This window comes from Hyphomonas adhaerens MHS-3, assembly GCF_000685235.1.
Classification (GTDB): Bacteria; Pseudomonadota; Alphaproteobacteria; order Caulobacterales; family Hyphomonadaceae; genus Hyphomonas; species Hyphomonas adhaerens.
The window spans coordinates 1-57,671 of sequence record NZ_ARYH01000001.1; the positions used below are offsets into that span (position 1 = coordinate 1).

Consider the following 57,671-nt stretch of genomic DNA (forward strand, 5'->3'; position numbering starts at 1 on the left):
AAACTTTGCCTTGCCCATCGGGCCTCTCCTTCATTCAAACTGTTGGCCGGAACTCCGGCCGGATTTCTTTAAGAACCAGAAACTTCCGAGATGATCTTCTGAGCTTCCGCACGCGGAACCTCATCATAGTGCGCGAAGAGCATCGTGAACTGTGCCCGGCCCTGGGACATGCCGCGCAGGTCGGACACGTAACCGAACATATTCACCAGCGGCACGAACGCCTTGATCGCCACGGCATTGCCGCGCGGCTCCGAGCCCTGGATCTGGCCACGGCGGGAGTTCAGGTCGCCGATGACGTCGCCCATATAGTCTTCCGGCGTCACGACTTCCACGTTCATGATCGGCTCCATCAGGCGCGGATCGCCCTGGCTCTTCAGCTCGCGGAACGCGCCGCGGGAGGCGATTTCGAACGCCAGCACGGACGAGTCGACATCGTGGAAGGCACCGTCGACCAGCTTGGCCTTGAAGTCCGTGACCGGGTAGCCGGCCAGCAGGCCGTTTTCCTTGGCCATTTCGAGGCCCTTCTCGACACCCGGAATGTATTCCTTCGGAACAGACCCGCCGACGATCGTGCTTTCGAACACGAAGCCGGAGCCTGCTTCAAGCGGCTCGAACTGCAGCTTGACGCGCGCGAACTGGCCGGTACCGCCGGACTGTTTCTTGTGCGTGAAGTCGATTTCTGCCGCGCGGCCGAGCTTTTCGCGGTAAGCCACCTGCGGCTGACCGATATTGGCCTCAACCTTGAATTCGCGCTTCAGACGGTCGATCAGGATGTCGAGGTGAAGCTCGCCCATGCCTTTCATGATCGTCTGGCCGGACTCGTGATCGGTCTCGACACGGAAGGACGGATCTTCGGCAGCAAGACGCTGCAGACCAACCGACATCTTCTCCTGGTCAGCCTTCGACTTCGGCTCAACGGCGATCTCGATCACCGGATCCGGGAAGGTCATGGTTTCGAGCACGACCGGCTTGTTCGGATCACACACCGTGTCACCCGTGGTCGTTTCCTTCAGGCCGGCGAGCGCCACGATGTCGCCTGCATAGGCTTCCGTGATCTCGTCCTGCTTGTTGGAGTGCATCATCACCATACGGCCAACGCGTTCACGCTTGCCCTTGGTCGAGTTCATGAAGCTGTCGCCCTTCGACAGCGTACCGGAATAGATCCGCGTAAAGGTCAGCGTGCCCATGTACGGGTCGTTCATGATCTTGAACGCAAGACCGGAGAACGGCTGCGAATCGTCAGCTTTACGCTCGATGTTACGGACTTCTTCCTCATCGCCCGGCATGAAGCCCATGTACGGCGGCACATCCAGCGGACCCGGCAGGAAGTCGATCACAGCGTTCAGCATCGGCTGCACGCCCTTGTTCTTGAACGCCGATCCGGCCAGCACAGGCACGAATGACAGCGAAAGCGTCCCCTTCCGGATCAGCTCACGCAGCTTTGCCTCATCCGGCTCGTTGCCTTCGAGATAGGCTTCCATGGCATCGTCGTCCATCTCGACCGCAGTCTCAATGAGCGTGGAACGCCATTCCTCAGCCAGGTCTTTCAGGCTGTCGCGGATTTCGCGGACTTCCCAGCTGGCGCCGAGATCTTCACCGGCCCAGACCCATTCTTTCATGGTGATCAGGTCGACATGGCCTTCGAGTTCAGTCTCAGAACCGATCGGCAACTGGATCGGCGCAGGCGTCGCGCCCGTGCGTTCCTTGATCATCTTCACGCAGTTGAAGAAGTCAGCGCCGATCTTGTCCATCTTGTTGACGAACACGATGCGCGGAACCTTGTAGCGGTCGGCCTGACGCCAGACCGTTTCGGTCTGCGGCTCAACACCGGCGTTTGCGTCCAGCACGCAGACAGCGCCGTCGAGCACGGCCAGCGAACGCTCAACCTCAATGGTGAAGTCAACGTGTCCGGGTGTGTCGATGATGTTGAAGCGGAATTTCGCTTCGTCTGGCGTATCGCCATAGATGCCGGTCGGGGTCTCGCCGTCTTCGGTCCGGAACCAGAACGTCGTCGTGGCGGCGGAGGTGATCGTGATACCACGCTCCTGCTCCTGCTCCATCCAGTCCATCGTGGCCGCGCCATCGTGAACTTCGCCGATCTTGTGCGACTTACCGGTGTAGTAAAGGATCCGCTCGGTGGTCGTGGTCTTGCCGGCATCAATATGGGCCATGATGCCGAAGTTACGGTAGCGATCCAGCTGGAATTCGCGGGCCATGTTGGTCAACCTTCGTGTCTGCTTTCCGGGAGGAAAATGGTGCGATCTGCGGGCGCGTTACCCGCGACCGCCCCAAAATTCCAGTGCTGATTACCAGCGGTAGTGTGAGAACGCCTTGTTGGCGTCGGCCATGCGGTGCGTATCTTCCCGCTTCTTCACGGCGTTGCCGCGGCCTTGGCTCGCATCCATCAGTTCACCTGCGAGGCGCTCACGCATGGTGTTCTCGTTGCGGCCGGCAGCGGCAGCAGCGAGCCAGCGGATCGCCAGGGCCTGACGGCGTTCTGTACGAACTTCGACCGGAACCTGATAGGTGGCACCACCCACGCGGCGCGAACGGACTTCAACCGCCGGCGCAACTGATTCCAGTGCGTTGTGGAACACTTCCACAGGATCTTTCTTGGCGCGGGATTCGACCAGATCGAAGGCACCATAGACGATGCGTTCGGCGACGGACTTTTTGCCATCGCGCATGATCTGATTCATGAACTTGGTGACGATGATGTCCTTGAATTTCGGATCCGGAAGGACTTCGCGTTTCTCGGCGCGGTGACGACGGGACATGAGCTGACCTCTTACTTCGGCTTCTTGGCGCCGTAATGCGAGCGGCGTTGCTTACGGTTTTTGACGGGTTGGGTGTCGAGTGCACCACGAACAATGTGGTAGCGAACACCTGGAAGGTCTTTCACACGGCCACCGCGGATCAGGACCACAGAGTGCTCCTGCAGATTGTGACCTTCACCCGGGATGTAGCAGAGCGATTCAAACCCCGATGTCAGGCGCACTTTGGCCACTTTCCGGAGAGCCGAGTTCGGCTTCTTCGGCGTCGTGGTATAAACACGGGTGCAAACGCCGCGGCGCTGCGGGCAGGCCTTGAGGGCCGGGGTTTTGGTCCGCGAGCGCTTAGGCGAACGCGGCGAACGAATGAGCTGCTGGATCGTGGGCATTCGGGCCTTCTGTCTCTTTAACTCTGGCCCGATGGGCCGCTAACGTAATGATGCCCCGAATGCCCCCAAAGGGCTTCCGGGACGGGGCGAAAACTTGGGGGTCAGATTGGCCGGATCAGTTCAGATCCGGTGCGGCGAAAGGACTTTCATCCCGGGGCCTCTCTGACAATGCGTGGCGTGTAAGCCTACCGGACGCCTGCGTCAAGGGTCGGAAGCTGTCCCGGAACAGCTAGTTTTCCGTTACGGGACGCTGGTTCTGCCGCTTCAGGCATCGCTCCCGCTCCGGCGAGACCTGACCTGCCTCCCCTGCCGGGGCCGCGCTCAGGATTTCCTCGCACCGCGTAATCGCCCAGCTGTCGAGCGAAAGCCAGGCAATCAGGCCGAGCGCGAGCGCCGCACAGGCCCCGCCAATCAGGTCCGAACGCTCAAACCGCATCGGGCAAATGCCTCCTCCAAAAGCAGAAAAGCCTGCCGAAGCTGGCAGGCTTTTCCATTTGGTTCAAGGGCTTGCGCCCGGATCTTCGAGCCTATTCCTCGACCGGGGCCTTGTCCGGTGCCGGCAGGCTGGTGAGCGTCGCGGCCTCTTCCGCTGCCTTCTGGACAGCAGCCGCACGCTTTGCCTTCAGCTTCTGGTCGCGGTCGGCGGCCACGCGGCGGTACGAGCGGATGCCCGAACCGGTCCCCGCAGGGATCAGGCGGCCAACAATGACGTTCTCCTTGAGGCCTTCCAACGTGTCCACCTTGCCCTGGATAGCGGCTTCGGTGAGGACGCGGGTCGTCTCCTGGAAGGAGGCAGCCGAGATGAAGGACCGGGTCTGCAGCGACGCCTTGGTGATACCAAGCAGAAGCGGCATGCCCTTGGCTTCCTGCTGGTCCTTCTTGCGGGACTTGCGGACAGCTTCATTGGCTTCGTCGAACTCGATGAGATCGACGTGTTCGCCCGTGATGAGGCCGGTGTCGCCCGGATCGGTCACCTCGATCTTCTGCAGCATCTGGCGAACGATCACCTCGATGTGCTTGTCGTTGATCGGCACGCCCTGCAGACGGTAGACCTTCTGCACCTCATCGATGAGGTAATTGGCGAGGGCCTCCACGCCGAGCGTCGACAGGATGTCCTGCGGCGCCGGGTTACCGTCCATCAGATATTCACCACGCTTGATGAAGTCGCCATCCTGGACGGCCAGGTGCTTGCCTTTCGGGACCAGGTAGTCGACCTGCTCTCCACCTTCCTCCATCGGAACGATCGAGACGCGACGCTTGTTCTTGTAGTCGCGGCCGTAGAGGACTTTGCCGTCCACTTCGGCGATGATCGCGTGATCCTTCGGACGGCGCGCTTCGAAGAGTTCGGCAACACGCGGCAGACCACCGGTGATGTCCTTCGTCTTCGCACCACCCGTCGTGACACGAGCAAGCGTATCGCCCGCCTCGATCATGTCGCCATCGACAACCGACAGGATTGCGCCCACGGAGAGGAGGTAAACCGCGTCGGAACCGTTCGGCAGTTTGACGGGGTTGCCGTCCTTGCCGACGATCTGCACCGACGGCTTGATGTCTGCCGACTTGGTGGCCGAGCGCCAGTCGATGATGACGCGCGAGGAGATCCCCGTCGCTTCGTCTGTCTCTTCGCGCACCGACACGCCGTCGATCACGTCAACGAGTTTCACTTCGCCTTTGACTTCCGACACGATCGGCTGGGCAAACGGATCCCAGTCAGCCAGCAACGTGCCCGGCGTAACCTTCTCGGCATCCTTGATCATCAGGCGCGTACCGTACGCCGGACGGAAGGACTGGCGGGTCCGGCCTTCGGCATCGACGATTTCCACCTGCATGCGGCGGCCCACGACGACGATCGTCTTGTCCTTGCGGGTAACGAATTCGCCATCCTTGAACCGGACCGTGCCTTCGAAGCTGGCTTCGACGGACGACTGGTCGGCCACCTGCGCAGCACCACCGATGTGGAACGTCCGCATGGTGAGCTGGGTTCCCGGCTCGCCGATGGACTGGGCGGCAATAACGCCGACCGCTTCGCCGCGGTTGACCGGCGTACCGCGCGCGAGGTCGCGGCCGTAGCACTGGGCACAGATGCCGTTCTTGGTTTCGCACGTCAGCGGCGAACGGACCTTGATCACATCGACACCGGCCTTCTCGATCGCGTCGGCCAGCTCTTCATCGATATAGGTGTTCGCCACGGCAACCAGGTTGCCATCAACGCCCTTCACATCCTCACCCGTGACACGGCCCAGGATACGCTCGCTGATCGACACGACAACGTCGGCGCCTTCCATAACGGCGGAGACCTCGATGCCCTTCTCGGTGCCGCAATCATCTTCGTTGATGATGCAGTCCTGAGCGACGTCAACAAGGCGGCGGGTCAGGTAACCCGAGTTCGCCGTCTTCAGAGCCGTATCGGCCAGACCCTTACGGGCACCGTGCGTCGAGTTGAAGTACTCAAGAACGGTGAGGCCTTCCTTGAAGTTCGAGATGATCGGCGTCTCGATGATTTCACCCGACGGCTTGGCCATCAGGCCACGCATACCGGCGAGCTGTTTCATCTGGTTCTTCGAACCACGTGCACCGGAGTCGGCCATCATGAAGATCGAGTTGACCTGGGCCTTACGAACGCCCTTGGCGACCTGGTTCTTCGAGGCCGAGTCCATCATGGCGTCAGCAACCTTGTCGGTACAGCTCGACCAGGCATCAACCACCTTGTTGTATTTCTCACCGCGCGTGATGAGGCCGTCTGCATACTGACGCTCATACTCGGAGACCTGCTCCTTCGTTGCGGCGACCAGCTTCTGCTTCGCTTCCGGGATGACCATGTCATCCTTGCCGAAGGAGATACCGGCCTTACAGGCTTCCTTGAAGCCGAGTTCCATCATCTTGTCACAGAAGATGACCGTCGCCTTCTGACCACACAGGCGATAGACCTCGTCGATGATCTTGCCGATCATCTTCTTGGTCATCGTCGTGTTCACGAGATCCGGCTGGATGCCTTTCATGCGCGGCAGGATGTTGGCGATCATGTAACGACCCGGGGTCGTATCGATGATCCAGCGACGCGGATTACCTTCCTCGTCGACGCCTTCATACATCGCCTTGATCTTGGAGTGCAGCGTGACGAAGCCATAATCGAGCGCCTGCTCGATCTCAGCGAGCTCGGAGAACACCATGCCCTCGCCTGCCTGCTCGTCCTGGTCCAGCGACAGATAGTAGAGGCCGAGAACGATGTCCTGAGACGGAACGATGATCGGCTTGCCGTTGGCTGGCGAGAGGATGTTGTTCGTCGACATCATCAGCACGCGGGCTTCCAGCTGGGCCTCAAGGCTCAGCGGCACGTGCACAGCCATCTGGTCGCCGTCGAAGTCGGCGTTGAACGCGGCGCAGACCAGCGGGTGCAGCTGGATGGCCTTGCCTTCGATCAGCTTGGGCTCGAACGCCTGGATGCCGAGACGGTGCAGCGTCGGCGCACGGTTCAGCAGAACCGGGTGCTCGCGGATCACCTCGTCCAGGATATCCCAGACTTCCGGCTTTTCCTTCTCGACCAGTTTCTTGGCCGCCTTGACCGTGCCTGCGAGGCCTTTGGCATCGAGGCGGGCATAGATGAACGGCTTGAACAGCTCCAGCGCCATCTTCTTCGGCAGGCCGCACTCGTGCAGCTTGAGGCTCGGGCCAACCACGATGACCGAACGGCCGGAATAGTCGACGCGCTTGCCGAGCAGGTTCTGGCGGAAGCGACCCTGCTTGCCTTTCAGCATGTCAGAGATCGACTTCAGCGGACGTTTGTTGGTGCCCGTGATCGTCCGGCCGCGGCGGCCGTTGTCGAACAGGGCATCGACCGATTCCTGCAACATCCGTTTTTCGTTCCGGATGATGATATCCGGCGCGCGAAGTTCCATCAGGCGCTTCAGGCGGTTGTTCCGGTTGATCACGCGGCGGTAGAGGTCGTTGAGGTCAGACGTCGCGAAGCGGCCACCGTCCAGCGGCACCAGCGGGCGCAGGTCCGGCGGGATAACCGGGATCACGTTCAGGATCATCCATTCCGGCTTGGCGCGGGACTGGAGGAAGGACTCAACCACTTTCAGGCGCTTGGAGACCTTCTTGGTTTTCAGCTCGGAGGTCGACTCCTTGAGGTCCTCGCGCAGCGTCTCTGCCAGCGTCGGCAGATCGAGCGACATCAGAATCTCGCGGATGGCCTCAGCACCGATCATGGCGGTGAAGGCGTCCTCGCCCAGATTGTCCTGGGCATCCATGTACTCTTCTTCCGTCAGGAGCTGCTTCGGCTCCAGTTCGGTGAGGCCCGGCTCGATCACGATATAGCTCTCGAAGTAGAGCACGCGCTCGACGTCCTTCAGTGCCATGTCGAGCAGCGAAGAAATCCGGGACGGAAGGGATTTGAGGAACCAGATGTGGGCAACCGGCGCTGCCAGGTCGATGTGGCCCATGCGCTCGCGCCGAACGCGCGCCAGCGTCACTTCCACACCGCACTTCTCGCAGGTGATGCCGCGATACTTGATGCGTTTGTACTTGCCGCAAAGACACTCATAGTCTTTCTGAGGGCCGAAGATCCGCGAACAGAACAGACCGTCGCGCTCCGGCTTGAAAGTACGATAGTTGATGGTTTCGGGCTTCTTGATCTCGCCCGAGGACCACGACCGGATCTTTTCAGGGCTCGCAATCGAGATGCGAATAGCCTCGAAAGTCGGGGCCGGTGTATTGGGGTTGAAGATACTGGCGACGTCCTGGCGCATTCGGGTCTGCTCCTTGGGTGGGCTTTTTTCCGGGGGCTTGAGGGCCCCTGCCCTGGGTAAAATCTCGTTCGGCTCGGAAGGTCCCGCCAGGCCGGTGGCCCGGCGGGGTCTTCCAGTCAGGTCTTCACGCTACTCGGCGGGCACCGTCTCGCTGTCTGCGGCGGCCTCGTCTTCTCTGGTCCCGCCGCCCTCTTCGATGAGTTCGACGTTGAGGCCCAGCGACCGCATTTCCTTGACGAGCACGTTGAAGGATTCCGGGATACCGGCCTCGAACGTGTCATCGCCGCGGACGATGGCCTCGTAGACCTTCGCACGGCCGGCCGTGTCGTCAGACTTCACGGTCAGCATTTCCTGCAGCGTATAGGCGGCACCATAGGCTTCCAGAGCCCAGACTTCCATCTCACCGAAGCGCTGGCCACCGAACTGGGCCTTACCGCCCAGCGGCTGCTGCGTGACGAGCGAGTACGGACCGGTCGAGCGGGCGTGGATCTTCTCGTCGACCAGGTGGTGCAGTTTGAGAAGATACTTGTAGCCCACAGTGACCGGGCGGCTGAACGCCTCACCGGTGCGGCCGTCATACATGCGAACCTGACCCGACGTATCGAGACCGGCACGCTCCAGCAGGCCGTTGATGTCGCTTTCGCGGGCACCATCGAAGACCGGCGTTGCGATCGGCACACCATTGCGCAGGTTTCCGGCGAGTTCGATGATCTCGGCATCGGTCTCCGGCATTTCCTGTTCCTTGCCATACGCCGTTTCCAGCGCAACTTTCAGCGCCTTGACGTCGTTGTTCTGGTGGAACTCGTCGACGGCATTGTCGATGATCCGGCCAAGACCGCGGCAGGCCCAGCCTGTGTGCGTCTCGAGGATCTGACCGACGTTCATACGCGACGGAACGCCCAGCGGGTTCAGCACGATGTCGACCGGCGTACCATCTTCCAGGAACGGCATGTCTTCCAGCGGGTTGATCTTGGAGATAACCCCCTTGTTCCCGTGACGGCCGGCCATCTTGTCGCCCGGCTGCAGCTTGCGCTTCACAGCCAGGAAGACCTTCACGACCTTCATCACGCCCGGAGGCAGATCGTCGCCGCGCTGCACTTTTTCGACCTTGTCGTTGAAGCGCGCTTCCAGCTCGCGGATCGAGGAATCGAACTGTTCCTGCATCGCGTCGAGCTCAGACTGTGCCTTCTCGGACTTGAGGGCGATATCCCACCATTGCTTGTGGGTCAGTTCCCCCATGGCTTCGGCAGTGATGCGACCCGGCTCAAAGCCTTTCGGACCGGCAGCAGCGTCCTTGCCGACCAGGAATTCCTCAAGGCGGCCGTAGATGTTCCGCTCAAGGATGGCCTGTTCGTCTTCCTTGTCTTCCTGCAGCTTCTCGATCTGCTCGCGCTCGATCTGAAGGGCACGCTGGTCCTTGTCGATGCCGTGGCGGTTGAAGATGCGGACATCAACGACCGTACCGGCATCGCCCGGAGGCACGCGCAGCGAGGTGTCACGGACATCGGAGGCTTTCTCACCGAAGATGGCGCGGAGGAGTTTTTCTTCCGGCGTCATCGGGCTCTCGCCTTTCGGCGTAACCTTGCCGACGAGAATGTCGCCCGCCTTCACTTCGGCGCCCACCGCCACGATACCGGCTTCGTCGAGGTTCCGCAGGGCTTCCTCACCGACGTTCGGAATGTCGCGGGTAATCTCTTCCGGGCCGAGTTTCGTGTCACGGGCAGCGACTTCGAATTCCTCGATGTGGATCGAGGTGAAGACGTCGTCACGCACGATGCGCTCGGAGATCAGGATGGAGTCTTCGAAGTTGTAGCCGTTCCACGGCATGAACGCGACGAGCACGTTACGGCCGAGCGCCAGCTCACCCAGATCCGTGGACGGACCGTCGGCGATGATGTCGTTCTTGGAAACCACATCGCCCACTCTCACGATCGGACGCTGGTTGATGCAGGAGTTCTGGTTCGAACGGCGGAACTTCGCGAGACGGTAGATATCGACGCCGGAATTACCTTGGTCGATCTCGTCCGTTGCGCGGACCACGATGCGAAGCGCGTCAACCTGCTCGACCACCCCTGCCCGGCGGGCAACGATGGCAGCGCGGGAGTCGCGTGCCACGACCGCTTCCATGCCGGTGCCGACGAACGGCGCTTCCGACTGTACGAGCGGCACAGCCTGACGCTGCATGTTCGATCCCATAAGGGCGCGGTTGGCGTCGTCGTTTTCGAGGTACGGGATCAGCGCCGCAGCGACCGAAACAACCTGCTTCGGCGAGACGTCCATGTACTGGATGTCGTCCTTCGGAACCATGGTCGCTTCACCCGCCACACGGGCGTTGACGAATTCATTGGCCAGCTCGCCCTTGTCGTTCACTTCGGCATTGGCCTGAGCGATCGAGTAGATGCTTTCTTCCATGGCCGAGAGGTAGACGACTTCGTCGGTCTGCTTGCCCTGCACAACTTTGCGGTACGGGCTTTCGATGAAGCCGTACTTGTTGACGCGGGCATGGGTCGCCAGCGAGTTGATCAGACCGATGTTCGGGCCTTCCGGCGTTTCAATCGGGCAGATACGGCCATAGTGGGTCGGGTGCACGTCGCGCACTTCGAAGCCGGCACGTTCGCGGGTCAGACCGCCCGGGCCGAGCGCCGACAGGCGGCGCTTGTGGGTGATCTCGGACAGCGGGTTCGTCTGGTCCATGAACTGCGACAGCTGCGAGGAGCCGAAGAATTCACGCACGGACGCCACGACCGGCTTCGCGTTGATCAGGTCATGCGGCATGACCGTGTCGATATCGACCGAGCCCATCCGCTCCTTGATCGCACGCTCCATGCGCACGAGGCCGATGCGGTAGTTGTTTTCCATCAGCTCGCCGACGGAACGGACGCGGCGGTTGCCGAGGTTGTCGATGTCGTCGACTTCGCCCTTGCCGTCTTTCAGGTCGAGGATGACCTTCATGACGCCGATGATGTCGTCATGACGCAGAACGCGCATGTCGTCGGCAGCGGACTCATAGCCCTTCACGGCCACGCCGAGGCGCATGTTCATTTTCACCCGGCCGACGGCCGAGAGGTCATAACGCTCCGGATCAAAGAAGAGCTGGCCGAACAGGGCGTCTGCAGCTTCCTGGGTCGGCGGCTCGCCCGGGCGCATCACACGGTAGATGTCGGACAGGGCTTCGAAACGGGTTTCGTTCTTGTCGGCTTTCAGCGTGTTGCGCAGCCACGGGCCGCGGCCCGAACCATCAATGTCGAGCACTTCGATCGACTTGAGACCATATTCGCGCATCTCGGCGATGATCTCTTCTTCCATGACATCGCCGGCCTCGCCGAAGATCTCACCGGTTTCGAGATTGACGACGTCGCGCGCCAGGAACTTGCCGACGAGGGCTTCGGACGGCACGAGGATCTCATCCGTGCCACCTTCAGCGATGCGGCGTGCCTTGAGGGCGGTAATTTTCTTGCCGGCTTCGGCAATCACCTTCTTGGACTTGGCGTCGATCAGGTCGAATTCCGGCTTCACGCCTTTCCAGGCGTCGGCACGGAAGCCGGTGATCCAGCCCTTCTTGTCCATCCGGTAGATGGAGTGGGTGTAGAACAGGTCGAGGATCGACTCGGTGTCGTAACCGAGCGCGTACAGCATGGTCGTCGCCGGCAGCTTGCGCTTACGGTCGATCCGGATGTTCAGGACGTCCTTGGCGTCGAACTCAAAGTCGAGCCAGGAGCCGCGGTATGGAATGATACGGGCTGCGAACAGCAGCTTGCCGGATGCGTGGGTCTTGCCCTTGTCGTGGTCGAAGAACACGCCCGGCGAGCGGTGCATCTGCGAGACGATCACACGCTCGGTGCCGTTGACGACGAACGTCCCCTTCTCGGTCATCAGCGGGATGTCGCCGAGATAGCATTCCTGCTCTTTGACTTCCTTGACCGAACGGGCGCCGGTGTCTTCATCGACATCGAAGACCACGAGCTGCAGACGGACCTTCAGGGGTGCCTGGAAGGTCAGGTCGCGCTGCATGCATTCTTCAACGTCGAACTTCGGCTGTTCGAATTCGTAGGAGACATATTCGAGCGTCGCGCGCTCTGAAAAGTCGGTGATCGGGAACACGGACTTGAAAACACCGCCCAGGCCATCATCCGTCCGCTGTTGCGACGGCGTGTGCATCTGAAGGAAGTGCTCGTAAGATTCGCGCTGAACCTCGATCAGGTTTGGCATTTCGATGGCTTCGGGAATGCGCCCGAAGGATTTGCGGATACGTTTCTTTTCCGTGAAGGAGAGTGCCATCCCAGGATCCCAATTTTGTCGTCGCGGCCACCTCGGCCACAACCTTATCGCCAGAACGCGAGTTCGCGGCGGCCCCAAAAAGGAACCGCCGCGCAGGTCTCTGAAAGGATAGCGCCTCGCGCGAACGCCACCCGAATGTGAAGCGGCCGGAGCTTACTTGAGCTCGACTTTGGCGCCGGCTGCTTCGAACTTCTTCTGGATCTCTTCGGCTTCTGCCTTCGGAGCGCCTTCCTTGATCGGCTTCGGTGCGCCTTCCACGAGCTCTTTGGCTTCTTTCAGGCCGAGCGACGGAACGATTTCGCGGACAAGTTTGATCACTTCGATCTTCTTGCCGCCAGCTTCCGTCAGGATGACGTCGAATTCGTTTTTCTCTTCAGCAGCGGCTGCGCCGCCTGCATCGCCACCGGCGACAGCTGCGACTGCGACCGGAGCAGCGGCCGACACGCCCCATTTCTCTTCGAGAAGGGTTGCGAGCTCAGCGGCTTCGAGAACGGTGAGGGCCGAGAGGTCTTCGGCAATTTTTTCAAGGTCTGCCATTTTGGTAATTCCTGTTTGGTTCGGTTGATTGGGTCTTCAGTTTCCGGAAACGATGGATCAGGCCGCGTCTTTGTTGGCGTAGGCCGATACCACACGAGCGAGTTGGCCAGCCGGAGCCTGCAGGACGCCTGCAACTTTCGTTGCCGGAGCCTGGATGAGGCCAACGAGCTTGCCACGAAGCTGGTCGAGCGACGGGAGTTTCGCCAGAGCTTCGACACCTTTGGCGTCGAGGACCTGGTCGCCCATCACTGCGCCGATGATCACGAGTTTCGAATTTTCCTTCGAGAACTCGTCAGCTGCTTTCGCCGCCGACACCGGGTCAGGTGAAAAGGCGATGGCAACGGGGCCCTGGAACATGTCCTTGGCTTCGTCGCCGCCCTTACCGTCAAGCGCAATCTGCGCCAGGGTATTCTTGACCACCTTCAACTGCGCGCCGTCCTTGCGGAGCATGCCACGCAGCTTCGTCATTTCCGCAACAGACAGACCGGTATAGTGGGTCACAACGACCGCACCGGACTCTTCGAAAACCCCTTTCAGGGATTCCAGAGCCGCACTTTTTCCAGCTTTATCCATAGCGGGTCTCCATTGAGGCGCCCGGACCATCCGGCCGCCCTGGTAATCGCCTTCCGGCCGGTTGGCCTTCCAGCGCCTGCCCAGGGATTGGCCGCTTGCCCCGGTAAGCCAAAAACAGGTAAGCCCTGTTTTTCCGAACCGAATCAACGCCTCACCCCGTCTGCATAGGTGGCCCAAAAGCCGTTATCGCGTATAAATACGTGACCCATGGTCTAGGACAGGAAAACGGGAGGCCGCCGAATGCATATCGGAGAACTCCCGTCAAGAGCGGGGTGTTAACGCTTTATCCCCAAGCCTGCAACCCCCCTTAGTGAGAAAAAGTCAACCCCGGACTTTACCGGACCACCCCTCACCCGAGCCACTCAGCGTCAGAAGCACTCGAAGTCCTGCTCACCGGCCGGGCGGCACCTGTCCGGCCAGCCGAACTCACGCCAGTAAGGCGGCAGCCGGATCTCCGTCATCAGGCTGGCAAACCCGGGCAGTCTGCGCATGTCGGCATAGGCCGGGCCCCAGATCCGCATCAGCCGCAGGCGCGTCCCTTCCAGCTCGTGCCGCCAGATGCGTAAGGCCAACTCCGGATCGTCCAGCTGCGCCGCAATCGCCGCAAGGATTTCAAATCGGTTCGGATGCGCCCCTGCCCCCGCCTCGAACAGGGTCTCCACCACTTCAAGCGCCTCGGCCCGATCGGGCAATGCCGCGATGACCGGCGCCAGCAGGTTCCTCAGTGACGGGTCGGCGGCGACCAGCCGCTCGCAAAGCGCGGTCAGGCTTTCCAGCGTCTGCGGCCGCTGCATCTCGATTGTCCAGGCATAGGCATCCCAGCCGCCCGGCGGCATTTGCAGCGTCCAGTAATGCTCCAGCGATGCCTCGGCTGCTTCGTGCCGTCCCAGCAGGGCGTAGGCCATGGCCAGCGTTGCGGCGCGGTCAGGGTTCAGCGGGTCAGCCGACTGCCCCCGCTGGGCAATGCTGAGCGCTTCCTCAACCCGGCCGGCACGCATCAGGAAGATGGTCTGGTCATGCAAAATGCGAAGATTGGGCGACCGGTCCAGCGCGGCCCGGTTATCCCGGCCTGCCTCCAGCCAATTGTCGTCCAGCGCCTGGAAATTCGCCCGGGCCGTATAGGCCTGCGCCAGGTCCGGATTGAGCCTGACGGCGTCTTCCGCCATCGCCTGACCCTCCGCCAGAAAGGCCTGCGCCTCTTCCGGCGTCGATGCGCTCCACGCCTGCGCCCCGGTATTCATGGCCAGCGCCACCCGGGCCGCCCCATAGTCGGGGTCAATCTCCACCGCCTTGTGGAGCAGTGCGAGCAATTCACTGCGGTCGCCCATGCCGAAGACATCCGCCTCGCGGGCGCTGAGGAAATAATTATACGCCTCCAGGCTGTCGGTGTCCGAGCCGAGAAGCCGGTTCGGCTCCTGGACGTGCAGCGAAATGCTGAGCGCACCGGCCACGTCGGTGGCGATATCCTTCTGCAGATCGAACAGGCTCTGGGCGCTGAGCAGCCGGTCATAGCCATGCGACCAGACCTGATACCCGCTGCTGGTGTCGATCAGCTCCGCCGAAACCTTGATCCGGTCATTGTCCGACCGGATGCTGCCGGTCAGGACGTGGGAGACCCTGAGCTTCCTGCCAAGCGCCTGCGGATCAAGATCCTCCGCCGCGCCGACAGATGGCGGGGCCCGGCCCGCAATCTTCAGCTCGTCCAGCTGGGTCAGGAGGGTCCGGATCTCTTCGGACAAGCCGCGCGAGAAATAATCCTGCTCGGCATTCCCGCTCAGATTCTCGAACGGCAGGACGGCAATCGACTTGTCAGGCACCGCCACGGTGGAACTCGACGAACGGCCAATCATGACCCCTGTCCACAGCATGATGATCGCCAGAACGACAAGGGCCGACACATAACGGATGGGACTGATTTCCGTGTCGCGGCGCCAGGGCTCCCGCACGAAGGGGGCGACCGGTTCTTCCGGGGCCGCCGTCACCGCCGACGCATCCGGCACGGCCACTTCACCAATTTCGGCCGCCAGCCGGTATCCGCGCTTCGGGATGGTCTCAATAACCGAATGGAGATCCTTGTCGGTGTTCAGCACGCTTCTCAGGAGAGAGATCGCCCGCGTCAGGCTCTCATCGGCGCCATGCTCGACGCCCCAGACCTCGTCGATCAACTCCTGGCGGGAGATCACCTCTCCCGGACGGTCGGCCAGCGCGCAGAGCACTTCCATCACCTTCGGCTCCAGCCGGTGGCGTTCCGTTTCGTCCGAAATACAATTCTGGTCAGGCTCGACCAACAGGGCGCCGATGCGGAAATTGGACCGCTCCCGCTCTGCCTCCGTGCCTGATCCGAACGTGTCTGCCATCTTGGTTGCCGCTGCCTGACGTCGCTTCCGGGGTGAGAATATCCCAACAGGACCGGAATGTCCGAAGCAATCAGGTCAAACTTACTCCTTTAAAATCAAGGCCTAATGTAAACATCAGGTTTTCCTAAGCCGCCCCACAGGACCCAAGCCGCCAGATTGAACAATTGTCAGGCGCAAAGACGGGATCAATTCAGATCCTGTCCAGTTCCAGATGAGAGGTTCTGACATGAAATTCCAGAAAATCCGCTTCGCCCTTGCTGCTTTTCCGTTCGCTGTCGCCGGATTCGGCATGACCGCCACCGCACAAACCGGTGATGAGGCAGCCATCAGCTTCAATCGCGGCGCAACCGCCGCCGAAACCTACGCATCCATCGAGAAGTCCGCGCGCGACTACTGCCGCAGCGTCTATGACGATTCCAGCGCCATCGCAGGCGTCTGGCCGACAGCCGTTTCCAACTGCGCGGCCGATGTCGTCGACCAGACCGTCAACCAGGTGCAGAGCGCCGACCTGATGGAATACCACGTGGCCGTGACCCGCTCGGTTCAACCGACGGAAGACTCCGTCATCATCGTGACGGCCGATAACAACTAAAGGGGGCTTCCCCACCCCACCCGGCCCCTGAACGGAAAAGCCCGGCACCTTACGGCGCCGGGCTTTTCTTGATTCAGGTCAGGATCCGCTCAGGTTTACTGAGAGACCTCTGCGTTATCGATCGTGATGCCGGTGCCCATCGTGGACGAGAGCGAGATCTTCTTCACGAACGTGCCTTTCGCGCCGGCCGGACGAGCCTTCACAAGCGCATCGAGGAACGCATTGACGTTCTTTTCGATATCGCCTTCAGCGAAGGACGCCTTGCCGATGCCGGCATGGATGATACCGGCCTTCTCGACGCGGAACTCGACCGAGCCGGACTTCGCGTCCTTGACGGCCTGGGCCACGTTCGGGGTCACGGTGCCGACTTTCGGGTTCGGCATCAGGCCACGCGGGCCAAGCACCTTACCGAGACGGCCGACGACGGCCATCATGTCCGGCGATGCGATGACACGGTCAAAGTCCATGAAGCCGCCCTGGATTTTTTCCATCAGGTCTTCCGCACCGACGAAGTCGGCGCCGGCTGCGGTGGCTTCTTCTGCCTTCGCGTCTTTCGCGAACACGGCGACGCGGACGTCCTTGCCCGTGCCGGCCGGCAGATTGACCACGCCGCGGACCATCTGGTCTGCATATTTCGGGTCAACACCGAGGTTCACGGCGATCTCGACGGTTTCGTCGAACTTCGCCTTTGCGTTGGACTTCACCAGCGCCACAGCGTCAGCGACGGTGTAGGCTTTGTTTGCGTCAACGGATTCTGCAATTGCGCGTGCGCGCTTTCCTGCTTTCGCCATGGTTCTTACTCCACAACTTCGATGCCCATCGCGCGGGCGGAACCGGCGATGATCTTGGCAGCTGCGTCAATGTCGTTGGCGTTGAGGTCGGGCATTTTGATTTCCGCGATCTCACGCACCTGGGCCATGGTGACCTTGCCGACGGTGTCGTAGCCCGGCTTCTTGGCGCCGGACGCAGGCTTCTTGCCGAGCTTCAGCTTGGCAGCCTTCTTCAGCAGCACAGTCGCCGGAGGCGTCTTCGTGATGAAGGTGAACGACTTGTCCTGGTAATAGTCGATGACGACCGGTACCGGCAGGCCGGGTTCCATGGATTGGGTCTTGGCGTTGAACGCCTTGCAGAATTCCATGATGTTGATGCCGCGCTGACCGAGTGCCGGGCCGACGGGCGGCGACGGGTTGGCCTGGCCGGCAGGAATCTGGAGCTTGAGCTGCCCCAGCAGTTTCTTGGCCATATTGTCCTCTCGAACGTTTCAGATGGGGCGGTGGTCTTTCGATCCGCCCGGTTACAATGGAGGCTCCGCGGTCTGGCATGGCATGCCTTCCGCAGAAGCGGCGCGTATGGCGCATCTGTATCGTGGGGTCAAGCGGGGGCGGCAGACCGCCCCTACCCGGCTACATCAGGGCGTAGCCCTTGTAATTGATGTACTTCACCAGTTCCTGGGCCCGGCGGGCCGGGTCCGGGTGGGTGGACATGAATTCCGGCGGCCGCTGGCCCTTGGACTGGGAATCCATCAGCTCCCACAGGCGGACGGACTGGCGCACGTCATAACCGGCATTGTGCATGTAATCGACGCCCAGCTTGTCGGCCTCCAGCTCGTGATTCCGGCTGTAGGGCAGGATCACGCCAAACTGCATGGCAGCGCCGCCCAGTGCGCCGATTTCGCTGCCGTACTTGGAAAGCGTATCGGACTGGGCAATGGCGATCTGGCCGACGGCAAGCCCCGTCTGGGCGAGCGTCGTCACCGACAGGCGCTCTGCGGCGTGGCGTCCGACGACATGGCCCGTCTCGTGGCCCAGCACAGACGACAACTGGTCATCATTCTCGGTCAGCTCGGTGATACCGCGATACACGCCGACCCGGTTGCCCGGCATGACGAAGGCGTTGACGTCATCGGTATCGAACACGGCCACATCCCAGCTCTGCCCGGCGGCGATGTCGCCCTTCCGCTCTGCGCCATGGAGTGTCTTTTCCCAGACATGCAGGACACGATTTTTCAGGCGGGAATTTGCGGTCACGGGCGTTTGCGCCTTCATGTCCGTCCAGGCCGATGCCGCCATGGACGCGACTTCCTGATCCCCGAACAGCAACAACTGGCTGCGCCCCGTGGCCGGATTGGTTTCACAGCCGCTGACAAACGGGAACACCGTCCCGGCAGCCAGGCCCGAGATGATCGCCCGGCGGGACAGGTTCACACGCGGTGCGCCTTCAAAAATAGCGCTGTCGATATCGATCAGTTTCGTCATGTGCCTCTCCCTGTTCAGGCAAATCAAGGTTAGCCGCACGCCTGCAAATTGCAATCGTGCGACCCTTCATTCAGGCAAGACTCGCCGGTTCCGGCTGAACCCGGCCTGAATGTATCAGGCGTTCTCTGCGTCGCGGACCAGGACAGCCGCCTGCTCGACCCAGCCTTCGCGGATGATACGGCCGTTGAAATTGAGATGTTCGTCGACCCAGGCAACATTTTCCGGAGTCCATTCCGCGATCTGGTCATAGTGCCAGACGCCCAGTTCATTCAGCAGGATCTGGATCTTGGGCCCGATGCCGCCGATCAGGGTCAGGTCGTCCGGATGCCCTTCGACCGGACCGTTCATCGCCATGGGGCGCTCCGTCGGGACGGTGTCACCTGAGACGAAGGACACCTCCGCCTCTCCGGCAGGCTCGTCCGCCTCTTCAGGCGCGTCCTCAGGCTCTTCGATATCGGCCTGGTCTACCTCATCTGACGTCTCGTCCAGCGCCGAGTCATCCTCATCCTCATCCTCATCGTCTTCGTCTTCATCTTCGTCGTCGGCATCCGCCTCGTACGCATCCTCGAAGTCATCTTCCTCGTCATCGGCGTCATCGTAGGCTTCGTCGTCGTCTGTGTCGTCGTCATCATCCTCGAAGGCGCCGTCCGACTCATCGTCTTCTTCGTCATCGGACTCTTCCGGCTCATCCGCGTCATCTTCGTCGAAATCCTCGCCGTTCAGGTCTTCGGTCTCGTCGGCTTCCGCTTCGAAAGCGAAGTCCTCATCGTCGAACTCGTCTGCGTCATATTCCTCTTCGGAGAGCACATCCTCATCGGCGTGATCGGCTTCGGCGAGAGATTCCTCTTCATCGTCTGAGACATCTTCGAAGCCGTCGTCTTCAGGCGCGTCTTCTTCAGACGCTTCTGCCAACGCCTCATCAGCGTCGTCTTCGGCATCGCCTTCGTCTGGCAGTTCCGTCTCTTCCTCAACGGCCGGCTCTGCCTCAGGCAGTGCATCGAACGCCGCGTCCTCGACCTCGGTGTCTTCCACCTCGTCATATTCGGGTTCAGCCGCGTCTTCCGCAGGCGCTTCAGCCGCCGACATGTCTTCAGCAATCGCTTCGACCGCTTCCGTCACATCCGCGGCGGTATCCTCGATTTCCAGCTCTTCCAGCATGGCCTCTGCGCCGGTTGTTTCTGCGAAGGCCGTTTCGGCTACGGTCTCGGCTGCCGCCTCTTCAGCGCCGCCCTCGAAATAGGCGAGCCGCCCTTCCAGGAAACGGTTGCGCCAACGCAGGCGTGCCATTTCTTCGTTGAGGTCTTCATCCGCAACGACAGGCGTTTCCGCCGGGGCCTTGGCCAGCTCCCCTTCCAGCGCCTCGACACGCTGTTTCAGGTAATCGGCCTGCCATCTCAGTTTGGAGAGTCCTTCCTCATCTGCCGAAGGCCGCGCGGCGGCCGTTTCGGCAGCAGGTTCAGCCTCGCCGGAGGGGGCGGGCTCTGCGTCTGCCGGGGCGGCTTCCATTTCGGCCAGCTGGCTTTCCAGATGTTGCACACGGGCTTCCAGATGCCGGTTGCGCCAGACCAGTGTCGGCTCTTCGCCGCCTTGCGCCGATGCGGCGCCCGCGTCTTCGGATGCGCCGGGTGTATCTTCCGGCCCGCCGCGGTTCGGCGGCAGGACGATGGTGGGCATTTCCCCCTCGGCCTTCGGTTTGGACGGGTCAGCCGGGCCCGCTTTCGCCGTCTCGGTTTTCAGGGTCGCCAGTTCGGTCTTCGCCTTCTGCAGCTCCGCCGTCAGGTCTGAAATCTTCCGCGCGGAGGCGTCTGCCACATTGCCGCCTTCGCCGCGCTGTGCCCGCTGGGCAGCAAACAGCCGTTCGATCTCGTCACGCGCCTGATCCAGCTCGGTCAGGGCAACGTCCTTGTCGACAATGGCCTTGCGCATCCGGCCTGTCAGCAGGATGCCGCGCACGGACCAGCCCAGGATCAGGGCAAACACGGTCGCACCAGCCAGCACCATCCACATATGTGTTACAAGCCAAGCCATTAGTCGCTCCGTGTGAGAACTCTGATTTCTATCAGCCGGTCGCGCACCTGACCGTCGCTATTGTCATTAGACCGCGCAGGCTGGTCTGGGCCATAGGCAAGCGCAGACAGGCGGCCAGGGTCAGACCCTGCTGCCACCATATAGGACACGACCGCTTCCGCACGTGCCTTGCCCAGTGCATTTCCACCATCTGAAGCACCTGCCGGATCTGCGTGTCCGCCGATTTCGAATATCAGTCCCGGTGCGCACTGGTGTGACACGGCCAGTAATTTGTCGAGCGCGGGCCCGCTGCCGCCAGACAGGCCGGTTCCCGTGTCATCGAACCCGACCGGATTTGCCGCCAGCACCGCATCGAACGCCGACTGGCAGGCCACTGCCGGGTCATCGGCAAAATCGATTCCTGAAATTTCCGGAACATCCACATCGACCGGATCGGCCCAGACCGTGACCGGCAGGTCCGTATTCACTGAGGCGAGATCCTGCTTCACGGATTGAACAAGACTGGCCGGCGCTTCGCCTTCGACAACCAGACCGGCATCGCCGTCAGCCGGATAATAGCCCATCTCGCCCGCACGGAACCGCGCAAAGCCCGGCAGGCCCGCCTGCGCCAGCGCGACCCAGCCGTCAGGCATGTCCGGCGCGAGTTCCATCCGGTCGATAATTTCTCCGGTGGCATGATCCTGCGCGGCGCTGACCAGTTCGCGGCGTTGCGCCTCACTCCGTACCTTGCCTTCCAGCACCAGTCCCTCAGCTGTATGGGCGGCCGTCCAGACCGGCAGGCCCTTGATCAGCGGGAGTCCGCGATACGGGGCGGCCAGCGCAGAAACCTTGGCCGACACGCGTGCGCGCTCTGCCGGGTCGATCTGCGTGCCGCCCACCCGCAGGGTGTTCCCCGTCAGGCGGACTTCGCCGCGATCCAGGTCAGACAGCATACTCAGGCCGAAGCGCGCGACGCCCTGCCAATTGCCGCCCGGCGCCCCGGCGGCGACCTCCATACGGTTCTCCGGCGCCTCCCCAGCCGACAACTTCTCGGCCTCGGCCACGATCTGGCTCGCGATCATGCGCGAGGGGACGTTTCCGGACAGGATAATATGGCCGTCAGGCAGTTTCTGCGCCCGCCACACGAATGGAGAGACCGGCAAGCCAGGGTCGACCGCGACCTCGACGACTGTCACCCCGCCCACGATGACGCCGCCACCCCAGCCGGAGTGCAGAACCGTCTCGGCAGCCGCCATGGCCGCATCGTCCGAAGGGGCAGCCCCCTTCAGCACGGCCCGCTGGCCATTCATGCGCACATGCGCCCAGTCATATCCATTTCGGGCAAGGGCGGCGTTGGCATCCTGCTCAAGCTGCACGGCCAGGTTTGCAGGCCGCTGCGGAGACTGATACAGCCCCCACCATCCCGTTGCCACGAGGCCCGCCAGCGCGACCGGCGCCAGCAGGTAATCGAGCACTCTCATTCGGGACCCCGCTAACCTCCTGTTAGGCATTCCCTTTGTGATGGGATGCCCTATTCAGGGACCCGTCGCAAGAGTCTGCCGCACGCGATCCACAACGCATGAAACGTCCGCCTGAAACCCTCACCTCTCCATCGAACCCGCTGATCAAGTCCCTGAAGGGGCTTGAGCGGAAAAAGGAACGCCAGGCCAGCGGTCTGTTCCTGGCCGAAGGCGCGCGCCTCGTGGAACAGGGGCTCGCCAATCACTGGCAGCCGGACACGCTCGTCGTCGCCGCAGCGGTCGCAGACCGCCCGCACATCGCCGCCCTCGCCGACAAGGCAGAGGAGGCCGGCGCGCGCGTGGTGCTGGTGCCGGAACGGCTGATGTCGAAGATCACGCACAAGGACAACGCCCAGTCCGTTATCGCCACTTTCAAGCAGCGTCAGGTCGCGCTTGATCAGCTGGAAGTCCGGAATGGTCCGCGCAAGTCACTTTTCGTCGCCCTTTATGAGGTGCGCGATCCGGGCAATCTAGGCACCATATTGCGGACCGCCGACTGCGCCGGGGCGGACGGCGTCATCCTGGTCGGAACCTGTTGTGATCCTTACAGTTTCGAGGCCGTCCGGGCCTCCATGGGCTCGGTCTTCGACATGCCGTTTGCCCAGACATCGCACGAGGCGTTCGAAGCCTGGCGCCGCGCGGCCGGCATCGCCTCCGTCGCCGCGTCCGTGAACGGTGCCGCCCGTCACGATCTGGTGGATCTGCAACAGGATACGGTCATCCTGATGGGCAATGAACAGGCCGGCCTGCCCCCGGCCGTGGAGGCCGAATGCGACCAGCTCGTCCTCATTCCCATGCGCGGCGGGGCGGACAGTCTGAACCTTGCACAGGCAACGGCGATCATGGTGTACGAAGCGTGGCGGCAGCGGGATTTCCAATGAAAACAGAGACTAAGCTGCTGATCGCGGACGACTGGGAAGACTATGCCCTGCTCGATTCCGGCCACCTGCAAAAGCTGGAACGCTTCGGCAGCCAGACCGTGATCCGCCCGGACCCGCAGGCCTTCTGGGAGCCCGCCCACCCCGTGGAGAGCTGGCGGGCGGATGCCCGTTTTTCCAGTAAAAACAATGATGAAGATGGCTCCGGAAACTGGGAAGTCCTGTCCCCGAAAGCGCAGGACACCTGGCCGATGCGCTGGAACGGGCTGACCTTCAATGCCCGGCGCACCGCCTTCCGGCACATGGGCGTTTTCCAGGAGCATTCGGTCCACTGGCGCTTCGCCCAGGACCAGATCCGCACAGCCGGAAGGCCCATCAACACCTTGAATCTGTTCGGTTATACCGGGATGATGTCGCTCGCCTGCGCGGCCGCCGGCGCGGAGGTCGTGCACCTCGATGCGAGCCCCAAATCGAACGGCTATGGCAAGGAAAACCAGACGCTCAGCGGCCTCGACGACAAGCCCATCCGCTGGATTGCCGACGACGCGATGAAGTTCACCGCCCGCGAAATCCGGCGCGGCAACCGCTATGACGGCATCATCCTGGACCCGCCGAAATTCGGCCGGGGCCCCAAGAACGAGACCTGGCGTTTCGAGGAAAATCTCCCGGAATTACTGGACACTGTGCGCGATCTGCTGAGCGACAAGCCCCGCTTCGTCATCCTCACGGCCTATGCCGTCCGCCTGTCCTACCTCGCCCTCGCGCAGGCGCTGTCAGACCGGCTGGCGCCGTTCGGCGGCACAATGGAAATGGGCGAAATGGCCCTGCCCCAGAAAGACTCGGGCCGCCTGCTGCCAACCGCGATCTATGCCCGCTGGCGGGCGGCGGACTGACACCGCCCTTCCCCGCAAACCGGTTGGACCGGTTGGATAAGGCCTTGTCGGCAGACCATCACAAACACCGTCTATAGACACTCTACAGACCCTCTACGGCGCTGCGCTGAGCCCTGTGCCGGTCACATTTTGTTACGCCAAAAAGAAAACGGCGGTCCCGAAGGACCGCCGTTCCCGATTTTGCCATTTGGCGTGTCGACTTAGAAGTCGAACGTCGCACCCATGAAGATGTAACGACCGTAGGCGTCGTAGATCTGCGGGTAGGTGTTGCCGTTACCCGGAGCGTTACCAACGACGGAGGAGAGCGGCGGCTCTTCATCCGTGACGTTGTTCACGCCCAGACGCAGGGACATGTAGTCCGTTGCGTTCCAGGAACCCGAGAGATCGAAGTAGCTCTGGGAATCCAGGGTCTTGTTGATGTCGGCATAGGAACCGGCCAGCGCGACCTGCGAAGACGACGCAGCGATATCGACGCTGTCGAAGTAACGCCAGGTACCCGTCACGCTGAAGACGCCTTGCGTATCACTCCAGGTGACACCCATCTTGTGGCGATACTCAGGTGCGGCACCGTTCGCAATTTCGGTTCCGCCACCGCTTGCGCAGCTGCCGCCGTAGTAACCCACGCAATCGAAGATATCGTTTGCGCCGGACGTCGGGAGCGGCTTGGTTTCAAGCGTGTCGAGCCATGTACCGACATAGTCGAAGGCCAGCTCGCCTCTCGCATTCAGGTCCCACGAGTAGTTGGCCAAGAGGTCAATACCGGAGGTCGAAAGGCTACCGGTGTTGATGTTCGTGGCCGTGATGTAGCCCGTGGAGTTCGCCCACAGCGTACCACCGGTACCCCGGTTGATCAGCGAGCAGAAGAACTGGTCGCCGGTCTCGAGGCAGGTATCCAGCGTCAGCTGCTCAGGCACCGTGCCGACCAGGTCTTCGACAGTGATGTCGAAGTAGTCGAGCGATACCGTGAGGCCCGGGATTGCGGACGGCGTTGCAACGAAGCCGATCGTGTAGGTGTCCGAAGACTCCGGATCGAGATCCGGGTTACCACCGCCGAGCGTGTTGAACTGGCCAGCCGGGTTGTCACCGATGCTGCGGTACTGTGCAGCCGTCACACCCGTGTTTGCACACTGAGCTGCCGTTGCCGTCGGAGCCGGACCCGAACATGGGTCATAGGATCCGTTTTCGTTCTGGCTCAGGTCGAAGAGGCCGATGGACTGCGTAGTGAACAGTTCAAGGACGTTCGCGGCCCGAACAGCACGCTGGTAGGAAGCCCGGAAACGAATGTCGTTGCTCGGAGCATATTCGACACCGAACTTGTAGGAGTCGGATGCCACGTTTTCGTAGTTGGAACGACGATAAGCCGCGTCAACACCCAGCGTTTCGATGCCAGGACGGCCTTCGATCAGCGGAACGTTGACCTCACCAAAGAAGTCATAGACTTCCTGAGAGCCCGAAAGCGCAGTGGTCGGACCACCCTGACCAGCACCATCACCGGAGCGGTAGTTGCTATCCGGGTTGTCACTGATCGTGTCACGGCGATATTCAGCACCGAAGGCAACCTTCACACCGGATTCGGCGGCCGGGAACGTCCAGCCATACTCACCGAGGTCGGCGTACATTTTGCCGGTCACAACCGTCTGGGTCACTTCACCGTCACGGAACAGAGGCTGCGTGATGTACGCAACAGCTGCCGGATCCGGACCGTTACCCGAGAAGATATCGTAAGGCACGCAGTTCGGATCGTCGTTTGAAGGATCCGCGTCATTGTTGATCGCACAGACAATGTTGCCAGCCCCATCATCGGCAGCGTCGAGCGCGTAGCCGATCTTACGGACGGACAGGTCATTGTTGTAGACCTGAGCGCGGTGGTGGTTCGCGTAGACGGCCGAGATGTCATAGCCCCATGGCGTGTCGCCCAGCGTACCCTTGATGCCGATCACGCCACGGTAGGTCGTGTGACGCAGATCGTTGACGCGGTTGCCGCCTTCGACGTTCCGGCGAAGCAGCAGGACCGAGGCAAGATCCGTCGGGCCAAGCGCAGCCTGGTCAGGAAGACCATCGAAACGCGGGACGAAGTTGTCCTGATCGGGGAGAACAACGCCGGACGCATCCGTGTATTCGCCTTCAGAGTTGGTGTAGCGATCGATCGCACCGTCAGCAATCTCACCGCACAGGTATTGCACCTGCTGGGCGGACAGGAACGGGTTGTTACAACGAACGCCGCCAGCTTCACCCGCAACACCGTAACCGAACACACCGGACGGTGCGATCTGGGACTTGGTGCGGTTTTCCATGAACATCAGTTCCGTATACGCATTGACGTATTCGTTGATGTCATAGTTGGCGAACGTACCGAAGGAGTAACGCTCGTTCGGGCGCTGATAGTGGTTGTACGGGTTGTAGTTGAACGTATCCGTCACAAAGTCACGTGCAGCGAACGTACCATCCGTCGGGATCACACGGCTCCAGGTGCTTTGCGTCTGCGATGTCGCATCAACGATACCCGGGATGGTGTAGTCGCCATCCACATCGAGCAGGTTCGCGAACTGGTTCGTGGACGAACCGGCGCAGGTGAAGTCTGCACCATCATTTGCCGTGGACAGGGCGCACTGCGAGTAGTCGCGGTTTGCCTGAAGGATTTCCTTCGTATTCTGATACGACACGAAGCCCATGATATGGCCGCGGCCACTGTCGAGCTTGCCGCCGAAGGCAGCCGTCATATCAACCGATTCACCATCCGTCGTGCTGCCGTTTGGCACCGTGTACTGGGACGGGTTGTCAGCTGCAAAGCCTTCCAGGATGCCCTGGATGTAGCTGTTCGAGTTGTCGTGCTGATAGAAGGAGTAGTTCGTGTCGACACGAACGCCTTCAAAGTCTGTGTCGAGCACAAAGTTCACAACACCTGCGACAGCGTCAGAACCGTAGGTTGCCGAAGCACCACCGGTCAGCACGTCAACTTTCTTGACGAGAGCAGCCGGGATGAAGTTGATGTCCGGCGCAGCTGTGTTCACAGAACCGTATGGCAGGCGGCGACCGTTCAGCAGCGTCAGGGTGCGGGATGCACCGAGGCCGCGAAGGTTCACGGACGACGTACCCGTCGAACCGTTGGCAAGGTTGGACCCCTGCGCACCAAATGCCTGCGGCAGCTGGTTGATCATGTCTTCCGCACGCACAACACCGCGGACCGAGAAGTCAGCGGCGCTAAGCTGCGTCACTGGGCTGGTTTCAACCAGGTTACCGTTCTGCGGGATCAGCGAGCCGGTGATCACCACCGTCTCCTGACGAGCTTCGGTTTCGTCCGCAGCGGTTGCTACGGTATCGACAGCTTCGTCTGCTTCCTGGGCAACGGCGAGCATGCTCGCCTGAGCCATAAATGCTGCGCCCGCGAAAACGGACGAAGCAAGCAGGCGGGACTTCATAGATTTCCCGTTCACTATATTACCTCCAATAATTGAATTGCGCCGGTCGTCTGGCGCGTGTCCGGACCCCTGAAATCCAGACTTGGGGATATCGATAAGACCCTCGTCACCGTAGCGTCAACGCATCGTTACTGTTCTGTCATCGAAAGAATGGAGGGTGTGGTTTATTTGCCTCAGTCTTGGAGGCAAACGGGGTCAAGTCAGGAGAAAACTGAGGATAACCAGCCCAAGCGCCAGCAGAAACAGCACGGTTATGCCAAGAATCAGCAAAATGGTGGTACGAAGCGCCGCCATGAAAAAGCCGGTTCCGTAGGTGACGCGAAGCTGCCTGTGGAGGTACCAGACACCCCAGATTGTGCCGACGAGGGACAACAAGTCGGGTCCGATGTGCAGGAATGCGCCAACCAGCAGCAACAGAGTCGCCAGACTGTAAACAAACGTCTGGAAATGCAACGCAACGATGACGTGGTCGTAGACATAAACCGAGCGGCGCCAAGCATATATGACCGTCAGCATCAATGTCAGCAGCGGCATGAACATCAGGCTGAACCGGGGGGCCCACTCACGAAACCGGGCCGCGAAACGGTCCTGATTTTCGAACACCCGGGCGAACTGGTCGCCCGCCGCCTGGATGGTCTGGGCCTCGACAGGCGAGGTGCCGGGGGCGATGGCCTGGTCGATCATGCCGTGAAGGGCATCGCGGTCCACGGTCCCGTCTTCACGGACAAACGGCACCTGTTCGCCGGCCTCAAGGCGGGCGAGCACCGATTCCAGCCCTTCCCTGCCCGCCGGTGAAAGGTCATCCCGCTCCAGCCTGGCCTTCAGCTCCTCAATAGCGTTCGCTCGGCCTGTTTCGGAGATCTCCACGCCGGCGCCGGGATTGAGCGTCCAGTCGGCATACCAGCCCAGCCGGTCGCCCAGGCCGAAGACGGTGAGGAAGAACAGCAGCGAAGCCAGCAGGAACATGCGGAATGGCGGCACATAGCGCGCGCGTTTGCCGTCCAGATAGTTCCGGGTCATCCGGCCGGGGCGGAACAGCAGCAGCGGCACTGACCGCCACAGCCGGCTGTCCAGCGCAAACGTGTCCGCGAGGCTGGAGGCGACGAGGCCGAAGAACGGCCGGTGGAAGTTCGAGGCAAGCTGGCCGCAACGGCTGCAGTAGCGTTCCGTCACCACCGCGCCGCAATTCCGGCACGGCTCACCCGGCGGCTGAACCTTGTGGTGTTCGCCGGATGTCAGGCCGCCAAGGGAGGCCGCCCCAGCGGCTTCCATGTCGTGACTCATGCTGCCTCCCCCTGATCAGCAACACCTATTCAGCGGATTGGATATCATTCCTGCACATGAAGCGCGAGCGGTGCTTGTCCTTCGCATTTTCCTCGAACCCGGTCAGATCCGGGTCCACGAGGTTCTTGGTCACCTGGAACCACATCGGCGTGATCGGATAGTCGTTCAGCATCAGGTCTTCCGCCTCGGCAAAGGTTTCGGCCCGCTGCTTGAGGTCGAGTTCGGTATTCGAGCGCATGAGCAGCGCATCATATTCCGGATTGTTATAGTTGCCGTAGTTCTGCTGGCCGGTGTCCGATTTCAGCAGGTAGAGGAAGTTGATCGGATCGTCGAAGTCGGCGACCCAGGCCCCATCGGCAACCTCGAAGTCCGACTGGCGCAGACGCGCATACAGCACTTTGGTGTCCTGCTTCACGATCGTCGGCTTCACCCAGGGGGCAATCTCGGCCCAGTTGGCCTGTGCCACCGGGGCGACTTTCGGATTGTCATCGGTCGAACGGTGGATGAATTCGAACTCCAGCGGATTGTCCGGGCCGTAACCGGCCTCTTCCAGAAGGCGCTTGGCTTCCGTGAGACGCTCTTCGCGCGGCGTGTCTTCCCACGCCACATGCGGCCGCGGGACGTCATAATTGTTCACCCCCGGAGGCACCATGGAATAGGCCGGCACATAGCCGGGCGTCAGCACGCTTTTCACCATGAATTCCCGGTCGAGCGCCATGGACAGCGCCTTGCGGACGCGCACATCGTCGAAGGGGGCAATCTGGGAATTGAATGACCAATAGGTGGTGATCAGGGCCGGCGTGGTGCGGACCCAGCCTGGCAGCTTGGCTTCGATTTCAGTCTGGCGAGCGCCATCAAACGCATTGTTGAGGTCCAGTTCACCGGCCTGGATCTTGTTCTCCACGGACGTCAGGTCTTCCAGCTCGAAATAGACTACCCGGTCGAAACAGGCATCCTCCGCGCCGAAGCCGGTCGGATTCTTGTCGGCGACGAGCTGGTCGCCGGTCCGCCAGTAAACCAGCTTGTACGGGCCGTTCACCACGATGTTGTCAGGCTGGATCCAGGCATCGCCATAGGTCTCGATGGCTTTGCGGGGTACCGGATAGGTCGTGTAGTGCGACAGCAGGCCCGGCAGGTATGGCGCCGGGTATTCCAGCGTCAGCTCCAGCGTCTTGTCATCGATGGCGCGGGCGCCCAGTTCTTCCGGCGGCAGCTCGCCCCGATTGATCTGGGCGGCATTCTTGATGAGGTAGAGCAGCGAGGAATACTGCGAGGCCACTTCCGCCGACTGGATGCGGCGCAGGCCGTAAACGAAGTCCTCTGCAACGACCGGATTGCCGTCGGACCAGTAGTAATCCCCGAGATGGAAGGTCCAGACGAGGCCGTCCGGGCTGGTTTCCCAGCTGGTAGCCATGCCGGGCTGCGGGCGGGCGTCCGGGCCATCGGTCGTCAGACCGATGAACATGTCGCCGATGATGATGTCCTCCCACTGGGCCGAGGATTTGTGCGGATCGAGCGTGTCGACCTTGGCCGAGATGCCGCGGCGCAGGGTCGGAACGTCGCTTTCGGATCCGCCGTTGCCGCCGCCTCCGCAAGCAGCAAGAACAAGGGCCATGGCGCCGGCGGCCAAAAGGCGCGGCGTGCGGGAGAAGATCATGCGCATACTCCTGGGTGGTCTCAGTTTGGGTTGTTTGCTGCCAGATGCCGACACAAATGAAAAGACTTTGCGTATTTTGAATGAACAGAAGCTGAGTTTGCCGCAAACTGCGGGCTGCCCTTCCCGGGCTTGCCCGGATTTGCCAGAAACGATGCCAGTCACGGGCCTGGGGCCCATAAACCGAGGAACGCCGCCATGAAACGCCCGATCACCCTCATCGCCGCCGCCATCAGTCTGGCCGCTCTGCCTGCGCTGGCTGAAAACGCCTCCACATCCGATGTCTATGCCTGCAAGGACATCACCGCAGATGCCGAACGCCTCGCCTGCTACGATACCGCCGTCGGCCGGCTGAAGGCGGCGGAGGAAGCCGGTGAGGTAAAGACCTTCACACGCAAGGAAGTCGAAGACGTGCAGCGTGACAGCTTCGGCTTTTCCATTCCGTCCTTGCCGAAACTGGCCTTTGGCAGCAGGGATTCCGGCGGCAATTCGATATCGGACGAGCTGAAGGAAGTGACCTTCCCGGTGACATCCGTAAGCGGCAGCCGCGGCGCCCTGCTTGTCACGCTGGAAAACGGCCAGGTGTGGCGACAGGTCGACAGCAAGAGGATCAGCCCGAGCCCGAAGAAGGAAGCCCGCGTCTACCAGGCGGCGCTGGGCAGCTTCAAGATGAAGCTGGACGGCGGACTGGCTTTCCGTGTTGAGCGCGTGAAGTAACGCCCAAGGAATACCCGCCTGGGGCGTTTGGGAACGAAACACGGCCCCGGCTGTTGAACCGTCGCAGACCAATCGCGTATCCGGTCAATAGGATACGTCACCGGAAGGAACGCCGTCATCGCCGGGAACAAACAGAAGAAGGAAGCGGCCAACAACCGCTCGAAGCGGGAAACGCTGAAGCGGGCGATGCGCATCCGCTGGCTGAAGCGCGCGCGTCCGCCTGCCCTGTTCGCCCTGATCGGCGCGGCAATCCTGAGCGTTCCGCATACAGGGCTGGTGCCTGACTGGCACATGCTGGGCGACTGGCCGGATGTGCTGGCCTCGATCTGTTTCATCGCCGCGACCGGCTGGTCCATCGGCACGCTTGTCGACGGACTGGTGAAACGGCGCCTGGCCAAACTGAACTTCCGGGATTCCGATAATCTGAAGGCGCGCAAATCCGCCACGCGGCTGGATGTGATCCGGCGCATCTGGGTTGTCGCGGTCGGCATCGTGACCGTCGCTGCCGGGCTGACGCTGATCCCCGGCGTCAAACAGTTCGGTGTCAGCCTGTTCGCCTCAGCCGGGATCGCGGGCATCGCGGTCGGCATTGCCGCACGCCCGGTGCTGTCGAACCTGATCGCCGGCCTGCAGATCGCCTTCACCCAGCCCATCCGCCTCGATGATGCAGTCGTGCTGGAAGACGAATGGGGCTGGATCGAGGAGATCGGGCTGTTTTACGTCGTCGTCCGCATCTGGGACTGGCGGCGGCTGGTCGTGCCGGTCTCGTATTTCATAGAGCAGCCGTTCCAGAACTGGACGCGGAAATCCTCCAACATCATCGGCAGCGTGTTCTGGTCGCTGGACTATCAGGCCCCCGTCTCGGAGATGCGGGAGAAGCTGGCGGAGATCTGCCGGGCCACCCCGCTGTGGGATGGCGACGTCGTGAACCTGCAGGTGACGGACACAGGCATCAACACGATCCGTATACGGGCATTAGCCAGCGCGAAGAACTCTCCCGATGCCTGGGACCTGCGGTGCTTCATCCGTGAAAAGATGATCACCTGGCTTCAGGAGAAACATCCCGAGGCCCTGCCCCGCGTCCGCAACGAACTCGACACACTGCCCGAAGGCGCCTTCGATGGCCGGGCGATTCAGGCCGGGCGGATGGAATAGACCGCCGTCGCGCTCATCACGACCGTGCCATTGATCGTGGCAGAGCCACCGGCGAACAGGATGGTGCGCGTGCGCCGGTCGATCCGCGTGTCGAAACCGGCCTTCGACGCATCGTCGATGCGGGCGGAGACGTCCACCGTCACCGAAACCAGGTCCACGTGCGACGGTGCGCAGAGCTCTTCCGCCGCGGCCCGGATGGCCGACATCAGGTCCAGCGCAAGTTTTTCATCCGCCTGAAGCGTCGCAGTCGCTGTCATGTGTGCAAATTCCCCTGTTCGTTCGCCTCTCCATAAACAGGGCGGGCGCGAAGGGAAAGGGCCAGGCTGCCGGGAGGGTATATTGGCAGCCCGGCCCTCGGGTAGGTCGATACGTCCGTCTGGGTGGGGGGGATGCCAGACGTATCGAAGCGTTTACGCAACGATACGCCGGTTGGATCACCCGGATTTGTCATATTTGATCGCGCACAAAAAAAGCCGCCCGGCGGGGGCGGCATTTCTTTGCGGCTTTCCAGGCGTGTCAGGCGGCCTTGGTGTCGCTGTCATCGGCTGTGATGTCACCGTCGAGATCCGACCCGATCAGGTCGCCGAGATGGCCGAATCCGCTGAGGCCGTGAACCTCTTCCATATGGGAGGAGATGGCCGGAAGCAGCGCGCCGATATGCTTGTGGTCCAGCCCGATGGCGTGAAGGGCCGTGATCATTTCACGCGCAACACGGCGCTTGCCGCCGGGAGTCTGCTCGATCATGCGGGCGATCTCGCCAACCGGGGCACCCAGTTCGCTGCCTGTCCGGGCCGAGAGCGCGCGGGCGCCGGGAAGCGTTGTGAACATGGCCGTGGCGAAAGGGGATGCCTGACGCTCGGCCGCATTCAGAACGATGCCGAGGGCTTGCCTGGCATCAGGCTCCGCAAGGCCGCTGGTTTTAGCGATGTGCGCCGTAAGATCATTCATCATTGGCGTAGGCACTCCTAAGATTAACGGCCTCGGGATGTTCCATTAACCCGGCACAGCCTTTCTGTTTGGTTACCGGATGGGTGAAATTGCGAAGATCGCCGCAAGGACTGGTTAAGAATCTCCGCTGCGCCGCACCGGTTTCATTTACAAACCCGTCCCGGCGGCCACTATGCGCGCTGACAGAGGGGGGACTTTCCATGATCCGGATCGGCATTCTTGGAGCGGCAAAGATTGCGCCGCCGGCGATCATCGAGCCTGCCCGCCGCCGGACCGACTGCCGCGTCGTCGCCGTGGCCGCACGCGATGCCGGCCGCGCGGCTGCCTACGCCGCCGAGCATGACATCCAGCATGTGGCGGACAGCTATGAGGCGCTAATCGCCCGCAACGACATCGACCTGATCTACAATGCCCTGCCCCCGAACCGGCATGCCGACCTCAGCATCGCCGCGCTCAGGGCCGGCAAGGCCGTCCTGTGCGAAAAGCCGTTCGCGATGAATGCCGACGAAGCGGCTGCCATGCAGCAGGCGGCAGAAGAGACCGGCCGGCCGCTGCTGGAGGCATTCCATTACCGCTTCCACCCGGCCTTCCTTCACGCCCTCGGCCATGTCCGCAGCGGGCATGTCGGGAAAATCCTGTCGATGGAGGCGGATTTCTCGGTCGCCATCCCCTACCGGCCCGGCGAACTGCGCCACACGCTGGAGACCGGCGGCGGCGCGCTGATGGATCTCGGCTGTTATTGCATCCACATGGTACGGACCATGGCGGGCGCCGAGCCCGCCGTTGCGTCCGCCGAATGCCATTGCGACCGCCCGGGTGTCGATATCTCGACGCATGCGCGGCTGGTCTTTCCGGGCGATGTTACCGCCTCGGTCATGACGTCCATGTCGGAGACCGTGACACGGCGCATGCAGCTGCATGTCGAAGGTACCAAGGGCTCGCTGACCTTCAACAATCCGATCCACCCGCATCGCGGGCACAAGATCATCCTCCAGCAGCATGGCCAGCCGGACCGGACCGAGACGATTCCGGGCGACATCACCTATGACCACCAGCTGGCGCATATGGTGGACGTGCTGGCCGGGCGCGCGGAACCGCTGACCGGCGGGGCGGATGCGGTGGCAAATATGCGCGTGATTGACGCAATTTATGGCAGCGCAGGCCTTTCCCCGCGCGGCAGCCAACTGGTCTCTTGAAAACCGCCAGAAGCCTTGATATCCAACAGATATTGCAACAGGCGCTGAGCGCGGTCCCGCATCCAAGGCGAGGCAACCGCGGCGCAGGATAAGTCCTGTGTGCGACGCCTTCGGGCACCTCCAGGACTTTTAACAAGCCCGGAGTGAGCCACATGAAGACCATCATCGAACCTTTCCGCATCAAATCGGTCGAGCCGATCCGCATGACTACGCGTGAGGAACGCGCAGACCTGCTGAAGGCCGCGAAATACAATCTATTCAAACTGCATTCGGACGATGTGATCATCGACCTGCTGACTGACAGCGGCACGTCCGCCATGAGCGCGGCGCAATGGGGCGCGGTGATGACGGGCGATGAAAGCTATGCCGGGGCGCCCAGCTTCTACCGGTTCGAGGCGGCCGTCCGGAACCTGATGGACTTCAAGCACATCATTCCGACCCACCAGGGCCGCGCCGCTGAACACCTGTTGTTCAACCTGATCGCCAAGCCCGGCCACATCATCCCCTCGAACACGCATTTCGACACGACGCGCGGTAATATCGAGGCAGCGGGCGCCGAAGCGGTGGACCTGCCGATTGCCGAAGGCAAGATCCCGTCCCTCGATCATCCGTTCAAGGGCAATATGGACCTTGAGGCGCTGGAAGCCCTGCTGCGCGAGAAGCGCGATTCCATCCCCGCCGTGATGATGACCATCACCAACAATGCCGGCGGCGGCCAGCCTGCCAGCCTCGAAAACATCCGCGCAGCCGCCCAGATTGCCCAGCACTATCGCAAGCCCTTCTTCATCGACGGCTGCCGCTTTGCCGAGAATGCCTGGTTCATCAAGCTGCGCGAACCCGGCCAGCAGGACCGCAGCATCAAAGCCATCATCCACGACATTTTCGAAGTCGCGGACGGCATGACAATGAGCGCCAAGAAAGACGCCTTCGCCAATATCGGCGGCTGGCTGGCCCTGCGCGATGATGCGCTGGCCGAACGCGCCCGCACCCTGCTGATCCAGACCGAGGGCTTCCCTACCTATGGCGGTCTCGCGGGCCGGGACCTTGATGCCATCGCGCAGGGCCTCTCAGAGATCATCGACGAGGATTACCTGCGCTACCGTGTCCGGACGAATGCCTACATCGCGGAACGGCTGGATGCGATGGGCGTGCCGGTCGTGAAGCCGGCGGGCGGCCATGCCGTCTTCGTGGATGCGCGCGCCTTCCTGTCTCACATCCCGCCTCTGGAATATCCGGGCCAGGCGCTAGCCTGCGCACTTTACGAGATGGGCGGCATCCGCGGCTGCGAGATCGGCACGGTGATGTTCGGACGCAAGCCGGACGGCAGCGAGGAACCCGCCCGGATGGACCTTGTGCGCCTGGCCATGCCCCGGCGCGTCTACACCCAGTCGCATGCGGACTATATCGTCGAAGTGTTCGAGGACCTCGCCGCCTCGAAAGACCAGCTGAGCGGCCTGAAAATCGTGAAAGAGCCGCCGATGATGCGGCACTTCACGTCAGAGTTTGCACCGCTCTAGGCTGCGTCGCGGGCGCGCTCGATCCACTCTTCGACCTCTTCTTCCATGAAGAGGTCGTCGCCGCGGCGGACGCGCTCCCCTTCCGGCGAGTTCAGGAATTCCGTTGCCAGAAGGAACAGGGTGCGCGCAGGCGCTTCGGCCAGTTCCTTGCTGGTGCGGATACCGGCGCCGACCATGATCTGCACATCATGCACGCGCAGGCCGGGCACTTCCATCATCAGCTTCGTCTGGTCCTGCCAGTCGCGGAGGGTTTCGGAGTCGATATAGTGGACGTCCAGCATGAAGGCCGTCTCCTCGATATCGCAATCGAGCAGTTCGCCAATCGTGTAGATGCCGACGTCTTCGAGGCGGGCAGCGGTTTTCGGGCCGATCGACGGCGCATCAACCACCGGGCTTTCGCGCGTCAGGCCGGAAGTGCGGACATGCGGCGCCTCGGCCGGCGCCTCATCTTCCTCTGATGCGACGACCTCATCCGGTTCGTCTGCGGATTCGTCCTCTTCGTCCTCGTCGTCCTCTTCCTCGTCGTCTTCGTCTTCTTCATCATCCTCGTCGTCGTCGAAGTCTTCGTCGTCCTCATCTTCATCGAAGTCTTCGTCTTCGTCGTCGTACTCATCCTCGTCCTCGTCGGCTTCGGATTCGTACACGTCCTCGTCTTCGTCCTCATCGTCGGCAGCGCTGAGCTCAGCGTCTTCCTCACCGTCATCGTCCAGGCCCAGGCCGGCCTCTTCGATGGCTGCGAGTTCCGTTTCATCGAGGATCAGCTCGTCTTCGAGCAGAACGTCGTCTTCGGCCTCAACCGAGACGGGGTCGATTTCGTCGGCAGCGTCCAGAATGATTTCGTCTTCAACGGCTTCGGTTTCAGGTTCCGCCGTGACAACCGGCCTTTGCCCTTCCGGCGGCACATGCGCCGATCCGATCGGGCCGATTTCCTGCTTGTTGAGCTCTTTCAGAGGCACACGGAGCACCTGCGCCGCATGCATCATGCGGATGGCCTTGTCGTCTTCCGGCAGTGTTTTGATGACTTTGCCGGTCTTGCGGAATTCCTTGTACATACGCTCGACCTGCGCCCGGTCGTTCACATCGGCGAGTTTCGCCGTGATCCAGCGCAGCGGAATGTCGAGCGTCTCGATATATCCCTGCAGCGTCAGGTGCGCCTTCGGAGGCGCAACAGCTGCCTCTTCCACAGCCTGCGTTACCAGTGCTGCAAATCCGGCGGTGGCGTAAGCGACGAGGTTTGCGATGCCCTCGCGCATCGTGTCATCCAGGCCGGACGGCGGATGAGCCACGCCGCGCTCCAGATCATAGTGATCGATGAACGTATTATAGTAGGTGTTCGACAGGGCCGCGCCTTCCACCACCATGTCGGCAACGAAGCCCGGGCCGGACGGCACATGGATAACCGGATAGCCGTTCGCCTCGATCCTTTCGTCGATCACGTCCCGGCTCTTGGCGATGGACCATTCGACGGCGCGGTGAATGACGCCTTCTTCCTCGGTCTGAGCGGTGTGGAAGGGCTGGATCGGGTCTGCATAATAATGGCTCAGCACACCGAGCGCGTAGGCCGCCTTGCTCCACTTCTTCGCGCGCAGCAGTTCGACCGAACGGGCATACCACGCCATCGCCTTGCCAGGCGCGCCGCCCCACTGGCCTTCATTCACGTGGCAAACGTGATTCATGAAGTCCTTGAACTTCGCATCCGGCGCCTTCGCACCTTCCAGAAGATGCTCGTGATGGACCAGGAAGATGGCCTTCCAGGCCTCCCCCTGCTCCCCGCCAATCAGCGAAAGGGCATCGAGTGCGATGTAGTGATGGGTAGAACGGCAGCGATGCGCACGAACGACACGTTCGAGCAGAGACATGGGCAAGACTCCTCAGCCTGGCAGATTGTCAGACCGAGGAGTGGGTTAACTTGGTTACCCGGTTGTTAACCCTTCGCCCCTTGCGCGAAGATTTTTCTGCAGGTCAGCGAACCGCGAAGTCGAACGGCTCGTTGCGGTTCTTGCCCTTGTTGGGGCCCATGAAGCCGAACAGGTGGCCGGCCACCTTGCGCATCTGGATCTCTTCGGAGCCTTCGGTGATGCGGTAACGGCGGTGGTGGCGGTAGATGTGCTCGAACGGTTTGTGGCGCGAATAGCCGATACCGCCATGCACCTGCATCGCCCGGTCGGCCGCGTCGCAGCACAGCCGGTTGGCCTTGTAGTTACACATCGAGACCTTGTCGGAGAGCTTGATGGCAACTTCCGGCTTGGACATCTGGTCGATTTCCCAGGCCGTCTTGAAGATGAAGAGGCGGAGCATCTCTGCTTCGGTGGCCTGCTCGACCAGCGGGAACTGGATCGCCTGGTTCACCGACAGCGGTTTGCCGAACGGGCGGCGCTCATTGGCATAGTTCACCGCTTCGGTGATGCAGTACATCGCCGCGCCGACGGAGCTGGCCGCCTGGCGGATGCGGTTCTCGTGAACGAAGTGCTGCGCCAGAGCGAGGCCGCCTTCCGGCGGGCCGAACACGGCATCTTCCGGCACCCAGACATCCTTGATGGTCAGGCGCGGATGGTCCGTCGGCATATTGAAGGTCCACATATATTCTTCGATGATCACGCCGGGGTCGCGCGCCGGAATGATCAGACAGGTGATGCCCTTCGCATCGCCGTCTTCGCCGCTGGTCCGGCAGAACAGCATGATGTGGGTCGCGACATGCATGCCGGTGATCCACATCTTCTCGCCATTGATCAGCCAGCCATCCTTGCCATCTTTCTTGTGGCGCACCGCGCGGGTTTCCATATGCGTCGCGTCGGAGCCGTGATGCGGCTCTGTCAGGCCGAAGCAGGCCAGGAACTTGCCCTCAAGCGCGGCATTGGCGAGGTGCTTCTGGTCCGGACGGGCAAAGTCCCGCAGCATCAGGATCTGCGGGAAGTTGCCGACGATGGAGTGTTCGTTCTGCAGATCATTGTGCAGGCCGAGGCCCTTGCGGGCGAGATGCTCGCGAATAACGGCCATGCCGAGATTGGTGCCGTCCTGGCCGCCAAATTCCTTGGGCAGCGCATAGCGCAAATGGCCGGCCGCATCGGCGCGGCGCTTGGCCTCCCTAAGCAGCGCCTCCCATTCCGGACGCGGCAGACCGCCATTTTCGAAATCGGTGCGCGCCCATTCGCGGCGGTGGTCGAAGAAACGGATATTGTCGTCCTGCTGCTCCAGCGGCTTGATTTCGTCTTCGATGAACTTGTCGAGCACCACCAGATAGTCGGCAATTTCCTGCGGGATATTGAAGTCCATGTCGCGTCTCCTCCTGACCTTTGTCTCTTATTAAAATCTCTTGACCACGAGCATATCGAGGCAGGGGCGCACGGCAATTTGTGCCGCGGGGGCAAGCGGCGAACTAAATTGAACTGTTAGAAAAATTATGAGTACTGAACGATTGACTTATTGTTCAGGGATCATATTCTTCCCCTTGTGACTTCACCGGGTCACGCAAATCCAACGCAGAAAGGTTTCCTCCCATGACCTCCCGCATCCTCTCTCTCGCTGCCAGTGCAACCCTCGCCGGCGCAGCCCTGTTCGCCGCCCCTGCATCCGCCGAAGTCCAACGCGACCTGCAGCTGGACGTACAGTATGATGCCGCCGCTCTCGACACCGCGTCTGGCGCTGAAAAAGTACTGAATTCACTGCAAGAGCAAGCAATCGACGCCTGCCGGTACACTCGCCCGGTCGCCGGTGCCCCCCGCGTGGACGATGTCTGCGTCTCCGAAATCATCGCCAAGGCTGTCATTCAGATCAACGCCCCGGAACTGACCCGCATTTATGCGGCCAACACCCCTCAGTCGACCCGGATCCTGGCGGCGCTCAAATAGGAACGCCGCTTAACAAGAAGCGCTGAACACTTGACGTAGTTTTCAGCGCTATCTATTAGTTCAGCGTCGGGACGACCACCGCGCACCCGGCGCTGAATATAACCATAAGCGAAAAGGCATCCTCCCATGCTCCGTTCTGCAATTCTTGGCGCCGCCTTCCTCGGCCTCGCCGCTCCCGCATTCGCCACCAGCTTCACCTTCGAGACGGCCAAACCGGTCGATGAAACACGCGTCACCGTGATCGGGACCGTCTGGACCTGCGAAGGCACTGTCTGCACGGGTGAGATGAACCGCAAGAAAGTCACGCTGCGCGACTGCAAGAAGATCGCGAAGAAGGCCGGCGAAATCACCTCATTCAAGAACGACAAGTACGAGCTCTCGGCTGACGACATCGAAGCCTGCAAAGCTTCGGCACGCGGCTAGAACGGCCCGGCCAACCAGCCAATCTCTCCAGAGCCTCTCCTCGGGCCGCCTCGGGTTTAACAGCCGGGCGGCCATTTTTTTGCCTTTCCGCGCAACGCTCCGCTCGCTGGCACGTTAAGCCTTCAGACGGAGAGGAGACATGGCCGCAAGCCGGAACCAACCATTGGAACGCGTTCTCGAAGCCGCAATCGAGGACTGCGATCAGGACAAGGTCACCATCGGTGCCCTGCTCGACATGTTCGGGGACCGGTCGTTCGGGCCCGTCATTATCCTGCTTGGTCTCCTGGTGACTGTGCCGCCGCTGGGCGGTATTCCCGGCCTGCCCATTGCCGTCGGCGCCATCATCCTCCTTTTCAGCCTGCAGATCGTGCTCGGTGCACGTCACATCTGGATGCCGCAATTCGTGCAGAAACAGGGCATTGAATGCTCAAAGCTGGAAAATGCCCGGGGCCGCGTGAAGCCGTGGCTCCAGCGGATCGACAGGATGATCACTGAACGCCTGACCTGGGCGACCGGCAAGATCGCGACCTATGGCGCGGCACTGGCGGTTTCACTGCTCTCATTGCTGATGATCCCGCTGGAACTGGTCCCGTTTGCCGTTGCAGCGCCGGGCATGGCCATTGTCCTTTTCGGCCTGGCCCTTGTCGCGCGGGATGGCGCCCTGATGCTGGCCGGATTTGCCGGGACCGCCGCGGCCCTCAGTCTCGCTGTCTTTCTGGTGCCCTGGGGCACAGTCGCCGGATGGCTCTGATGTCCCCTATTCCGCGGGCGCAGGCTCAACCGGTTGCCAGAGTTCGATCTTGCGCCCGTCCGGGTCCATGACCCAGGCGAACTTGCCGTAGGATTCGATCATCGGCTCGCCCGCCATCGGCACGCCTTCCGTCTCCAGACGTTCGAGCATGCCGTCGAAATCGTCGATCATCAGATTGATCATGAAATCGGCATCCGACGGTTTGAAATAATCGCTGTCTGCCTTGAACGGTGCCCAGATCGTGCGTGCGCCCTCGGGAAACAGGGCCGCGGAACCGGCATGGGCAAAGCTGGCGCCGCCATAGTCATCGATCTCCAGGCCCAGGACCCGCTTGTACCAATCGCGTGTGGCCTCAACATCCTTGCAGTGGAAAAAGACACCGCCCAACCCGATCACTTTTGCCATTACGGGCTTCCTTTCCAGATTTCATGTCGGGACATCCGCCGTATTTCGCGCAATGATCCGGCTCAACACTCTGCCGCCACGCTAGCCGCAGAGGCCGTGAAATCAAAGGTGGGAGACGAAGCAAATGAAGACAGACGCCCTGCGCACCCCGGATGAGCGATTTTCCGGCCTGCCCGGCTGGCCGTATGCCCCGCATTATGTGGACGACCTGCCGGGCTATGAAGGCCTGCGCGTACACTATGTGGATGAGGGGCCGCAAAACGCCGTGCGCACATATCTATGCCTGCACGGCCAGCCCTCCTGGTCTTATCTCTACCGCAAGATGATCCCGGTCTTCCTCGACTCCGGGGCCCGTGTGATCACGCCGGACTGGCTGGGCTTCGGCCGCTCCGACAAGCCGGTGGCGGATGAGACATATACGTTCCACTTCCACCGCAACATGATGATCGAACTGGTGAAGCGGCTGGATCTTCAGCAGGTGACGCTGGTCTGCCAGGACTGGGGCGGCCTGCTGGGCCTGACCCTGCCGCCGGACATGCCGGACAGGTTTGAACGGCTGATCGTGATGAACACCACGCTCGCCACGGGCACCTCGCCCAGTGACGGGTTCAATGCCTGGAAAGCCTACAGCGCTTCCCAGCCAGACATGGACGTCGCCGCCCTGATGAAGCGGGGCACGCCGGTCCTGTCCGATGCCGAAGCGGCGGCCTATGGCGCCCCCTTCCCGGACGCGACCTACAAGGCCGGTGTGCGGCGCTTCCCCGAACTCGTCATGGTCGAGCCGGGCATGGAAGGCGTGGAGACATCGCAACGGGCTGCGGATTGGTGGGCCCGGGACTGGCAGGGCGAAACCTTCATGGCCGTTGGCGGGGCCGATCCGGTACTCGGCCCGCCCGTCATGGAAAAACTGCGCGCTCAGATCCGCGGCTGTCCCGAACCGATGATCATCGAAGAGGCCGGCCATTTCGTGCAGGAATGGGGCGCGCCGGTCGCGCGCGCCGCTCTGGAAGCCTTCGGGGAGTTGTAATCGTGAACGACCTTCTTGCAGCCTGGCAATCGGATGTCGCACGGCAACCCCAATGGGTTCAGCATTGGCTGGACATCATGGTGATCATTCTCGGCGGTTTCTCCATCGTGTTCAGCCTCGTCAGGGTCGAGGCCCGCTGGGTGCTGGCCGGTTTCATGCTGGGCGCCATCACCATGCTGGGGCTCTACAGCCAGATTGGCTATTCGCGGCTGCTGGGCCTGGCCCATGTGATCTTCTGGACACCGGTGCTGGTCTACCTGCTCCGCCGGCGGGATCGGTGGCGCGTGAAGGAGACCTGGTCCGGCAAATGGATCATCCTGGCCGTCACGACACTGACGATCTCGCTCGTCTTCGACTATACCGACGTCATTCGCTGGGTCCTGGGCGCGCGTTGAATCAACAGATGCCGTGGCCGCCAGTCTGGCCTAGAATAAGCGGCATGACCGATTCTCCCCTCCGTCCCGGAGCAGGCTGTGGCGCCGCCATTCTCGATGACGAGGGGCGCCTGCTCCTGATCCAGCGCCTGAAAGAGCCGGAAGCCGGCGCATGGGGCCTGCCCGGCGGCAAGATCGATTTCGGGGAACGCGCCGAAGACACGGCCCGCCGTGAAATCGAGGAAGAGCTCGGCATCGTCATCGAACTGACGCGCCTGGCCTGTATCTCGGAAATCATCGGCGGGGGCGATGGCCTTCACTGGGTGTCGCCGATCTTCGAGGCCCGCATCGTTTCAGGAGAGCCACGCATCATGGAACCCGAAAAACATGGCGGGTGGGGCTGGTTTACCCGGGACGACCTGCCGGACCGTCTGACCTCGCCGGCGATCACATTCCTCGACAGGACTGCAAATGGGGCATGGCAGCCCGCTCTGAAGCAGTCTTTATAGGTTGGGCATGCGCTGGCTTCGCCGAATCGTTTTCTGGCTGATCATCCTGGATCTGGCCGCGACCGCCCTCTTCTGGGGCGTCAGCCGTTTCATGGACCAGTCGAGAGCACTGACCGGCGGCACGGGCGTCGTCTTCTATACCGACAATAACAAGGACGCGGCGGCGCGAATCGCGAAGGCGGTGAACCTGCTCAAGGCCGGCAAGCTGGACCGGCTTTACATGGTTGGCGGACACCGTCCGCAGGAGGGATGGCTCGGCAGCCAGGAAATGGCGCTGATCGCTGCGCGCGGTTCCGGCCTTGGCGGGCGCATCTCCGCCGATGTGGAAAGCCGGGACACGATCTCCGGCCTGAAGAACCTCGCCCGCAACGCCAAGACCAAAGCGCCCGGCGAAATCGTGTTTGTTTCCAACTGCATGCAGGTGATCCGGGCCAAGGTGATCTACAATGCCCAGCCCGACCACCAGCCAAGCGTGATGGGCGCCTGTCCGCCCGGCGATCTCAATCCGCTCGATATCTGGCGGCGCGCCCATTACGAGGCCGGTGCCTGGGTTCTGTATGCGATGCCCGCGGGCTGGCGGGATGCGGTACTGGACCGGCTGCGGGGCGCCGACGCTCCCACCGAATAAATTTTGTCCGAAATCGGCACATCAGCGCCTTTGGACGATCCGGGTGCGCCGCACCATGCAAATAAATCAAACAAGCGGTTCCGTCACAGGCACAAATGTTGCAGATTTTGTTCGGGTGAGCCAAACGAGCGCACGAATTGCGCTGGGGAATAAGCATTATAAAGGCAGGAACAGAGGCCAAAATGAGCGATACTGTAGCGATCCTTGGAAACCTGGGGATTGAGCCAAAATCCGTCCGCAAAAACTGGAACGAAGCACGTCTCTACGAGACCTCCGTTGCAACGGGCGAAGCACGCGTCGCTGAGGGCGGCCCTCTTGTCGTGGAAACCGGGCAGCACACCGGCCGTTCCGCCAAGGACAAGTTTACCGTCCGCGACGAAACAACCGAAAACACGGTCTGGTGGGACAATAACGCCGCGATGACGCCGGCGCAGTTCGATGTCCTCTTTGAAGACTTCAAGGCCCACCTCGCCGACAAGGACGTGTTCGCCCAGGAATTGTTTGGCGGCGCCGACCTGTCCCACCGCCTGCCGGTGACCGTCGTGACAGAATATGCCTGGCACTCCCTGTTCATCCGCCACCTTCTGCGCATTCCGGAAGCCGGCGAATACGAGAATTTCGACTCGCAGTTCACGATCATCAACTGCCCGAGCTTCCGTGCTGATCCGGAACGCCATGGCTGCCGGTCCGAAACCGTGATCGCCGTCAACTTCGCCAAGCGCATGGTCCTGATCGGCGGCACCTCTTACGCCGGTGAGACAAAGAAGTCCGTCTTCACGGCCCTCAACTATTACCTGCCGGCCAAGAAGGTCATGCCGATGCACTGCTCGGTGAACACCTCACCGGCCGATGACGCCGCCATCTTCTTCGGCCTGTCGGGCACCGGCAAGACGACCCTTTCGGCCGATGCCAGCCGCATCCTGATCGGCGACGACGAGCATGGCTGGTCGGAAAACGGCCTCTTCAATTTCGAAGGCGGCTGCTACGCCAAGATGATCAAGCTCTCGGCCGAAGCCGAACCGGAAATCTTCGCCACGACAAAGCAGTGGGGCACGGTCCTCGAAAACGTGGTGATGGATGCGGCAACCCGCGAACTGGACCTCGACGACGCCACGCTCGCCGAGAACTCCCGCGGCGCCTACCCGATCTCGGCCATTCCGAACGCGTCCCTGTCGGGCCGTTGCGGCCAGCCGAAAAACCTCATCATGCTGACAGCTGACGCTTTCGGCGTGATGCCGCCGATTGCCAAGCTGACCCCGGCCCAGGCGATGTATCACTTCCTGTCCGGCTACACCGCCAAGGTCGCCGGCACCGAGAAAGGCATCACCGAACCGACGGCGACCTTCTCCACCTGCTTCGGCGGTCCGTTCATGCCGCGCCATCCGTCCGAATACGGAAACCTGCTGCGCGAACTGATCGGCAAGTATGACGTGAATTGCTGGCTGGTTTCCACCGGCTGGACGAGCGGTCAGTACGGCACCGGCCACCGCATGCCGATCAAGGCAACCCGTGCCCTGCTGAACGCCGCCCTCGACGGGTCACTGAACGATGTCGAATTCCGCGAGGACGAAACCTTCGGCTTCCTCGTTCCGGTTTCCGTGCCGGGGGTCGATTCAAAGATCCTCGATCCGCGGTCGACCTGGGATGATGGCGCCGCCTATGACAAGCAGGCCGCGAAACTGGCCGACATGTTCGTCGAGAACTTCGCCAAGTTCGAGAGCTATGTGGACGATGCCGTGAAGGCAGCGGCCCCGAAGGCGAAAGTCACGGTCTGAACCTGATCAACCCTATCTGAAATTGAGCGCCGCCTGCCCCCAGGCGGCGCTTTTTTGCATTCCTGTCCCTCATATGCACCTCTCTCCAGCGTTACCGGGGTAAAATTTGCCGTGATTTCCTGCCGTTTACGCAAACGGAAGGGCTGGCGCTTCGCGAATTGGCCTATTAGGGTGCGGCGCAACAATCACTGCAGTCCTTGGAGGGAAATCCATGCGTGAAGCCGTTATCGTTTCTTATGCTCGTACGGGCATGGCCAAAGCCAACCGCGGGAGTCTGAACGACACCCACGGCATCACCATGGCGGGCCACGCCATCAAGAGCGCCATTGACCGCGCCGGCATCGAAGCAGGCCTGATCGAGGACGTGTTCCTCGGCACCGCCCAGCCCGAAGGCGCCACTGGCCACAACGTCGCCCGCAACGCTGCCCTCTGGGCTGGCTGCCCGTCGACCACGTCCGGCGCCACGGTCAACCGTTTCTGCTCGTCCGGCCTGCAAGCCATCGCCATGGCGGCGCATTCGGTCATCAATGAAGGCGCACCGGCAGCGATCGGCGGCGGCGTCGAGTCGCTCTCGCTCGTTTCCCGCTCGGGCCACATGAACACCTTCCGCTACACGGAAGAGGAACTCATGAAAAAATGGCCGGCGATCTGGATGACCATGATCGAGACCGCCGAAATCGTCGCAGACCGCTATGGCGTCAGCCGCGAAGACCAGGACCGTTACTCCGCTGAATCCCAGAAGCGCACCGCCGCCTTCCAGGAATCCGGCAAGATGGCCGAAGAGATCGTGCCGCTGAAAACCCGCATGAAAATGGTCAACAAGGAAACCGGCGAAGAGTCCTATCAGGACGTCGTCTGCGACAAGGACGAGTGCAACCGTCCCGGCACGACCTACGAAACCCTCGCTGGCCTGAAGCCGGTCTTCTCGGGCGGCATGGTCGTCAAGGAAGGCAAGTACGTCACCGCTGGTAACGCATCGCAGCTGTCCGATGGCTCGGCCGCCGTGGTCGTCATGGAAGCTGCCGAAGCTGCCAAGCGCGGCCTGACCCCGATGGGCCGTTTCGTCGGCTTCAACGTTGCCGGTTGCGATCCGGACGAGATGGGCATCGGCCCGGTCTTCGCTGTGCCGCGCCTGCTGGAGCGCCATGGCCTGACCGTTGACGATATCGACCTGTGGGAACTGAACGAAGCCTTCGCCTCGCAGTGCCTCTACAGCCGCGACCGTCTGGGCATCGACCCGGAGAAGTACAATGTGAATGGCGGCTCGATCTCGATCGGCCACCCGTTCGGCATGACCGGCGCCCGCTGCACCGGCTCCATCCTGATGGAAGGCAAGCGCCGCGGCGCCAAATGGGGCGTTGTCACCATGTGTATCGGCGGCGGCATGGGCGGCGCCGGCCTGTTCGAGATCTACAGCTAAAGCGTCTCGACACCTGTTACCAAAGGCCCCGGTATTTACCGGGGCCTTTTTCGTTGTAACGAGACTGTAACAGTAGTGTCATCAAACTTGAATTTAATCGTCACAAATTTTCTATATCTCCCGCAAAGTTCTGTAGGTCGCGGAGAGATTCCCGGTGATTCCCCAATTCTTCGCGCGTATCTGCGCGGCCTCGCTTCTGGCGCTTGCATTCACGGCCTCCCCGGCGCTTGCAGAGGACTGGGCGCCTGAGGTCTTCGGGCGACTACAGTATGACTATACCAGATCAAGCGGCGACGAGTCCGGCTTTGACCTTGACCGCGGCGAGCTTCGAACCGGCCGCATCGGACTAAGCGCCAAACGCGGCGACACGAAGCTGAAGGCGGAACTGGCCCTCAACAATGATGGCAATGCCGAACTCACCGATGCCTACATAAAGCAGGCGCTGGGCAAGTCCGGCTGGGACGTACGGGCCGGGCAGTTCAAGACGCAGAACTCCCTGGACGAGCAATCCTCCGGGCGCTTCCTGGTCTTCTACGAGCGGGCCGCCTTCACCGATGCGTTCGGGTTCGACCGCCGCGTGGGGGTGCAGCTGGAAAACCGTGGACAGCGCCATTCAGTCTATGCCGGCGTGTTTGCTGAAAACGCCAATGACACGGCCTTCGCCGGCGGTCATGCGGCGGCGGTCCGGTATGTGTTCACCCCCGTCCAGACCGAGTCCCGTCTGCTGCATTTCGGTGTGTCATTGCGCTGGCGCGAGGCGGGGGACGCCGACTTCCGGTACCGGCAGCGGCCTGTCTCCCACGAAGCGGGCGCGATCCTTGCGACGCCAAAATTTGCCAGCGATGACCTGTTCGGTGGCGTCGAAGCGGCCTGGATCGACGGGCCCGTCTGGCTTGCGGGCGAATATGGCCAGCTGCGCGCAAACCGGACGGCGGGACCGGATGCGACCTATGCCGGCGGCTATACCGAAGCCGGCTATGTATTCGGCGGCCGCCGGACCTATGATCACAACAAGTTCCGCCGTCCGGAGGTCGCCCGGCCCGTCACGGCAGGCGGGCCCGGCGCGCTGATCCTGGCCGCGCGGGCGGACTGGCTGGACCTGTCGGACAGGGCAGCCGATGGCGGCCAGCTGACCACATTCACAATCGCGGCGGACTGGTTTGCCACGTCTCATGTCCACGCAGGCATAAACCTGTACCGGGCCGAGGCGGATCTGGGGTCGACCTCCTCCGGGCTCGCCCCGGCCTTCGCCGCCTACCGGCTGGCGGGTGGAATGTCTGAAGACGTCACCGGCGCCAGCCTGAGGATACAATTCGACTTCTGATTCCGCGGTCCGCTGCATCGGCTGTGAATAGCTTTCCTCATCGCTCTCCTTAGTTCCGGGTCGGGCCAATCCTCACTAGGTAGCTGGAAACGCTCGAAGGAACGGCCCGAATGATCCGCACTTTTCTGTCCACCGCCGCCATGATCGCCCTTGTCAGCGCCTGCAGCCCGGCAGAGACCGCGGATGCGCCAGCAGACACCGCTGCCCCGGCGAAGGCCGCAGAAGCTGTCCTGCCGGCAGATGCCACCGGCTTCATCACGGCCAATCCCCTGCCCCTGGCGGAAGACGGCAGTGTGCGCAAAGACGATTATGGCCGTCCCTATGAATACGCCTTCCTGGGCAAGACGCTGCCGCACTTCACCGGCACGATGCTGGACGGTTCGGCGTTCGATTCCGACGACCTGACCCAATGGACCGTGATCGATGTCTGGGGCCTCTGGTGCAGCGACTGCCAGGCCGACGCGCCTTACGCGGCCGCACTTTCGACCGCCATCAACCAGGATCCGGACCTCGACTTCCTGTCCATCCATGTGCCCGCCAGCGCGGCGCGGGCGACCCCGGAAGAGATGTACAAGAAATATGGCTCGATCGACGCCTATTTCGCCGAGAAGGGCTATTCCTATCCGGTGGTGATCGACTCTGACGCAAGCCTGCGCGACACGCTCAAGATCAACTGGACGCCCTCTTACCTTCTCGTCTCGCCGGACGGTGTGGTGAAGGGTTATCGCAGCGAATTTTCCGCCGCCAAGGGCGAACCGGTGAAGGATTTCCTGAAAGACGTCGCCCGCGTGAAGGCCGAGCAGCAGGGATAGGTTTCCGCGGCGCGTCTGACTGGCCCGGAAAGACACAACCAGGCGTCGCACCTGCCCCGTTCCGGCACCACTTGCCAGCGCAGCCACCACGGGATGCGTTTCCTGGCCCGAATCTTGATGGAGCATTTGAACAATCGGCCTGCACGGGCTAACTGGTAGGTGCCGGACAGGGAAACGGGAGACTCCCCGGAATGCTGCATCCTTCGACCAAACGCCTCATCGACAAGCTCGATGAGATGACCCGCAAACAGCGGGTCGGCTGGGAAGAAAGCGACAATGGCTCGATCAAGCACGATACCGAAGGGTATCGGGTGACGCTGACGGCTGCGCCGCACTCCCTGCTGCTGACAGACACGCTGGGCCGCGAAATAGAGACCTGCACGCCAGAGGACTTCGCTGGCGAAACTGATGCCAACGGGCAGCCCTACACAGACTTCATCGAAGCGCTGTACCGGGAAGCGCACCGCCATGCGCGCGGCGCCGAAAAGGCGATCTCTGCCCTCCTTAGCAGCCTCGACGAGGCAGACACGGAAGACGTTGCCGAGGCCGAAGTGGCGGGACCCCTGGCCGGGCCGGAAAGCTTCGAGCATGCCGAGGATGAGGGCGACGAGTCCTACCCGCTGGAAGACCACGAGTTGCCTGAGCCGGAATATGAAGGTCAGGCCGACATGCAGGCCGCCATCGCCGCAATGGCTGACCAGATGAGCGAGGCCCCGCCCGCCGCAGCGCAGGGGGAAGAAAGCCACGAGCCGGCCCCCGCCCCAGAGCCTGAGCCTGAGATCATCACGGAAACACAACCCTACGCCCCCTTCGCGGGATCATCGGACACGGCCCGCCCCTATGCCGTTGCAGCGGAATTCGCCGCGCCCGCCGCTACCGACCCGGCGCAGCTTGCCGATGAGCCTGCAAGCGAAGCCGCAGAAGCGGACTCCGCCGCCGAAGAACCGTTCAGCGAGGAAAACTCCGTCTGGGAAACGATCCGCAATGCCAGCGGCGAGGCGGAGGCCCCTGCGGCAGATCCCGGACCTGCCAGCGAAACACCGGCGCCCGCCGAGGCGGAGGATGCACATACGGACGCGCCCGACGCTCCTGCCTCCCGGCCGTCTCCCGTATTTGGCTCTGCCCTGTTCAACAACAATCTGAACGACCTCAGCCAGTCCCGCGAGCCGGACGCTGAAGCGGCGCCAGAGGCTGCACCTGAAGCCACATCGGAACCAGCGCCCACACCAGAGCCGGAGCCGGAGCCCCAGCCCGAACAACCGGCGCCCCGCAGCTTCAGCCTGTCAGGGATCACATCCGGCTTTGGCCTCGGATCGACGCATTCAGCCCATCGCGTCCAGCCGGACACGCCGTCTGAGGCGGCCGAACCGGCCCAGCGCGGACTGATCGATGGCACGGTGGACCTGCCGGATACGCTGCCAGACGCGCTGCCGGAAGACGCCGCCGCGCCGACGGACGAGTGGCGGATGGAGCAGGATGAGGAGTTCGGTTTCACCGAAGAAGACCTGATGCCGGGCGTGCCGGCCAAGCCCCTGCCCGCCGTCACGGATGCCGCGCCTGAAACGCCTGAACCGGAAGCGCCTGCGGAAAAGCCCGAGCCGGAAACCAATCGGGACTCCGGGTCCGAACACCCCACGCGGCCAGCCCGGCGGTTCAATCCCTGGAATTGACCGGTGTCCTGATCAGCCGCGCCAGAAGCGGCGGGTCAGCACCACGAAGACCACAACGAATTCCAGCCGCCCCAGCAGCATGTTGATCGTGCAGACCCAGGTGGAGAAGTCCGAGAAGCTCTGGAATGTGCCGGATGGCCCGTTGATGGGACCAAGGCCGGGGCCGACATTCGAGACCGTCGTCGCGGCCCCGGAAATCGCCGTGATCGGATCCAGGCCGTCCAGCCCCAACAGCGCGGCGGAAATCAGGAAGGTCGCGAAATAGAGGAACATGAAGACCATGACCGACTGGAGCGTTTCCTCGTCCACATTCTTGCCGCCATATTTGATCGGTGCGCGGCGGTGCGGCTGAACCATGCGGCGCGAATAGGCGAGCATGGCCTTCGAAGCGATCTCCAGACGGAACATCTTGAGGCCGCAGGCGGCTGACCCCGCACACCCGCCGACAAATGTCGCCCCCAGGAAGATCGCCATGACCGGCGTGCCCCAGGTGTCATAGGCAGCGGAGGCATACCCGGTTCCGGTCATCACGGAGATGATGTTGAACAAGGCCTCCTTGAAGCCGTGGAAGACGTGATCGAAGATCGGCGGATCGACCACGGCTTCGTGATAGATCACGATGATCGCCGCCAGTGTCACGGCAATGCCGGCATAAACGCGCGGCTGCGGATCGCTCAGCATCGGCATCACGCGCCCCTGCAGCAGCAACATGGCCAGCAGGCTGAACGGCAGGCCCGCGATGAACATGAAGAAGGTCGCGGCATAGGCCGCCGGCGTATCGTTGAAATAGCCGAACGAGGCATCGTGCGTGGAATACCCGCCCGCCGACATCGTGGTCATGGCGTGGCAGATCGCGTCGAACCAGGTCATGCCGCAGAGATAGTAGACCAGCGCGCAGGTCAGCGAGATGATGAGATAGGTCAGGCCCAGATAGGTGGCGATGTCCGTGACACGCGGCAGGAACTTGCCGGACCGGTCAGAGTTCTCCAGCTGGAACAGCTGCATCCCGCCGACGCGCAGCTGCGGCAGGATGGCGATCGCGGTCACGATGATGCCGATGCCGCCAAACCACTGGATGATCGACCGCCACAGCAAGAGGCCGCGCGGCATGGAATCGAGCCCGGTCAACACGGTCGCGCCGGTCGTGGTGAGGCCGGACACGCTCTCGAACATGGCGTCGGTGAAGCTCATGCCCGAAGCGACAAAGGGAATGGCCGCGACGGCGGGCAGAGCCGTCCAGACCAGCACGGTCAGCAGGAAGCCTTCGCGCTGGCCGGTGCGCTCCACCTCCCCCCGGGCCAGCACCCACAGGCATGTGCCGATGAACACCGCGCCGAAGGACGAAACCGCAAACACATGCGCTTCCGGGCGCTTGTCGGCCCAGTCTATGAGCGCGCACGGCAGCATGGCCACGCCCAGGAGCACGGTCATAATGCCGATGGCAAGGAGTAGCGGGCGCAGCTGCATGTCAGGCGGTAACCATACCGGGGAAAAGCTGAGAAGACGTCAACACGGGCTCCCGGCCGGGTCCGGACGAGCTGTCTGGGGCGTAATCGCCAGAATTGAGCGGGTCATCAGCCATATGTCCGGTCAGCCGTCAAATCCTACGGTGCCTGCATTAACTGCGCCAGTGCGGACTGCATCAGCCCGTTTGGAGTGGAGACAGCGATTGACCGAGGGGAAAGCGGTCTCTAAAGCCGGGCCAAATCGTTACATTTGTACCCAATTACACGCCCGGAGCCTCATGTTCGATCACCCTTCCTACGATGCCCATGAAGGCGTCCACATGTTCCAGGATGCTGCCAGCGGCCTGCGGGCGATCATTGCCGTCCATTCCACGGCCCGCGGCCCGGCGGCTGGCGGATGCCGGATGTGGAACTACGGGACCGGCGAAGCCATGCTGAAGGACGCACTGCGCCTCAGCCAGGGGATGAGCTACAAGAACGCCATGGCCGATATCCCGCTGGGCGGCGGCAAGTCCGTGATCTGGGGCAATGCGCGCACAGACAAGTCGCCGGAGCTGTTCCGCGCTTTCGGCCGGGCCGTGCACAGCCTGCAGGGCCAGTACACGACCGCCGAAGACGTCGGCGTCAGCGTGGCCGACATGGCCATCGTGCGCGAGGAAACGCCATATGTCGCCGGGCTGGACCAGGGCGATGCCGCCTCGGGCGACCCCTCCCCTGTGACGGCAAAAGGCATTTATCTCGGCCTGCTGGAAACGGCGAAGCGCGCCTTTGGCAGCGACGACCTGACCGGCAGGACCGTCGCCGTACAGGGTGTGGGCCATGTCGGCGGATATCTGTGTGACCACCTGGCGGGCGCTGGCGCGAAACTGGTGATCGCCGATATCGACCAGGCCGCGCTGGAAGCGGTCGCCCGCCGGACGGGCGCAACAATCGTCGAGCCGGACGCCATTTATGACGCCGATGCCGACATATTCGCCCCCTGCGCCCTGGGCGCCGTGGTCAACGAGCAGACGCTGGAACGGTTCCGGTTCAAGGCCATCGCCGGCGGCGCGAACAACCAGCTCGTCGTGCCGGAAATGGGGGAATTGCTGCGGCGCAAAGGCATCCTCTACGCACCGGATTATGTCATCAATGGCGGCGGCATCATCAACGTCGCCGCCGAGATTTCGGGCAATTATTCGCGCGACTGGGTCGATGCAAAACTGGTCCGGCTGGTCGAGACACTCGGCGAGGTGCTCGACGAGGCCCTGTCCACCGATACCCCGACCAATGAAGTGGCCGACCGGATCGCCCGCGAGCGGATCGCCGCGGCTACGTAGAATCCCTTGCACAATTGCACGTTCAGCGTGTTAGACGTGGTGTTCTGAAGGCCCATTCCGGGCGAATTTACACGGGAGACGTCCATGTCCGTTGTCGCAATGCTGGAAGGGTCGGAAGCCGCCGACCGCGCTTCGACGCTGACCGCCCTGGGGATCGCCCGGCGGTTGCAAGTGCCGGTCAGCGGTGTGTGCGCCCTGCCCGACCCGACATCGACGCTGATCGTGATGTCGACCCCGGAGGCGACCGGACTGGCGGCAAATGCAACGCGGGACATCACCGCCATGCAGGAAGAAGTGATCGCCCGCGCCAAGAAGACGTTCGAGACGGCAACGGGCGGCGAAAGCCTGCCCTGCGACTTCTCTCATATCGTCGATGTTGCCGAGCGGGCCGGGGCCAATGCCGCCACGCTGGCCGATGCGGTCGTGTTTCCGCACAGCGTCCAGAAAGCGGCAGACCCGCTCAGCCTGTCATTCGAATATGTCCTGATGGAAGCCCGCCTGCCTGTCGTGATGGCCGGGTCCGAGCCGCTGACGGATGGGCCGGTGGTTGTGGCATGGGACGGGTCGAACGGCGCCGCCCGGGCCGTGCGGTTCCACCTCCCGCTCGTCAAGGCGTTCGGCGAGGTGATTATCGCCCAGAACGAATCCGATCTTGGCAAGGACCAGCCCCGCGACGCCTCAAGCCCGGCCGCGCTGGAGACCTGGCTCGACTCCCACAATGTGAAACACAAGCGCATGCCGATCGAAGGCCAGGTGGCCAGCGGTCTCCTGTCCCTCGCCAAGGGCAGCAACGCTTCGATCATTGTTGCGGGCGCCTACGGGCATTCCCGCATTGGCGAACGCCTGTTCGGCGGCACGACCCAGCGCCTGCTGGATGCCGATGAAGCCCCGGCGCTCGCCCTCGCCCGCTAATACTGGCCCACTCATTCTGGCCCGCTAAACCGGAGAACAAGATGACTCTGAACCGCATTACCCTGCAGCTCGCCCGCAATCCCGGCATCACCGAGGGAGATGCCCGCATTGGTTATTTCATCGTCGCGCCGCTGACCGGCGACGGCCACCTCGATGTCGAAACCTGGCGGGAACACAAAAAGGAATGCCGGGTCACCCGCTTCCATCCCGACCCGGACGAGCATGCCACGGGCCTGCTGACCCATCGCGGAAATCAGTGGAAATTCCACTATGACGAAGACGATGAGGGCGACGATGAAGCTGGCTACCGGCTGGGCGACCATATCTTCAAGGAAGGCGAATACATCACCGTGGCGAGCCATGGCGAAACACCGCTGACCTACAAGATTACAGACATTTCTGCCGTCTGACGCCACCGACGTCACGTCAGGGTGGACAGGCCTCTCAATCGCGCTCAAACTGCAGTCGCAGTGCCAATATAGGGCGCGAGAGGGAGGAATCGATGTTGAAGCAAGCTACGGCGCTGGCCGTGATCATGGCGCTTGCCGCGTGCGGGGGCACGGGCGCAAAAACCGAAGACACAGCAGTTCAAAAGACCGAAACGGCGAAGGCGGACGAGGCGGGCCGGACGGCTGGCTACAATCCCGACCGGAACGCCTATTTCGGCGACCTTCACATTCACACGCGCTCCAGCTTCGACGCCTATATCTTCAATGTGCGCCGCACGGCCGACGATGCCTACCGGTTTGCGCTCGGCGAAACGATCCAGCACCCGTCCGGCTTTGACATGACCATCGCCGGCGGCCCGCTGGATTTCTACACCGTCACGGACCATGCCGAATATCTCGGCATCCTGCCGGCGATGGACACGCCCGGAACGAAACTGTCCGAACTGCCGCGGGCCAAGGACATGTTCTCCACCGATCCGGAAAAGATCGTGGCCGCCTTCCAGGGCGTCGGCGCCTCCGTGCGCTCCGGCAAGCCGATCGAAGACATGTATGATCTTGATACGATCAATTCTGTCTGGCTCCAGAATGTCGCTGCGGCGGACAAGTACAATCAGCCCGGCAAGTTCACGACCTTTGCGGCCTACGAGTTCACCTCCGTGACCACTGCGGAGGAAAATGGCGGCTTCGGCGGCGGCAACCTCCACCGCAACGTCTTCTTCAAGGGCAAAGCGCCAGTGCGGGCCTTCTCGACGCTGGACTCCACCAATCCGGAGGACCTGTGGGACTGGATGGATGCCCAGCGCGAAGCCGGCATGGAAGTCATTTCCATCCCGCACAACTCCAATGTCTCCGATGGCCAGATGTTCCGCCTGGAAACATATAAAGGCGAACCGATGGACACCGCCTATGCCGAACAGCGCATGCGAAATGAGCCGCTGGTCGAGGTGACCCAGGTGAAAGGCACGAGCGAGACCCACCCGGATCTTTCACCCAACGATGAATGGGCCAATTTCGAAATCTACGATGAGCTCCTGGGGTCTTATACCGTGGGCGCGACGAAAGGCTCCTATGTCCGCGAAGCCTATCGCAACGGGCTGAAACTGCAGGAAGAAAAGGGCTTTGACCCGTTCCACTTCGGGCTCGTCGCCGCATCGGACAGCCACGTCGCGGGCGGCTCTTATTCCGAGGAAGACTACTGGTCGAAAATCGGCATCGTGGACGGCACGCCGGTGGCGCGGGGATCGGTCCCCCTTCCCGGCACGACAAGCTGGGACGAACAGCCGAAGGATAATCCGGCTGTCATAAATGCCACCAACTGGTTCTCCCGTTGGTCCGCCAGCGGCCTGACCGGCGTCTGGGCGGAAGAGAATACGCGCGAAGCCATCTTTGACGCGTTCCGCCGCAAGGAAACCTTCGCCACCACCGGCCCGCGCATGAAAGTGCGCTTCTTCGGCGGCTTCGGATTTGACGAAGCGATGCTGGCTTCTGCCAACCTTTCGCACGAAGCCTATGAGGGCGGTGTCCCCATGGGCGGAGACCTTGTCGGCACCGGCGAAGCCCCGGCCTTCATCGCCTGGGCGCAGCGCGACCCGAATGGCGGCACGCTGCAACGCCTGCAGGTGGTCAAGGTGACCAGCGATGGCGAGGAAGTCATCGACGTGGCCTGTGACAATGGCACGCCGGATCCGTCCACCCGCCGCTGCACCGACAATGGCGCCAGCGTCGATATGTCGACCTGCACCCCGTCGAACGAGGGCGCCAGCGAGCTGAAGGTCCTGTGGACCGATCCTGACTTCGATCCGGCGCGCCGGGCGACCTATTATGTCCGTGTGCTGGAGAACCCGTCCTGCCGCTGGTCTACCTGGGAAGCGATGCGCAACGGCACACCGCCGCGGCCTGACGTGCCGGAGACGATTCAGGAGCGCGCCTACACCTCCCCGATCTGGTATATCCCCGGCGGCTGACGCGACAGGAACACAATTTGACCGACAAGACCGAACAGGTGCGCCGCTGGCCCGTGCTGCTGCGCGAACCGCTCGTACATTTCATCCTGGCTGCGCTGGTGGTGTTCATCGCCTGGAATGTCGTGGCATCCGGGCGGGCGGATGAGGCGCGGACGATCCGGGTGTCCGGCGCGGACCTCGAACGCCTCGCCTCCATCTACACCGCGGAGGCAGGCGCCCTGCCCTCTGGCGAAGACATGGTCGCGATGGTCAACGACTATGTCCGCGACGAGGCGCTGGCGCGGGAAGCCAAACGCCTCGGCCTCGATGAAGGCGACACGATCGTCACCCGGCGCCTCGCGCAGAAGATGACCTTCATGGTGGCCGACCTCGCCCGCGAAGAAACGCCCGACGATGCCGTTCTGCGCGACTGGTACGAAACCCATGCAGACCGCTTCACGCAGCCGCAGAAGGTCACGTTCCGGCACGTCTTCTTCAGCGAGGATGTCCGGGGGGCTTCTGCGACGGGCGATGCCGAAGCCATGCTGGGAGACCTGAACACCGGCAAGGACTGGCGGGAGGCAGGCGACCCCTTCATGCTGCAACGCGCCTATGGCGACCTGCCGCTGCGCGAAGTCGTGCGCCTGTTCGGCGGCGAGTTCGCGCAATCACTGGCCGCCACACCGGCCTCCGACTTGTGGACAGGCCCCATCCGCTCTGCCCTCGGCGTGCATCTCGTCCAGGTCAGCGCCAATGCCCCGCCCCAGCTTCAGCCGTTCGAGGACGTGAAGGACGCCGTGCTCGCCGACTGGCAGGACCAGACCCGGCGCGAGGCGAACGAACAGGCCATTCAGGACATCATCGCCCGGTACAAGGTGGAGGTGGAAGGCATCAATGCCGAATAGGTCTGGCCTGGCCCGCTGGCTGG

Annotated in this window: 48 protein-coding genes (1 of these 48 running past the window's edge); 25 read left to right on the plus strand and 23 right to left on the minus strand. The window is 62.1% G+C overall.

Features of this window, described 5'->3' with window-relative positions; genetic code table 11:
- Positions 1-68: 68 nt before the first annotated feature.
- The 9 genes from fusA to HAD_RS00045 form a co-directional block, all read right to left on the minus strand.
- Positions 69-2,216, minus strand: coding sequence for an elongation factor G (gene fusA, locus HAD_RS00005; protein ID WP_035568475.1), 2,148 nt, complete (start codon positions 2,214-2,216; stop codon positions 69-71).
- A 90-nt stretch (positions 2,217-2,306) separates the two neighbouring features.
- Positions 2,307-2,777 carry a 30S ribosomal protein S7 gene (gene rpsG, locus HAD_RS00010; RefSeq protein WP_035568476.1) on the minus strand — a complete coding sequence of 157 codons (471 nt, stop codon included), beginning with the start codon at positions 2,775-2,777 and terminating at the stop codon, positions 2,307-2,309.
- Between the two features lie 11 nt (positions 2,778-2,788).
- Complete coding sequence (rpsL, locus tag HAD_RS00015; protein ID WP_034765685.1) at positions 2,789-3,160, minus strand: 30S ribosomal protein S12; 372 nt, start codon at positions 3,158-3,160, stop codon at positions 2,789-2,791.
- 229 nt (positions 3,161-3,389) lie between these two features.
- Entirely contained in the window at positions 3,390-3,596 is a 207-nt protein-coding gene (locus tag HAD_RS00020) for a hypothetical protein (RefSeq protein ID WP_035568477.1), read from the minus strand.
- Positions 3,597-3,687: 91 nt separating this feature from the next.
- On the minus strand, positions 3,688-7,908 hold the full coding sequence (rpoC, locus tag HAD_RS00025) for a DNA-directed RNA polymerase subunit beta' (RefSeq protein ID WP_035568478.1): 4,221 nt from the start codon (positions 7,906-7,908) through the stop codon (positions 3,688-3,690).
- Positions 7,909-8,037: 129 nt separating this feature from the next.
- Positions 8,038-12,186, minus strand: a complete 4,149-nt coding sequence (gene rpoB / locus HAD_RS00030; protein WP_035568480.1) for a DNA-directed RNA polymerase subunit beta — start codon at positions 12,184-12,186, stop codon at positions 8,038-8,040.
- Between the two features lie 153 nt (positions 12,187-12,339).
- A complete protein-coding gene (gene rplL, locus HAD_RS00035) occupies positions 12,340-12,723 on the minus strand; it encodes a 50S ribosomal protein L7/L12 (protein WP_035568483.1) in 384 nt (127 codons plus the stop codon).
- Positions 12,724-12,780: 57 nt separating this feature from the next.
- Complete coding sequence (gene rplJ, locus HAD_RS00040) at positions 12,781-13,296, minus strand: 50S ribosomal protein L10 (protein ID WP_035568486.1); 516 nt, start codon at positions 13,294-13,296, stop codon at positions 12,781-12,783.
- A 368-nt stretch (positions 13,297-13,664) separates the two neighbouring features.
- Positions 13,665-15,653 (minus strand): winged helix-turn-helix domain-containing protein, encoded by a 1,989-nt coding sequence (locus tag HAD_RS00045; protein ID WP_035568489.1) that lies wholly within the window; start codon positions 15,651-15,653, stop codon positions 13,665-13,667.
- A 226-nt stretch (positions 15,654-15,879) separates the two neighbouring features.
- On the opposite strand from HAD_RS00045, the gene HAD_RS00050 reads away from it, so the two are divergent.
- Positions 15,880-16,245, plus strand: coding sequence for a hypothetical protein (locus HAD_RS00050; RefSeq protein ID WP_035568492.1), 366 nt, complete (start codon positions 15,880-15,882; stop codon positions 16,243-16,245).
- A gap of 95 nt (positions 16,246-16,340) precedes the next feature.
- Here the strand turns inward: HAD_RS00050 and rplA are convergent, their stop codons facing one another.
- The 5 genes from rplA to HAD_RS00075 all read right to left on the minus strand — a co-directional run bounded on the left by rplA (position 16,341) and on the right by HAD_RS00075 (position 21,988).
- Positions 16,341-17,036, minus strand: a complete 696-nt coding sequence (gene rplA / locus HAD_RS00055) for a 50S ribosomal protein L1 (RefSeq protein ID WP_035568496.1) — start codon at positions 17,034-17,036, stop codon at positions 16,341-16,343.
- Positions 17,037-17,041: 5 nt separating this feature from the next.
- Positions 17,042-17,488, minus strand: coding sequence for a 50S ribosomal protein L11 (rplK, locus tag HAD_RS00060; RefSeq protein WP_035568499.1), 447 nt, complete (start codon positions 17,486-17,488; stop codon positions 17,042-17,044).
- Between the two features lie 160 nt (positions 17,489-17,648).
- On the minus strand, positions 17,649-18,500 hold the full coding sequence (locus HAD_RS00065; protein WP_051595784.1) for a M48 family metallopeptidase: 852 nt from the start codon (positions 18,498-18,500) through the stop codon (positions 17,649-17,651).
- 114 nt (positions 18,501-18,614) lie between these two features.
- Complete coding sequence (locus HAD_RS18480) at positions 18,615-20,528, minus strand: hypothetical protein (RefSeq protein WP_156942100.1); 1,914 nt, start codon at positions 20,526-20,528, stop codon at positions 18,615-18,617.
- Positions 20,528-21,988, minus strand: coding sequence for an OmpA family protein (locus HAD_RS00075; RefSeq protein ID WP_035568502.1), 1,461 nt, complete (start codon positions 21,986-21,988; stop codon positions 20,528-20,530). Before HAD_RS00075 ends, HAD_RS18480 begins: the two co-directional genes overlap by 1 nt.
- 98 nt (positions 21,989-22,086) lie before the next feature.
- Between HAD_RS00075 and HAD_RS00080 the strand changes: the two genes are divergently transcribed.
- A complete protein-coding gene (locus HAD_RS00080; RefSeq protein ID WP_035568505.1) occupies positions 22,087-22,908 on the plus strand; it encodes a TrmH family RNA methyltransferase in 822 nt (273 codons plus the stop codon).
- Positions 22,905-23,798, plus strand: a complete 894-nt coding sequence (locus HAD_RS00085) for a class I SAM-dependent methyltransferase (protein WP_035568508.1) — start codon at positions 22,905-22,907, stop codon at positions 23,796-23,798. Before HAD_RS00080 ends, HAD_RS00085 begins: the two co-directional genes overlap by 4 nt.
- 200 nt (positions 23,799-23,998) lie before the next feature.
- Here HAD_RS00085 and HAD_RS00090 read toward each other — a convergent pair whose 3' ends face one another.
- The 3 genes from HAD_RS00090 to HAD_RS00100 all read right to left on the minus strand — a co-directional run bounded on the left by HAD_RS00090 (position 23,999) and on the right by HAD_RS00100 (position 30,158).
- On the minus strand, positions 23,999-27,169 hold the full coding sequence (locus HAD_RS00090) for a TonB-dependent receptor domain-containing protein (protein ID WP_035571313.1): 3,171 nt from the start codon (positions 27,167-27,169) through the stop codon (positions 23,999-24,001).
- A gap of 243 nt (positions 27,170-27,412) precedes the next feature.
- On the minus strand, positions 27,413-28,501 hold the full coding sequence (locus tag HAD_RS00095) for a DUF3667 domain-containing protein (protein WP_035568511.1): 1,089 nt from the start codon (positions 28,499-28,501) through the stop codon (positions 27,413-27,415).
- A gap of 25 nt (positions 28,502-28,526) precedes the next feature.
- Positions 28,527-30,158 (minus strand): peptide ABC transporter substrate-binding protein, encoded by a 1,632-nt coding sequence (locus tag HAD_RS00100; protein ID WP_035568513.1) that lies wholly within the window; start codon positions 30,156-30,158, stop codon positions 28,527-28,529.
- A 195-nt stretch (positions 30,159-30,353) separates the two neighbouring features.
- Here HAD_RS00100 and HAD_RS00105 point away from each other — a divergent pair, with 195 nt between their 5' ends.
- Together HAD_RS00105 and HAD_RS00110 are read left to right on the plus strand one after the other, a co-directional pair.
- Positions 30,354-30,872 carry a hypothetical protein gene (locus tag HAD_RS00105; RefSeq protein ID WP_035568516.1) on the plus strand — a complete coding sequence of 173 codons (519 nt, stop codon included), beginning with the start codon at positions 30,354-30,356 and terminating at the stop codon, positions 30,870-30,872.
- A 186-nt stretch (positions 30,873-31,058) separates the two neighbouring features.
- Positions 31,059-32,027: a mechanosensitive ion channel family protein gene (locus HAD_RS00110; RefSeq protein ID WP_051595787.1), complete on the plus strand. Its 969-nt coding sequence runs from the start codon at positions 31,059-31,061 to the stop codon at positions 32,025-32,027.
- On the opposite strand, the gene HAD_RS00115 is transcribed toward HAD_RS00110, so the two are convergent.
- Both HAD_RS00115 and HAD_RS00120 read right to left on the minus strand, forming a co-directional pair.
- Positions 32,006-32,284 (minus strand): hypothetical protein, encoded by a 279-nt coding sequence (locus HAD_RS00115; protein WP_035568519.1) that lies wholly within the window; start codon positions 32,282-32,284, stop codon positions 32,006-32,008. The genes HAD_RS00110 and HAD_RS00115 overlap by 22 nt on opposite strands.
- A 259-nt stretch (positions 32,285-32,543) precedes the next feature.
- A complete protein-coding gene (locus HAD_RS00120) occupies positions 32,544-32,978 on the minus strand; it encodes a hypothetical protein (protein ID WP_051595788.1) in 435 nt (144 codons plus the stop codon).
- A gap of 197 nt (positions 32,979-33,175) precedes the next feature.
- On the opposite strand from HAD_RS00120, the gene HAD_RS00125 reads away from it, so the two are divergent.
- Complete coding sequence (locus tag HAD_RS00125) at positions 33,176-34,171, plus strand: Gfo/Idh/MocA family protein (RefSeq protein ID WP_035568523.1); 996 nt, start codon at positions 33,176-33,178, stop codon at positions 34,169-34,171.
- 152 nt (positions 34,172-34,323) lie between these two features.
- Entirely contained in the window at positions 34,324-35,688 is a 1,365-nt protein-coding gene (locus tag HAD_RS00130) for a tryptophanase (RefSeq protein WP_035568526.1), read from the plus strand.
- Here HAD_RS00130 and HAD_RS00135 read toward each other — a convergent pair.
- Both HAD_RS00135 and HAD_RS00140 read right to left on the minus strand, forming a co-directional pair.
- Complete coding sequence (locus HAD_RS00135; RefSeq protein WP_035568529.1) at positions 35,685-37,547, minus strand: DUF4332 domain-containing protein; 1,863 nt, start codon at positions 37,545-37,547, stop codon at positions 35,685-35,687. The two genes, HAD_RS00130 and HAD_RS00135, sit on opposite strands and share 4 nt — an antisense overlap.
- 103 nt (positions 37,548-37,650) lie before the next feature.
- The gene (locus tag HAD_RS00140; protein WP_035568532.1) at positions 37,651-38,961 is read right to left on the minus strand and encodes an acyl-CoA dehydrogenase family protein; all 1,311 of its coding nucleotides are present in this window, start codon (positions 38,959-38,961) and stop codon (positions 37,651-37,653) included.
- Between the two features lie 224 nt (positions 38,962-39,185).
- On the opposite strand from HAD_RS00140, the gene HAD_RS00145 reads away from it, so the two are divergent.
- The 3 genes from HAD_RS00145 to HAD_RS00155 all read left to right on the plus strand — a co-directional run bounded on the left by HAD_RS00145 (position 39,186) and on the right by HAD_RS00155 (position 40,710).
- Positions 39,186-39,536 (plus strand): UrcA family protein, encoded by a 351-nt coding sequence (locus HAD_RS00145; RefSeq protein ID WP_035568535.1) that lies wholly within the window; start codon positions 39,186-39,188, stop codon positions 39,534-39,536.
- Between the two features lie 126 nt (positions 39,537-39,662).
- The gene (locus HAD_RS00150) at positions 39,663-39,959 is read left to right on the plus strand and encodes a DUF8200 family protein (RefSeq protein ID WP_035568537.1); all 297 of its coding nucleotides are present in this window, start codon (positions 39,663-39,665) and stop codon (positions 39,957-39,959) included.
- A 139-nt stretch (positions 39,960-40,098) separates the two neighbouring features.
- Positions 40,099-40,710 carry an exopolysaccharide biosynthesis protein gene (locus tag HAD_RS00155; protein WP_035568540.1) on the plus strand — a complete coding sequence of 204 codons (612 nt, stop codon included), beginning with the start codon at positions 40,099-40,101 and terminating at the stop codon, positions 40,708-40,710.
- A 6-nt stretch (positions 40,711-40,716) separates the two neighbouring features.
- Here HAD_RS00155 and HAD_RS00160 read toward each other — a convergent pair whose 3' ends face one another.
- A complete protein-coding gene (locus HAD_RS00160) occupies positions 40,717-41,115 on the minus strand; it encodes a VOC family protein (protein WP_035568542.1) in 399 nt (132 codons plus the stop codon).
- Between the two features lie 124 nt (positions 41,116-41,239).
- Here HAD_RS00160 and HAD_RS00165 point away from each other — a divergent pair, with 124 nt between their 5' ends.
- The 9 genes from HAD_RS00165 (at position 41,240) to HAD_RS00210 (ending at position 50,654) form a co-directional block, all read left to right on the plus strand.
- A complete protein-coding gene (locus HAD_RS00165) occupies positions 41,240-42,142 on the plus strand; it encodes a haloalkane dehalogenase (RefSeq protein WP_035568544.1) in 903 nt (300 codons plus the stop codon).
- 2 nt (positions 42,143-42,144) lie between these two features.
- The gene (locus HAD_RS00170) at positions 42,145-42,537 is read left to right on the plus strand and encodes a hypothetical protein (RefSeq protein ID WP_035568546.1); all 393 of its coding nucleotides are present in this window, start codon (positions 42,145-42,147) and stop codon (positions 42,535-42,537) included.
- A gap of 44 nt (positions 42,538-42,581) precedes the next feature.
- Positions 42,582-43,025, plus strand: a complete 444-nt coding sequence (locus HAD_RS00175; protein ID WP_051595789.1) for an NUDIX domain-containing protein — start codon at positions 42,582-42,584, stop codon at positions 43,023-43,025.
- 7 nt (positions 43,026-43,032) lie between these two features.
- On the plus strand, positions 43,033-43,653 hold the full coding sequence (locus tag HAD_RS00180) for an ElyC/SanA/YdcF family protein (RefSeq protein WP_156942101.1): 621 nt from the start codon (positions 43,033-43,035) through the stop codon (positions 43,651-43,653).
- A gap of 182 nt (positions 43,654-43,835) precedes the next feature.
- Complete coding sequence (locus HAD_RS00185) at positions 43,836-45,428, plus strand: phosphoenolpyruvate carboxykinase (protein ID WP_035568550.1); 1,593 nt, start codon at positions 43,836-43,838, stop codon at positions 45,426-45,428.
- Positions 45,429-45,639: 211 nt separating this feature from the next.
- Positions 45,640-46,848 (plus strand): acetyl-CoA C-acyltransferase, encoded by a 1,209-nt coding sequence (locus tag HAD_RS00190; protein ID WP_035568552.1) that lies wholly within the window; start codon positions 45,640-45,642, stop codon positions 46,846-46,848.
- Positions 46,849-47,002: 154 nt separating this feature from the next.
- Complete coding sequence (locus HAD_RS17640; protein WP_051595790.1) at positions 47,003-48,172, plus strand: OprO/OprP family phosphate-selective porin; 1,170 nt, start codon at positions 47,003-47,005, stop codon at positions 48,170-48,172.
- A gap of 110 nt (positions 48,173-48,282) precedes the next feature.
- The gene (locus HAD_RS00205; RefSeq protein WP_051595791.1) at positions 48,283-48,984 is read left to right on the plus strand and encodes a TlpA family protein disulfide reductase; all 702 of its coding nucleotides are present in this window, start codon (positions 48,283-48,285) and stop codon (positions 48,982-48,984) included.
- A gap of 191 nt (positions 48,985-49,175) precedes the next feature.
- Entirely contained in the window at positions 49,176-50,654 is a 1,479-nt protein-coding gene (locus tag HAD_RS00210; protein ID WP_035568556.1) for a hypothetical protein, read from the plus strand.
- Between the two features lie 12 nt (positions 50,655-50,666).
- Here HAD_RS00210 and HAD_RS00215 read toward each other — a convergent pair whose 3' ends face one another.
- A complete protein-coding gene (locus tag HAD_RS00215) occupies positions 50,667-52,121 on the minus strand; it encodes a TrkH family potassium uptake protein (protein WP_035568558.1) in 1,455 nt (484 codons plus the stop codon).
- A gap of 277 nt (positions 52,122-52,398) precedes the next feature.
- Here HAD_RS00215 and HAD_RS00220 point away from each other — a divergent pair, with 277 nt between their 5' ends.
- From HAD_RS00220 to HAD_RS00245, 6 genes are all read left to right on the plus strand, one after another.
- A complete protein-coding gene (locus HAD_RS00220; RefSeq protein WP_035568559.1) occupies positions 52,399-53,439 on the plus strand; it encodes a Glu/Leu/Phe/Val family dehydrogenase in 1,041 nt (346 codons plus the stop codon).
- 84 nt (positions 53,440-53,523) lie between these two features.
- Entirely contained in the window at positions 53,524-54,351 is an 828-nt protein-coding gene (locus tag HAD_RS00225; protein ID WP_035568561.1) for a universal stress protein, read from the plus strand.
- Between the two features lie 41 nt (positions 54,352-54,392).
- Positions 54,393-54,761, plus strand: a complete 369-nt coding sequence (locus HAD_RS00230; RefSeq protein WP_035568562.1) for a hypothetical protein — start codon at positions 54,393-54,395, stop codon at positions 54,759-54,761.
- 92 nt (positions 54,762-54,853) lie between these two features.
- Positions 54,854-56,764, plus strand: a complete 1,911-nt coding sequence (locus HAD_RS00235; protein WP_051595792.1) for a DUF3604 domain-containing protein — start codon at positions 54,854-54,856, stop codon at positions 56,762-56,764.
- 17 nt (positions 56,765-56,781) lie between these two features.
- A complete protein-coding gene (locus tag HAD_RS00240; protein ID WP_035568563.1) occupies positions 56,782-57,648 on the plus strand; it encodes a peptidyl-prolyl cis-trans isomerase in 867 nt (288 codons plus the stop codon).
- A protein-coding gene (locus tag HAD_RS00245) for a HupE/UreJ family protein (protein WP_051595793.1) crosses the window boundary here: on the plus strand, positions 57,638-57,671 show its 5' end (the start). 974 nt of this gene lie beyond the right edge of the window; only the first 34 of its 1,008 coding nucleotides appear in the window; its start codon is at positions 57,638-57,640; its stop codon lies beyond the right edge, outside the window. Before HAD_RS00240 ends, HAD_RS00245 begins: the two co-directional genes overlap by 11 nt.

What these genes read in the sequence shown, in the direction of transcription:
- HAD_RS00090 (WP_035571313.1), bottom strand. Translation starts at nt 27,169, where the DNA reads ATGGCTCAGGCGAGCATGCTCGCCGTTGCCCAGGAAGCAGACGAAGCT.
- HAD_RS00220 (WP_035568559.1), top strand. Translation starts at nt 52,399, where the DNA reads ATGTTCGATCACCCTTCCTACGATGCCCATGAAGGCGTCCACATGTTC.
- HAD_RS00180 (WP_156942101.1), top strand. Translation starts at nt 43,033, where the DNA reads ATGCGCTGGCTTCGCCGAATCGTTTTCTGGCTGATCATCCTGGATCTG.
- HAD_RS00165 (WP_035568544.1), top strand. Translation starts at nt 41,240, where the DNA reads ATGAAGACAGACGCCCTGCGCACCCCGGATGAGCGATTTTCCGGCCTG.
- HAD_RS00110 (WP_051595787.1), top strand. Translation starts at nt 31,059, where the DNA reads ATGCGCATCCGCTGGCTGAAGCGCGCGCGTCCGCCTGCCCTGTTCGCC.
- HAD_RS00045 (WP_035568489.1), bottom strand. Translation starts at nt 15,653, where the DNA reads ATGGCAGACACGTTCGGATCAGGCACGGAGGCAGAGCGGGAGCGGTCC.
- HAD_RS00135 (WP_035568529.1), bottom strand. Translation starts at nt 37,547, where the DNA reads ATGTCTCTGCTCGAACGTGTCGTTCGTGCGCATCGCTGCCGTTCTACC.
- HAD_RS00050 (WP_035568492.1), top strand. Translation starts at nt 15,880, where the DNA reads ATGAAATTCCAGAAAATCCGCTTCGCCCTTGCTGCTTTTCCGTTCGCT.
- HAD_RS00210 (WP_035568556.1), top strand. Translation starts at nt 49,176, where the DNA reads ATGCTGCATCCTTCGACCAAACGCCTCATCGACAAGCTCGATGAGATG.
- rpsL (WP_034765685.1), bottom strand. Translation starts at nt 3,160, where the DNA reads ATGCCCACGATCCAGCAGCTCATTCGTTCGCCGCGTTCGCCTAAGCGC.
- HAD_RS00225 (WP_035568561.1), top strand. Translation starts at nt 53,524, where the DNA reads ATGTCCGTTGTCGCAATGCTGGAAGGGTCGGAAGCCGCCGACCGCGCT.
- HAD_RS00130 (WP_035568526.1), top strand. Translation starts at nt 34,324, where the DNA reads ATGAAGACCATCATCGAACCTTTCCGCATCAAATCGGTCGAGCCGATC.
- HAD_RS00120 (WP_051595788.1), bottom strand. Translation starts at nt 32,978, where the DNA reads ATGATGAATGATCTTACGGCGCACATCGCTAAAACCAGCGGCCTTGCG.
- HAD_RS00155 (WP_035568540.1), top strand. Translation starts at nt 40,099, where the DNA reads ATGGCCGCAAGCCGGAACCAACCATTGGAACGCGTTCTCGAAGCCGCA.
- rpoC (WP_035568478.1), bottom strand. Translation starts at nt 7,908, where the DNA reads ATGCGCCAGGACGTCGCCAGTATCTTCAACCCCAATACACCGGCCCCG.
- HAD_RS00115 (WP_035568519.1), bottom strand. Translation starts at nt 32,284, where the DNA reads ATGACAGCGACTGCGACGCTTCAGGCGGATGAAAAACTTGCGCTGGAC.
- rpoB (WP_035568480.1), bottom strand. Translation starts at nt 12,186, where the DNA reads ATGGCACTCTCCTTCACGGAAAAGAAACGTATCCGCAAATCCTTCGGG.
- HAD_RS00145 (WP_035568535.1), top strand. Translation starts at nt 39,186, where the DNA reads ATGACCTCCCGCATCCTCTCTCTCGCTGCCAGTGCAACCCTCGCCGGC.
- fusA (WP_035568475.1), bottom strand. Translation starts at nt 2,216, where the DNA reads ATGGCCCGCGAATTCCAGCTGGATCGCTACCGTAACTTCGGCATCATG.
- rpsG (WP_035568476.1), bottom strand. Translation starts at nt 2,777, where the DNA reads ATGTCCCGTCGTCACCGCGCCGAGAAACGCGAAGTCCTTCCGGATCCG.
- HAD_RS18480 (WP_156942100.1), bottom strand. Translation starts at nt 20,528, where the DNA reads ATGGCTTGGCTTGTAACACATATGTGGATGGTGCTGGCTGGTGCGACC.
- HAD_RS00105 (WP_035568516.1), top strand. Translation starts at nt 30,354, where the DNA reads ATGAAACGCCCGATCACCCTCATCGCCGCCGCCATCAGTCTGGCCGCT.
- HAD_RS00100 (WP_035568513.1), bottom strand. Translation starts at nt 30,158, where the DNA reads ATGATCTTCTCCCGCACGCCGCGCCTTTTGGCCGCCGGCGCCATGGCC.
- HAD_RS00085 (WP_035568508.1), top strand. Translation starts at nt 22,905, where the DNA reads ATGAAAACAGAGACTAAGCTGCTGATCGCGGACGACTGGGAAGACTAT.
- HAD_RS00065 (WP_051595784.1), bottom strand. Translation starts at nt 18,500, where the DNA reads ATGACGAAACTGATCGATATCGACAGCGCTATTTTTGAAGGCGCACCG.
- HAD_RS00160 (WP_035568542.1), bottom strand. Translation starts at nt 41,115, where the DNA reads ATGGCAAAAGTGATCGGGTTGGGCGGTGTCTTTTTCCACTGCAAGGAT.
- HAD_RS00150 (WP_035568537.1), top strand. Translation starts at nt 39,663, where the DNA reads ATGCTCCGTTCTGCAATTCTTGGCGCCGCCTTCCTCGGCCTCGCCGCT.
- HAD_RS00215 (WP_035568558.1), bottom strand. Translation starts at nt 52,121, where the DNA reads ATGCAGCTGCGCCCGCTACTCCTTGCCATCGGCATTATGACCGTGCTC.
- HAD_RS00020 (WP_035568477.1), bottom strand. Translation starts at nt 3,596, where the DNA reads ATGCGGTTTGAGCGTTCGGACCTGATTGGCGGGGCCTGTGCGGCGCTC.
- rplL (WP_035568483.1), bottom strand. Translation starts at nt 12,723, where the DNA reads ATGGCAGACCTTGAAAAAATTGCCGAAGACCTCTCGGCCCTCACCGTT.
- rplJ (WP_035568486.1), bottom strand. Translation starts at nt 13,296, where the DNA reads ATGGATAAAGCTGGAAAAAGTGCGGCTCTGGAATCCCTGAAAGGGGTT.
- HAD_RS00185 (WP_035568550.1), top strand. Translation starts at nt 43,836, where the DNA reads ATGAGCGATACTGTAGCGATCCTTGGAAACCTGGGGATTGAGCCAAAA.
- HAD_RS00095 (WP_035568511.1), bottom strand. Translation starts at nt 28,501, where the DNA reads ATGAGTCACGACATGGAAGCCGCTGGGGCGGCCTCCCTTGGCGGCCTG.
- HAD_RS00235 (WP_051595792.1), top strand. Translation starts at nt 54,854, where the DNA reads ATGTTGAAGCAAGCTACGGCGCTGGCCGTGATCATGGCGCTTGCCGCG.
- HAD_RS00075 (WP_035568502.1), bottom strand. Translation starts at nt 21,988, where the DNA reads ATGAGAGTGCTCGATTACCTGCTGGCGCCGGTCGCGCTGGCGGGCCTC.
- HAD_RS00080 (WP_035568505.1), top strand. Translation starts at nt 22,087, where the DNA reads ATGAAACGTCCGCCTGAAACCCTCACCTCTCCATCGAACCCGCTGATC.
- HAD_RS00190 (WP_035568552.1), top strand. Translation starts at nt 45,640, where the DNA reads ATGCGTGAAGCCGTTATCGTTTCTTATGCTCGTACGGGCATGGCCAAA.
- rplA (WP_035568496.1), bottom strand. Translation starts at nt 17,036, where the DNA reads ATGGCGAAAGCAGGAAAGCGCGCACGCGCAATTGCAGAATCCGTTGAC.
- HAD_RS00140 (WP_035568532.1), bottom strand. Translation starts at nt 38,961, where the DNA reads ATGGACTTCAATATCCCGCAGGAAATTGCCGACTATCTGGTGGTGCTC.
- rplK (WP_035568499.1), bottom strand. Translation starts at nt 17,488, where the DNA reads ATGGCCAAGAAACTGCTGGGGCAGCTCAAGCTCCAGATTCCTGCCGGC.
- HAD_RS00175 (WP_051595789.1), top strand. Translation starts at nt 42,582, where the DNA reads ATGACCGATTCTCCCCTCCGTCCCGGAGCAGGCTGTGGCGCCGCCATT.
- HAD_RS00205 (WP_051595791.1), top strand. Translation starts at nt 48,283, where the DNA reads ATGATCCGCACTTTTCTGTCCACCGCCGCCATGATCGCCCTTGTCAGC.
- HAD_RS00230 (WP_035568562.1), top strand. Translation starts at nt 54,393, where the DNA reads ATGACTCTGAACCGCATTACCCTGCAGCTCGCCCGCAATCCCGGCATC.
- HAD_RS00125 (WP_035568523.1), top strand. Translation starts at nt 33,176, where the DNA reads ATGATCCGGATCGGCATTCTTGGAGCGGCAAAGATTGCGCCGCCGGCG.